The sequence below is a fragment of the Streptomyces sp. NPDC111802 genome, assembly GCF_055634335.1.
In genome coordinates, this window is record NZ_JBVKCZ010000016.1 from 7,220 (window position 1) to 63,819 (window position 56,600).

Sequence of the window (56,600 nt, forward strand, 5' to 3'; positions counted from 1 at the left end):
GTACGGGGGCGGCGGGGTGTGGGGCGGCCGCGGCGGGGCGTACGGGTTCTGCGGGCCCGGTGCGTACGGGTTCGGTGGGCCCGGCGCGTAGGGGTTTCCGGGCGGCGTGTGCGGAGTGCCCTGCGGCGGTACGAAGCGGTCGCCTGACCAACGCCGGGACCCAACCCCGACGGATTCCGCGAGGTCAGCCGCCGTGACGGCCGGGGCCGTAAGGCTGCTGCGGGTTGTACGGGGGCGGCGGGGTGTGGGGCGGCCGCGGCGGGGCGTACGGGTTCTGCGGGCCCGGTGCGTACGGGTTCGGTGGGCCCGGCGCGTAGGGGTTGCCCTGCGGGGGCGTGCTGTAGGGGTTCCCGGGCGGCATGTGCGGAGTGCCCTGCGGCGGTACGAAGCCGTTGGGTGCGTACGACGGTGGCGGCGGGGTCGGTGTCGGGCCGGGCGTCGGCGGGAGGGTGGCCGGGTGGTCCGCGAGCCGAATGCCGTACCGGCTCTTGAGGCGGCCCATCTCCAGCAGGGAGATGGCCGTGACGGTCACGGGGGCGCTCAGGATGAAGACGACGCCCATGGCGAGGCCGAGGCCGTGCAGATCACCTGTGATGAGGTCGGGGATGGCCATCAGCCATGTCGTCACCGTGGCGAGCAGCGGCGGCAGGCAGCGGTGCACGACGGCGGTGCCGAAGAAGTTCCCCGAGATCCGGTAGGCGCCGGCGATCACGAAGAACGCCATCCAGAGCCCCACGAAGCTGACCAGAAGGGTCCCGAAGGCCCCGAGGGCGCCGCCCAGCTGGAAGATCAGCACCGTACCGAGCGCCGAGCCGATGAACAGCAGCAGCAACTTCAGCGACCTGACGAGCGGGTCCCGCAGCTGGCTCACCGTACCTGCGCCGGAACGCCGCCAGAGGTAGAGCATCACGCCGACCGTGAGCGGTGTGATGAACAGCAGGACCAGACAGGCGGTGGCCGCGTTGTCCAGCATCTCGTCGAAGGCGAAGCCGCCCTCGACGAAGGTGTAGACACCGAACGCCGCGACCGCGCCGGCGATGACCCGCACCCGCTTGAGCGCGTCCACCGACGGATCCAGTGACTCCGGGATCCAGGCCGGGTGGAACACCGCCCGCGCCACATGATGAGGCTTCAGGAACGACCGGGCGGTCAGGGTACCGCCGGTCCAACTCCCTTGTGGATAAGTCAACTTGCACTCCCCCGAGTGATCGTTGTCATGATCGCCGAGGGATTCTACGGGAAACGGACGGCAACGCGCCGCCCGCTTTCCGTATCAGCGGTCACTGGCATCCGGGGTCACTGGCATCCTCGGTCACTGCCGCCCGCGCAGCTCCCGGTACTTGGCGACGAGCGCCTTCGTCGACCCGTCCAGCCCCGGCACCTCGGCGCCCTCGGTCAGCGCGGGCTCGACCCGCTTGGCGAGGACCTTGCCGAGCTCGACGCCCCACTGGTCGAAGGAGTCGATGTTCCACACCGCGCCCTGCACGAACACCTTGTGCTCGTACAGCGCGATCAGCTGACCGAGCACCGACGGAGTCAGCTCGCGCGCGAGGATCGTGGTCGTCGGGTGGTTGCCCTTGAACGTCTTGTGGGTCACCAGCTCCTCCGGCACCCCCTCCGCACGCACCTCCTCCGGCGTCTTGCCGAACGCCAGTGCCTGCGTCTGCGCGAAGAAGTTCGCCATCAACAGGTCGTGCTGCGCCTTGAGTTCGTCGCTCATCTCGGCGACCGGCTCGGCGAAGCCGATGAAGTCCGCCGGGATCAGCTTGGTGCCCTGGTGGATCAGCTGGTAGTACGCGTGCTGCCCGTTGGTGCCCGGCGTGCCCCACACGATCGGCCCGGTCTGCCAGTCGACCTCCCGCCCGTCCCGGCCGACGTACTTGCCGTTGGACTCCATGTCCAGCTGCTGGAGATACGCCGTGAACTTCGACAGATAGTGGCTGTACGGCAGCACCGCGTGCGACTGGGCATCGTGGAAGTTGCCGTACCAGATGCCCAACAGGCCGAGCAGCAAAGGCACGTTGGCCTCGGCGGGCGCGGTGCGGAAGTGCTCGTCGACGATCCGGAAACCGTCCAGCATCTCCCGGAAGCGGTCCGGCCCGATGGCGATCATCAGCGACAGACCGATCGCCGAGTCGAAGGAGTAGCGTCCGCCTACCCAGTCCCAGAACTCGAACATATTGGCCGTGTCGATCCCGAAGTCGGCCACCTTCTCGCCGTTCGTCGACAGCGCGACGAAGTGCTTGGCGACGGCCTCCGTCCCGGCCTTCAGCTCACCCAGCAGCCAGTTGCGCGCGGACGTGGCGTTGGTGATCGTCTCGATGGTGGTGAACGTCTTGGACGCGATGATGAACAGCGTCTCGGCCGCGTCCAGGTCACGGGTGGCTTCGTGCAGGTCGGCGCCGTCGACGTTCGACACGAAGCGGACGGTGAGGTCGCGGTCGGTGAAGCTGCGCAGCACCTCGTAGGCCATCGCGGGGCCGAGGTCGGAGCCGCCGATACCGATGTTGACGACGTTCTTGATCCGCTTGCCGGTGTGGCCGGTCCAGGCGCCGGAGCGGACCCGCTCGGCGAAGCCGGCCATCTTGTCGAGGACGGTATGCACACCCGGGACGACGTTCTCCCCGTCGACCTCGACCACGGCATCCCGCGGCGCGCGCAGCGCGGTGTGCAGCACGGCGCGGTTCTCGGTGGTGTTGATCTTCTCGCCGCGGAACATGGCGTCCCGCAGCCCGAAGACGTCCGTCGCGGCGGCCAGCTCGCGCAGCAGCCGCAGCGTCTCGTCGGTGACCAGGTGCTTGGAGTAGTCGATGTGCAGGTCGCCGACCTGCGTCGTGTACCCCGCGCCGCGGCCCTCGTCGGCGCCGAACAGCTCCCGCAGCTGCACGTCGCCGAGCTCCTCACGGTGCTTGGCCAGCGCGGTCCACTCGGGGGTCTGGTTGAGCCTGGTACGGCCGTCTGCGTTCATGTACGACTTCAGCCTTCTTTCGTGCCTGTCCCAGCTGTTCCAACCTAATTGATCAGCGCGGGACCTGAGCGGTCGTGACGTCGTCGTCCAGCGCAACAACAGGTACGTGGGGCTTGCGTGCCGGTATCAACGAGATGACGGCCAGGGCGAAGAGCGCTGCGGCCAGCAGAGCCGGTCCGTTCAGCCCCCACGCCCCCGCCACGGCACCGCCGAGCAGCGCACCGATCGGGGCACCGGACGTCGAGGCCGTGCGGAAGGCCGAGGCGATCCGGCCCACCATGGCCTCGGGGCTGCGCTGCTGCATCAGCGTGACCTGGTTGACGTTCCACACCATGCCCATGGCGCCGAGCAGCACCATGCCCGCCAGGAGGGCCGCCAGATGGCGGACGGTCCCCGTGAGCAGCAGCGCCGAAGTCTGCACGGTCCCGGCCAGCAGCAGTGCCCGCATCCGCCCGGTTCTGCTCGCGATCCGCTGGGCCACGAATCCGCCCGCCAGCCCGCCGACCGCGTACGCGGTCATCGCCGCCGCGTAGGCTGCGTGGCCGCCGTGCAGCCAGCTCGTCACATGGAGCACCAGCGTGGCGATCAGGGCACCCATCCCGATGTTGCACAGGAGGGTGGCCACACAGCACGCCCGCAGCGCCCGGTCCCGCCACAGTGCGCGCAGCCCTTCGCCGATCTCGGCCCGCAGTGTGCCGCCCGCCGGGCGTGGTCCGCGCTCGGGCGGCCGTATCCGCAGGGATGCCACCAGGACGGCGGCCAGCAGATAGGTGCTCGCGTCGGCCACGAAGGGCATCGCGATGCCGGCCGTCAGCAGCAGCGGCACGAACGGGCCCGCGATCAGGCCGCCGGCGAGTTGCTGGCCGGTCATCAGACGGGCGTTGGCGCTACCCAGGGCCGTGGGGTCGACCAGGGCCGGGAGCAGGGCGGTGGCGGCGTTGTCGAACAGGGTCTGGAGTGTCGTCAGTGAGAAGGCGAGCACCAGCAGCAGCGGGATCGAGGCGTGTCCCAGTCCCACAGCCAGCGCGAATCCGGCGACGAGCAGTCCTCGTACGAGATCGACCGCCCACATCGCGCGCCGCTGGTCCACCCGGTCCGCCACGGCCCCGCCGAGCAGCCCGAAGAGCAGCCAGGGGACATAGCCGCAGGCTGTGATCGAGGCGATGACCAGGGGGTCGTCCGTGAGCTGCACGGCGAGCAGCGGCAGCGCGGTGGTACGCAGCGCGTCCCCGAACCGCGAGATCACCGCGGCGGTCCACAGTCGTCCGAATCCACCGCGCCACGCGGGCGCACGCACGTCTTCCGTCCCAGCCGTTGCCACGGCTCCCCCTCCGGTCCGTCTGTGTCGATGCGAAAGATCGATACACAAACCGTAGAGGGCGCCACTGACAATCGGCCCCGGAGCGGAAGGCCGCGGTGGATCCGACTGGTCCGGCCAGGCACCCACAGGTACCCGGCCGGCCTCAACTCCTAGATCTCGCCTCGCAGTTTGGCGAGCGCCTCGGCGAGGATCGCCTCGCCGTCCGCGTCGCTGCGCCGTTCCCGTACATACGCGAGGTGCGTCTTGTAGGGCTCGGTGCGCGGCGGGTCCGGCGGGTTGTCCCGGTCCTGTCCGGCGGGAAAGCCGCAGCGCGGGCAGTCCCAGGTGTCGGGAACCTGCGCGTCGCTGGCGAAGCTGGGCTGCGTCTCGTGCCCGTTGGAGCACCAGAAGGAGATGCGCAGCCGGGGCGCGGACTCGCCCCGCTCGGCCTCGCCCATCGGCCCCGCCCCGACCCGGCTTCCTCGGATCGCGTTGCCACTTGCCACGGTCGTAACTCCCTGCGTGATGGTGCCGCAAAGCGAGTCGGCGTTTCGCTTCACTGCGAGCGCCTCAGTCTACGTAAGGCCCAACGCGCGTCCAGTGATTGGAGTTACAGAGCCCCTACACCAAGACGCAAGCCCCATGATAGGCCGCGCTCAGCTGCGCGTACCGAACATGGGGCCTTACGTGTGGATTGTGCGTGCCGGTCAGTTGCTGACCTTCATCGTGATGCCGAGTACGACAATGCACGCGAACCAGAGCAGACCGACCACCACGGTGATCCGGTCGAGGTTGCGCTCGGCGACCGAGGAGCCGCCGACGGACGACTGCATGCCGCCACCGAACATGTCGGAGAGGCCGCCGCCCTTGCCCTTGTGCATCAGCACCAGCAGCATCAGCAGCCCGCTGAAGACGATCAGGGCGATCGAGAACCCCATAACCACGGCTGGACCAACTTCCTCGGATCTGGATGGACGACAGGGGCACAGCCTCAGGGCTGTGCCCCCGCAAGGGTACGACGGATCGCCGCTACCGCATACTCACTGGTCGCGGAAGCGCACGATCTTGACGAACTCGTCGGCGTCCAGCGAGGCGCCCCCGACCAGGGCGCCGTCGATGTCGGCCTGCGCCATGATCTCGGCGACATTGCCCGACTTCACGGAGCCGCCGTACTGGATGCGGACCTTGTCGGCCAGGTCCTCGGAGTACAGCTCGGCGATCTTGCCACGGATGGCGGCGCAGACCTCCTGCGCGTCCTCGGCACCGCAGACCTTGCCGGTGCCGATGGCCCACACGGGCTCGTAGGCGATCACGACGGTCTCGGCCTGCTCGGCCGGGAGGTCCTTCAGACCGCCCTCGACCTGGGCGAGGGTGTGGGTGACGTGGTTGCCCGCCTCACGGACGTCCAGTTCCTCGCCGACGCACAGGATCGGGGTCAGGCCGTGCTTGTAGGCGGCCTTGACCTTGGCGTTGACGATCTCGTCGGTCTCGGCGTGGTACTGGCGGCGCTCGGAGTGGCCGACCGCCACGTACGTGCACTTCAGCTTGGCCAGCATCGGGCCGGAGATCTCGCCGGTGTAGGCACCGGAGTCGTGCGCCGAGATGTCCTGGGCGCCGTACTTGATCTTCAGCTTGTCGCCGTCGACCAGGGTCTGCACGGAGCGCAGGTCGGTGAAGGGCGGCAGGACGGCGACCTCGACTGCGTCGTAGTCCTTGTCGGCCAGGGCGAAGGCGAGCTTCTGGACGTGGGCGATGGCCTCGAGGTGGTTGAGGTTCATCTTCCAGTTGCCCGCCATCAGCGGCGTGCGCGTGCTCAAAGGTCAGTCCTCCAGTGCGGCGAGGCCGGGGAGCGTCTTGCCCTCGAGGTATTCGAGGGAGGCGCCGCCACCGGTCGAGATGTGGCCGAATGCCGACTCGTCGAAGCCCAGGGTGCGGACGGCCGCGGCGGAGTCGCCGCCGCCGACCACGGTGAAGCCCGGGGATTCGACGAGGGCCCGGGCGACCGCCTTGGTGCCCTCGGCGTAGTCGGGGTGCTCGAAGACGCCCATGGGGCCGTTCCAGAAGACGGTGCCGGCGTCGGCGAGCTTCGAGGCGTACAGCTTGCGGGTCTCCGGACCGATGTCCAGACCCTCCTGGTCGGCGGGGATGGCGTCCGCGGCGACGGTCGTGGGGTTGGCCGGGGCCTTGGTCTTCAGGTCCGGGAACTCGGTGGAGACCAGGACGTCGACCGGCAGGACGAGCTCGACGCCGCTCTTCTCGGCGCGCTCCATGTACTCGGTGACGACCGGGATCTGGTCCTCCTGCAGGAGGGAGATGCCGACCTCGTGGCCCTTGGCCTTGAGGAAGGTGTACGCCATGCCGCCGCCGATCAGCAGCCGGTCGGCCTTGGCGAGCAGCTGGTCGATGACGGCGAGCTTGTCGGACACCTTGGCGCCGCCGAGCGCGACGACGTACGGCCGCTTGACGTCCTCGGTGAGCTTCTTCAGGACGGCGACCTCGGTCGCGATGAGGTAGCCGGCGTAGTGCGGCAGCTTGGCCGGGAGGTCGTACACCGAGGCGTGCTTGCGGTGCACCGCGCCGAAGCCGTCGCCGACGTAGACGTCGGCGAGGGCGGCGAGCCGGTCGGCGAAGGCGGCGCGCTCGGCGTCGTCCTTGCTGGTCTCGCCGGCGTTGAAGCGGAGGTTCTCGACCACGGCGACCTGGCCGTCGGCGAGACCGGTGACGACGGCCTGGGCGGACTCGCCGACCGTGTCGGTCGCGAAGGCCACCTCGGCGCCGAGGAGTTCACCGAGGCGCGCGGCGGCGGGCGCGAGCGAGAACACCGGGTCCGGGACGCCCTTGGGGCGGCCCAGGTGCGAGGCGACGACCACGCGCGCGCCCGCCTCGGCCAGCGCCTTGACGGTGGGCAGCACGGCGCGGATACGGCCGTCGTCGGTGATGGTGGTGCCGTCCAGCGGCACATTCAGGTCGGCGCGGACGAAGACCCGCCGGCCCGCGACTCCTTCGGCGAGGAGTTCGTCGATCGTCTTCATGGAAGGGGACTCCCGAGGAGGGTTCGTGATGCTCGGATCGCCAGTGATCCTAAGAGGGCTGGTCTGCACGTGAGTCAGGGCCCGGGCGGCGCGTCCCTGCGCCGCCCGAGCCCTGGCCTCACATCAAGGTGTCTGCTCTGCCGATCAGAGCTGGTTGCCGACGAAGACCGTCAGGTCGACGAGGCGGTTGGAGTAGCCCCACTCGTTGTCGTACCAGCCGATGACCTTCACGTTCTTGCCCTCCTGGACCATGGTCAGGGAGGAGTCGAAGGTGCAGGAGGCCGGCTCGTTGACGATGTCGGAGGAGACGATCGCGTCCTCGGTGTACTCGAGGAGACCCTTCAGCTCGCCCTCGGCGGCCTTCTGGAAGGCGGCGTTGACCTCTTCCTTGGTGACCTCACGGCCGAGCTCGACGACGAGGTCGGTGACCGAGCCGGTCGGGACCGGGACGCGCATGGCGATGCCGTCCAGCTTGCCCTTGAGCTGCGGAAGGACCAGCGCGGTGGCCTTGGCGGCACCCGTGGTGGTCGGGATGATGTTCTCGGCGGCGGCGCGGGCGCGGCGCAGGTCCGAGTGCGGGAAGTCCAGGATGCGCTGGTCGTTGGTGTATGCGTGGACCGTCGTCATCAGGCCCTTGACGATGCCGAAGTTCTCGTCGAGAACCTTCGCCATCGGCGCCACACAGTTCGTGGTGCAGGAGGCGTTGGAGATGACGTGGTGGTTTGCCGCGTCGTACTTGTCCTGGTTGACGCCCATCACGATGGTGATGTCCTCGTCCTTGGCCGGAGCCGAGATGAGGACCTTCTTGGCGCCGCCCGCGATGTGCTTCTCGGCGTCGGCCTTCTTGGTGAAGATGCCGGTCGACTCGATGACGATGTCGACGCCCAGCTCACCCCACGGGATGTCGGCGGGGTTGCGCTCGGAAAGCACCTTGATGGTCTTGCCGTCGACCGTGATGGTGTCGGCGGTGTGCGAGACCTCCTGCTTGAGACGGCCAAGGATGGTGTCGTACTTCAGCAGGTGAGCGGTGGTCGCTGTGTCACCCAGGTCGTTGACAGCCACGATCTCGATGTCAGCGCCCTGCTCCAGCAGCGCGCGGAAGTAGTTGCGACCGATACGACCGAAGCCGTTGATGCCTACGCGGATCGTCACGAACCGATCTCCTCGTTGGTACGCCGGCCATGCGGTGCCGGCGAGCTCTGTTTGGGATGTCCCCGACCGCCTACGACCCTACCTCTCTGAGGCCGCCGTGGTGACATCCAGATGCCTCATACACGGCACGGCGGTCCGTACCCGCCAGTAGGGGTACGGACCGCCCCGCCCGAAAGTCCGGATCACTCGATTTGGTCACTGTGCGTTGCGCGCAGTTGACCTCGGCGTGTCACTCGTCAAGTGAGTCGAGGGCGTTTCCGATGAGCGCCGTACGGTCGGCCGCCGCGGTGATGTGTTCCAGGCCGAAGCCGAGAAGCACCGTGTCGTCCGTGGTGATCGCGCCGTACGTCTGGAACAGCGCTCCGGTGCGTGCCCAGTCCTTGAGCGCGGCCGGGCTGCCCGCGGGCGGTCCGCTCACACTCCAGGCGCCGAGCGACGTCTCGAAGCCCTCGGTCTCGGTGGCCGTTCCGCCGACGACGAGCGCGGCCTGGTCGGCGAGGACGCCACGGCCGCCGAAGCCCGGGTCGGAGACATAGCTGATCGAGATCTCGACGGACTTGCCGGCGTACGCGCTCAGGTCGAACTCGACCTGCTTCCAGCCCGCGGAGGCGCCGGTGAGGGCGTACCACTGGCCGCTGGTACCGGACGCGGTGCAGCCGGCGGCCGACTGCGTCAGGTAGTGCGCGAGCCAGGGGTGCTCGGCCATGTAGAACCCGGCCTCGCACTCCGCCGGCACGGTGTTGCTGGTGGCACCGCCCTTCTCGGGAAGCGTCGTCCAGTCCTCGCCCCCGGTAGTGTGGGCCTCGATCAGGACGTTGTCGTAGCCGGGTTCGACATCCCACAGCAGCTGGGTGCGCAGGACGGGTTGCTGCGCCGCCGTCACACCGGTGAGGTCGACGGTCCTGGTGAGCCGCTTGTAGGCGTCGTCGGTGTGCACGGCGGCCGCCATCCAGGAGCCCGCGTAGGGGCCGTACGGGCTGACGGTGCCGGCGAACCGGCCCGCGCCCGCGCTGGCGAACTGCGGGTAGGTGTCGACGGACAGCTGGTCCGAGGTGACGCTGTAACTCCCGGCCTTGTCGAGCGGGTTGCCGGTGGCGTCGCCGAGCGCTCCGGTGAAGCCGCCGAGCTTGCCGGAGCCGGTGAAGCCGGTGGCGCCGGGGAGCGACGTACGGGAGTAGGCGCCCAGGTAGTACTGGCTGAAGTCGTTCGACAGGGTGCCGCCGCCGAGGTCGACGTTGCCGCCGGCCTGCTCACCTGCCTCCATCAGCTTGCCGCCCTCGTTGAGGTAGGCGCGCAGCTGGAGCTGGGTGGCGTTGCCCGGGACGTTCGCGCCGGTGTAGTGGACGACGGTGTCGAAGTGACTCAGGACGCCGAGCGCGTCGGGCGCGCCCTGTGCGGCGACGTCCCAGACGATCGCCCGGTGGCCGTTGGCCTTGAGCGCGTCGACGTACTTCTGCGCGTGCGTGGCGCCGGCGCCTTCCTCGGCGACCACGAGGACGTCCGCGCGCGGCCGTTCGGCCACCGTGTACGTGAAGTGCTCGCTGGAGACCTTCTGTCCGCTCCTGGTCTCACCGGTGAACCACACCTCGACCTTGTCCCCCTGGTCGCCGTCGGCGACCTTGGCGCGGTACTGGTCGAAGTAGAGGTTGTCCTCACCGCCGTATGTCTCGCCGCCCTGCCAGGGCCTGAGCGCCATGTCGTGCGTACGGCCGCCGTTGACGCGGTACTTGAGCTCCTTGTCGCGCACGGACCTGCGTACGACGACGGAGACCTCCTGGTCCGCGCCACGGGAGTACGACGTGGTGAACGGCGCCGGGGTGAAGTCGGCGGCCTTCAGGCCGAGCGAGGAGACGGGCTGGTCGGGACGCCCGGCGCTCTCGGCGACCGAGAGCGCGAACGGCACGTTCTTCGCGAACTCGTCCTGGATCAGCCTCTCGTCGTCCGGGAAGTTGAACACCGACTGGCAGTCTGCCGCGTTCCACTGGTCGTTCGGGTCGATGTTCGACGCGGTCTGACAGGTCGACATCTCGGGCGTGTACATCGCCAGGCCGTTGACGTTCGAGGCGTGACCGTCTGCCTCGCCGTTGGTCGTGTACAGCTCCGAGGAGACCTGCGGACGGTAGCCGGGGATCGCGGAGTTGTCCGGGGTTCCGGCGAGGGCCTTGTACATCACGTCGTCGGGGGTGTCGGTGGCCACCTGCCAGCCGACTCCGTAGAGGATGAGTTCGGCGGCGGAGTGGTAGTTGATGCCGTAGGTGAAGCCGATGCGCTTCTCGAAGGAGTCCAGCGCCTTGGTCTCGGGCTCGGAGGCCGGGGACGCGCCGCGATAGGTCTCGCTGGTGGGGTTGGGGGACGAACCCTCGTCGTCGTAGCCCCACTTGTAGCTGAAGTTGCGGTTGAGGTCGACGCCGTCGCCGGTGGTGATGGTGCCGTCGTCGTTGATGTCCCGCAGGTTCTTGCGCCACAGGCGGCTGTTCGAGTCCTGGAACGTGTAGTCGTAGCCGTCGGGGTTGGCCGAGAGGACGAACCACAGCTCGGTCGAGTCGACGATCTTCTTGATCCGCTTGTCCGTCTTGTAGTTGTCCAGGTAGTGGTGCATCAGGCGCCGGGTCATCTCCGGCGTGATCCACTCGCGCGCGTGCTGGTTGGACATGTAGAGGACGGAGGGCTTGGAGCCGTCCTTCGTCGTCTTGGCGTTCTTGGTGAGCTTGAGCGCCAGGATGTCCTGGCCGTTGACCGTCTTGCCGATGGAGATGACCTTGGTGAGGCCGGGGTTCTCCTGGCCGGTCCGGACGATCTCCTCCTTGAGCCCCCCGCTGCCGCTGTACGGGCGGTACACGCCCTCGGCGGCCTGCTCGGTACGGGCCTCCGCCTTGGTGGAGAGGTCGTGCTCGGTGAGCTCGACGCCCTGCTTCTCGAGCTTCTTGGCCTGGTCGTCGGTGAGGTAGACCTCGACGGTGGCCGTGCCCTTCTCGGGCGCCTGCTCGCTGAGTTCGTGGCCGTCCTGACCGGCCGCCAGCAGCAGGGGTACCTGCTTCTTGGTGACCTCGGCCCGGAAGACCTTGACTTCGCTCGGGTCGGTTTCCTGTGAACTTCCCGGTCGTGCCTGTGCGATGGGTGCGATACTCGCCCCACCTATGAGGAGCGCGCCGACAGCGAGGATCGATCTCGCTCTGGGTCTCATGTACCCCCCTAGCAGTGTTTCGCCACAGTGGCGAATGACTGCCAGGCTCATGCCACTTCATGTTCCAGTCAAGAGCGCCGCAAAGACTGACAAATACCGGTGCCGACGTCCCAAGTGGACGTCGGCAGCGCGATATTGACGATCTGTTGGGTCACCCCACGAGGTTGTCCGCGAGTTCCTCGGAGAGGTTGGCCTCCGTGCCCGGGATCCCGAGGTCCTGGGCCCGCTTGTCGGCCATGGCCAGCAGTCGGCGGATACGGCCGGCGACGGCGTCCTTGGTCAGCGGCGGGTCGGCGAGCGCGCCCAGCTCCTCCAGGGAGGCCTGCTTGTGCTCCATGCGCAGACGTCCGGCGGCGGCGAGGTGCTCAGGGACCTCCTCGCCGAGGATCTCCAGGGCGCGCTGGACTCGGGCGCCGGCGGCGACGGCCGCGCGCGCGGAACGGCGAAGGTTGGCGTCGTCGAAGTTGGCGAGGCGGTTCGCCGTGGCGCGGACCTCGCGGCGCATCCGGCGCTCCTCCCAGGCCAGCACGGACTCGTGCGCGCCGAGGCGGGTGAGCAGGGCGCCGATGGCGTCGCCGTCCCGGACGACGACCCGGTCGACGCCGCGGACCTCGCGGGCCTTCGCCGCGATCGACAGCCGGCGGGCGGCGCCGACCAGAGCGAGCGCGGCCTCGGGCCCCGGGCAGGTCACCTCGAGGGAGGACGAGCGGCCGGGCTCGGTGAGCGAGCCGTGCGCGAGGAAGGCACCGCGCCAGGCGGCTTCCGCGTCACAGGTCGCGCCGGAGACCACCTGTGGGGGCAGACCGCGGATCGGGCGGCCCCGCCCGTCGACCAGGCCGGTCTGGCGGGCCAGCTGGTCACCGCCCGCGACCACACGAACGACGTAACGCGAACCGCGGCGCAGCCCGCCCGGCGCCATCACGATCAGCTCGGAGCTGTGGCCGAAGATCTCCAGGATGTCCCGCTTCAGCCGGCGCGCCGCCATCGCGGTGTCCAGCTCCGCCTCGATCACGATGCGCCCGCTGACCAGGTGGAGGCCGCCGGCGAACCGCAGAATGGCGGAGACCTCCGCCTTCCTGCAGCAGGTCCGGGTGACGGGGAGCCGGGAGATCTCATCCTTCACCGCTGCCGTCATCGCCATGGGCCGATCCTTCCATGCATCCGAAAAATACGGTCGTACGCGGCGGCGAGGAGCTCCGGGTCGTGCCGGGGCGTCCCGTCCGTCCGGGCCACCGGGGCCAGCTCGACCGCGGCGCCGAGCCGCTTGGCGGCCTCGGTGAGCACTTCGCGGTCGGGCACGGCGGCCTCGTCGGCCAGCACCACGTCCAGGGCGAGTTTAGGGGCGTGTCGTCCCAAAACCTCCAAATGACGCTGCGGGGAGAACCCCTCGGTTTCTCCCGGCTGCGGGGCGAGGTTCAGGGAGAGTACCCGGCGCGCCTTCGTCTGGGTGAGGGCGTCCAGGAGTTCGGGCACCAGCAGATGCGGGATGACCGAGGAGAACCAGGACCCGGGGCCGAGCACCACCCAGTCGGCGTCCCGGACGGCGGCGACGGCCTCCGGGACGGCGGGCGGGTCGAACGGCACGACGTGCACCGACTGCACCTCACCGGGGGTGAGGGCGACGTTGGCCTGACCGCGGACGGTCTCGACCTCCTCGGGTCGGTCCGGGTCGTGCCCCTTGACCAGGGCCTGGAGCTCCAGGGGTACGGCGGACATGGGCAGCACCCGCCCGTGCGCGCCGAGCAGCTTGCCGACCAGGTCGAGGGCCTGGACATGGTCGCCGAGCTGCTCCCACAGGGCGACGATCAGCAGATTGCCGACCGCGTGGTCGTGCAGATCGCCCTGGGAGTGGAAGCGGTGCTGGATGACGCGGGCCCAGGTCTGGCCCCAGTCGTCGTCGCCGCACAGCGCGGCCAGCGCCTTGCGCAGGTCGCCGGGCGGCAGCACGCCCAGCTCGTCGCGCAGGCGCCCGCTGGAGCCGCCGTCGTCGGCCACGGTGACGACGGCCGTGAGATCGCCGGTGATCCGGCGCAGCGCGGCGAGCGAGGCGGACAGGCCCATGCCGCCGCCGAGGGCGACGACCTTGGGCTGGGTGCCGCGGCGGCGGGGCCGCGCGCCGCGGGCCTCGGCGGGCCGGCCGGCGCGCGACTCGGGCACCGCGCGGCGCAGCCTGCTCAGCCGGGGAGTACGTCCCGTCATTCCCGTCCCATGTCCCGGTGCACGACCACCGTCTCCACGCCCTGGGAGGCAAGGCGCGCCGCGAGCTTCTCGGATGTGGCGACCGAGCGGTGCTTGCCGCCGGTGCAGCCGACCGCGATCGTCACGTACCGCTTGCCCTCGCGACGGTATCCGGCCGCGATCAGCTGGAGCAGCTCGGAGTAGCGGTCGATGAACTCCTTCGCGCCCGGCTGGTTGAAGACGTACGCCGACACCTCCTCGTTGAGGCCGGTGTAGGGGCGCAGCTCCGGAACCCAGTGCGGGTTGGGCAGGAAGCGCATGTCCACGACCAGGTCGGCGTCGACCGGGAGGCCGTACTTGAAGCCGAAGGACATCACCGTGGCCCGCAGCTCGGGCTCCTCCTCCCCGGCGAACTGGGCGTCCATCTTGGCCCGCAGCTCGTGCACGTTGAGGCTGGAGGTGTCGATCACCAGGTCGGCGTCGCCCCGCAGCTCGCGCAGCAGCTCGCGCTCGGCGGCGATGCCGTCGACGATCCGGCCGTCGCCCTGGAGCGGGTGCGGGCGGCGCACCGACTCGAACCGGCGCACCAGGGCGTCGTCGGAGGACTCCAGGAACACGATCCGGCGCGTGACACCCCGGGTGTCCAGGTCCGAGAGCGAATCGCGGAGGTTGTCGAAGAAGCGTCGGCCTCGGACGTCGACGACCACCGCGATCCGCGCCACATTGCCCTGGGACCGGGCGCCGAGCTCCACCATGGTGGGGATCAGCGCGGGCGGCAGGTTGTCGACGACGAACCAGCCGAGGTCCTCCAGACACTTCGCCGCTGTGGAGCGGCCGGCCCCGGACATGCCGGAGATGATCACCAGCTCGGGGATGGCCGCCTCGGGGACCCCGGCTGTCTCGCTACCCGTACTCACCTGTGCTCCGTCTTTCTGGAGTGCGTCCTGCTGGGTGAGATCCTCGCCGGTCTTCTTGTGGGTTTCCTGGGCTTGTTGATCTCGCTCGGTTGTGGGCTGCTTGTCGTGCTCGCTCATCTCTCCTGCCCCCGTCGTTCGTCCGGGGCGCCCGCGGACACGGGCTCCCCCGAGGTCTCCGCCGTCGTTTCGGATTCCTCGTCTTCCATGATCTCTCCAGTCGCCGTGTTCACGGCGGGCGCGGCCGGGGCCGCCCGGGCGAAGGCCGCGGCGATGGTCTCCGCGGTTTTGCGACCTATGCCCGGAACCTCGCAGATCTGGTCGATCGTCGCGGCCCGCAGCTTCTTCACCGAACCGAAGTGCTTGATCAAGGCCTGCTTGCGGGTCTCGCCGAGGCCCGGCACGTCGTCCAGCGGGCTCGACCGGAAGCGCTTGGCGCGCTTGGTGCGCTGGTAGGTGATCGCGAAGCGGTGGGCCTCGTCTCGGACGCGCTGGAGCAGGTACAGGCCCTCGCTGGTGCGGGGCAGTACGACCGGGTCGTCGTCACCGGGCAGCCAGACCTCCTCCAGGCGCTTGGCCAAGCCGCAGACGGCGATGTCGTCGATGCCGAGCTCGTCCAGGGCCCGCTGGGCGGCCGCGACCTGCGGCTGACCGCCGTCGACGACGACGAGCTGGGGCGGGTAGGCGAAGCGCTTGGGACGGCCGTCGTCGTCGTTGAGGCCGTTCGCGAGGGGGGCGGAGGAGGTGTCGGTGAGACCGGTGGAGGAGGCCCCGGGTAGGCCGGTGGACGAGGGCTCGGTGAGGCCGCTGGAGGAGGGCTCGGTGAGGCCGGTGGACGAGGTGTCGTCGAGCGGGTCGGACGAGGAGTCCGTGAGGGAGCCGGACGAGGAGTCGGGCAGGGAGCCGGCGACGGAGTCGGAGGAGGTGTCGGCGACGGAGCCGGAGGAGGTGTCGGCGAGGGTGTCCTCGCCGTCGGTCCACTCGCCGGTCCGCTCCTTCTCGGCGAGGTAGCGCTTGAAGCGGCGGGTGATCACCTCGTGCATGGAGCGGACGTCGTCCTGGCCCTCGAAGCCCTTGATCTGGAAGCGGCGGTACTCGCTCTTGCGGGCCAGGCCGTCCTCGAAGACGACCATGGAGGCCACCACGTCGTCGCCCTGGAGATGCGAGATGTCGTAGCACTCGATCCTGAGCGGGGCGCTGTCCAGGTCGAGGGCGTCGGCGATCTCCTCCAGCGCCCGCGAGCGAGTGGTCAGGTCGGAGGCGCGCTTGGTCTTGTGCAGGACGAGCGCCTGCTGGGCGTTGCGCTCGACGGTCTCCATGAGGGCGCGCTTGTCACCCCGCTGGGGGATGCGCAACGAGACGTTCGAGCCGCGTCGGCCCGACAGCCACTCCTGCACGGGCTCCAGCGGGTCGGGGAGAGCCGGGACGAGGACCTCCTTGGGCACCGCGTCCCCGGTCTCCTCGCCGTAGAGCTGCTGGAGGGCGTGCTCCACGAGGGCGCCGGTGGTGATCTCCTCGACCTTGTCGGTGACCCAGCCGCGCTGGCCGCGCACCCGTCCGCCGCGGACGTGGAAGATCTGCACGGCCGCTTCCAGCTCGTCCTCGGCGACGGCGATGAGGTCGGCGTCGGTCGCGTCGGCGAGCACGACCGCGTTCTTCTCCATGGCCTTCTTCAGGGCCTCGATGTCGTCCCGCAGGCGGGCCGCCCGCTCGTACTCCATCTCGTCGGCCGCCTCCATCATCTGCGTCTCCAGGCGGCGCAGATACGCGCCCGTGCGGCCGGTCATGAAGTCGCAGAACTCCTCGGCCAGTTCACGGTGGTCCTCGGCGGAGACGCGTCCGACGCAGGGGGCGGAGCACTTGCCGATGTAGCCGAGCAGGCAGGGGCGGCCGGTGCGGGAGGCGTTCTTGAACACGCCGGCCGAGCAGGTGCGGACCGGGAAGACGCGCAGGAGGAGGTCGACGGTGTCGCGGATCGCCCACGCGTGCGCGTACGGCCCGAAGTACCGGACGCCCTTCTTCTTGTGACCTCGCATCACCTGGACGCGCGGAAACTCCTCGTTCATCGTCACCGCGAGATACGGGTAGCTCTTGTCGTCGCGGTACTTGACGTTGAACCTGGGGTCGTACTCCTTGATCCAGGAGTACTCCAGCTGAAGGGCCTCGACCTCCGTCGACACCACCGTCCACTCCACGGATGCGGCGGTGGTCACCATGGTGCGGGTGCGGGGGTGGAGGCCCGCCAGGTCCTGGAAGTAGTTCGCCAGGCGCTGGCGCAGGCTCTTCGCCTTTCCGACGTAGATCACCCGGCGGTGCTCGTCACGGAACCTGTACACCCCGGGGGAGTCCGGGATCTGTCCCGGCTTGGGGCGGTAGCTGGAGGGATCGGCCATGTCTCACACCCTACTGGCGCCCGGTGACAGTCCGGCGAGGCTGTGGATAACCCCCGCCACGGTCAGCGGGACCGCAGAAAACGTCAGAACCGCCGGCACACGACGGTGATCGTCGCCGTCCCCCGCAGGCGGAGCTTGCCCCTGATGCGGCGGACGTGTCTCAACCGTGCCCTCGGTGACGCGCAGGCGCCGGCCTGTGCCCGCGCCGGAGCGGCCCTCGGCCATCAGGGCGAGGGCATCGCGCTCGCGGGCGCCGAGGTGGGCGGGCGGAGCGTCCCGGCGCTGGGCCGAGAAAGGGCGGCCGGGGCGTGCCCGGCGGTACATCCCACATCCACGACTGCGGTCGCCGAGGGCCTCGACCTCAGGGACGACCGCCCGGACCGTACGCCACGTCACCGAACGCACGTCTCTCCCAGCTGGGCGGCTGCCTCCCCGGCGTGCGCCTCGGGCGGTCATACATGCCTCGGGCCGGTCGGCGGCAGCGGCAGCGGCAGCGGCAGCGGCACGATCGCGGGCGGATGATGTTGGTGCGCGCCGGGCACTCGTCGCGGATCACGGCTTCGCCGTGCTCCACGCGCGGCTTTCGCCGTGCGCATCGCGACTCGGCCAGGAGTGCGTGGCGGTTGGGCATCAGGTGTTGTCGGGACTTGGTCAACACGCTTCAATGCGGGGGAACTCGGGGATCTGAACGGCGGCGTACGGATGTGAAGAGTCCCCCACCGCGCCGACGGGGTGGCCCCGACCACTCGCGTGAACGGTCTGACCAGCCGTTGTGAACACAGAAAGGCCCCTGCATGCCGCACGCCACACAGCACGCGGACATCGCCGCCGTCGCCTCCGCGGAGCTGGACACGGCTCTGCGAGGCGGCCCCTTCCATGTCGCCCTGCGCGCCGCGATAGCCGCCCGGGGACTGCCGCTTCAGCGTGTGCAGCATCATCTGTCCCGTCGCGGTGTGAAGGTCGGCGTCACCAGCCTGAGCTACTGGCAGCAGGGAGCCCGCCGTCCGCAGCGTCCCGAGTCGCTGCGCGCGGTACGGGCGTTGGAGGAGATACTCCAGCTCCCGGAGGAGTCGCTGATCCGGCTGCTCTCCGAGGTCGACGACCATTCCGCCCTCCAGCAGCCCGCCGCCCGTTCCTACCGCGCCTTGATGGAGGCCTCGGGCGTGCTGGAGCGGCTGCTGAGCGAACTGAACTGCCCGGTCGACGGCGGCCTGCACACCCTCGGGCACCACGAGCAGGTACGGATCGGTGCGCGCCGCGAACTCGCGGGCCGCGAGTCGCACCACATCGTGCGCGCCCACAAGGACGGCGTGGGCCGCTTCGTGGCCGTCCACCACGGCGACCCGGGGTGCGCGCCGGAACGCATGAAGGTGCACGCCCTGGAGAACTGCCGCACGGGACGAGTCCGTTGGCACCACGACACCGGCATCCTCGTCACCGAGTTGCTCTTCGGCACGCGCCTGCGGGCCGGCGACACCTATCTCTTCCGCTACGGCGTCGAGGACGGCACGGCCGACGTGTCCCGCGAGTACGCTCGTGGCTTCCATTTCGCGGGCGGCCAGTACGCCCTCCAGGTCCGCTTCGCCGAGAACGCCCTCCCGGCCCGCTGCCACCGCTTTGCCCAGCACTCGGCGGCGGCACCCCGCAGCGGTCGCCAGGGCTTGGCCCTCAGCGGACCGCATCACTCCGTTCACCTTGTCGAACCACGGGTGCGGACGGGGATCGTGGGCATCGGTTGGGAATGGGAGTGAGCCGAGCCGCCACTCCGAGCCGACCCTGGCGGGACGGACCGACCCCGACGGGACTGACCGACCCTCGGCGGGACTGACCGCCGCCTTCTGATCTCGGTATGCCTTGGCCTTCCCCCTTGGGGGTTCGCTTCGGTCCGGGACGTAAACGATTGCGCAAGCGTTTACGTCTGGCTCCGAATGGGATACCTTCCCGGCCAGAAGCAGCCCGGTGGCCCGGGAAGGGCGCCGCACAGGGAGGGGATCGCGATGGCGACCATGGCCGACGTCGCGCGCAGCGCCGGCGTATCCGTGGCGACCGTCTCGCATGTGCTGAACGGGACCCGGCCCGTGCTCCCCCACACCCGTCAGGCGGTGCTGGACGCCATGGAGCAGCTCGGCTACACGCCCAACACTCTCGCCCGTTCGCTGGTGACCTCCCGCACCCGCTCCATCGGGCTCGCGGTGTCGGCGATCAGCAACCCTTACTTCACGGAGATACTTCAGGGTGTCGAGGCCGCCGCCCTGGAGCACGGCTACAGCCTGCTCATCGCCGACCCACACGACGACCCGGCACATGAACACAAGGTCGCTCAGCTCCTGCACGAGCGCCGCGTGGACGGTGTGATCGTCGCGCCCTCCGCCGATCCACGCGAGCTCCTCGCCTACCTCGGCCGCCACAAGGTGCCGACCGTCCTCCTCGACCGCGTGGTCGACGACCCGGCGGACGGCTCGACGCGATTCGACCAGGTCTGCGCCGACGGTGCCGCACCCATGGCCCAGTTGGTCACCCACCTCGCCGGCCTCGGTCACCGGCGGATCGGTCTGGTCGCCGGACTGCCCGGACTCAGCACCACCAGCGAGCGCCTCACCGGATACCGGGACGGCCTGGCGGCCGCCGGGCTCACATACGACGGACGCCTCGTCGTGCACGGAGACTCCGAGTCGGCCGGCGCCGAACGGGCCACCGCCGCGCTACTGTCCCTCGACTCGCCACCCACGGCGCTCGTCACCGCCAACAACGCGATGACCATGGGTGCCCTGCGCGGCCTGCGCGACCTCGGCCTGTCCGTGCCGGGTGACATCGCGCTGTGCTGCTTCGACGACTTCGCCTGGGCCGACCTGTTCTCGCCCCGGCTCACCGCGGTGGCCCAGCCCAGCAGGGACATCGGCGCCCAGGCCGTCCGTGTGCTATTGGACCGCCTCGCCTCGCCGGACCGGCCCGCCCGGACCCTGCGGCTCGCGTGCGCGTTCGTGCATCGCACCTCGTGCGGCTGTGCCGAACAACCGGGGCGGCCGGAGAGCTCCGCGAGGTCCGAGATCTCCGGGAAGCCACAGGTCCCGGTGAGCTCCGAGGGACCCGAGGGCCCTACCGAGCCCCCGACATCCGACAGCCCCGAACAGTCCCGGACCTCCGTGAAAGGAACCGTCTCGTGATCGTCGTCGCCGGTGAGGCCCTGATCGACCTGGTACCGCAGGGCATGGGTGCCCTCGCCGGCCTGAAGCCGGCGCTCGGCGGCGGCCCCTTCAACACCGCCGTGGCCCTCGGCCGCCTCGGCTCCCCCACCGCCTTCTGCTCCCGGACCTCCTCCGACGCGTTCGGTGAGGCGCTGCTCGACGGGCTGCGGCAGGCGGGGGTGGATGTGTCGGCAGTGCAGCGCGGCATGGAGCCGACCACGCTCGCGGTCGCCACCATCGACGAGAAGGGCTCGGCCGCCTACTCCTTCTATGTCGAGGGCACCGCCGACCGGCTCTTCACCGCGCCTCCGGAGCTGCCCGCGGCGGCCCGCGCGGTCTCCTTCGGCACCTGTTCGCTCGTCCTGGAACCGGGGGCGAGCGCCTATGAGGAGCTGATGCGGAGCGCGGCCGCGCAAGGGGTGTTCACCGCGCTCGACCCGAACATCCGAGCGGGCCTGATCCCCGACCCGGACGGCTACCGGGCCCGGTTCAAGAGCTGGCTGCCATCGGTGTCGCTGCTCAAGCTCTCCGAAGAGGACGCGCTGTGGCTGGGCGGCACGCCTCGTGAATGGCTGGCCGCGGGACCTGCGGCCGTCGTGATCACTCAGGGCGGTGACGGTCTGACCGCCTTCACACGCGACGGCGCGGTGCACACCGTACCGGGCGAAGAGGTCGACATCGTGGACACGATCGGTGCGGGCGACACCGTGAACGCGGCCCTGTTGCACGGCTTGGCCGCCCAGGACGCCCTGTCCGCCGAGGCGCTCGTGGGACTCGGCGCCGCCGACTGGACACGGCTGCTGCGGTTCGCGGCGCGGGCTGCCGCGATCACCTGCTCCCGGGCGGGAGCCGAACCGCCGTACGCCTCCGAACTGGGGGACTTCTAGGAGGCGTTCCCTTTCCAAGCCACTGTTGAGGAGTCAAGGTCCGTCATGGCCGCCTGGATCGGGCGGCTGATCATGCAACGGACGGCGCCCCGCGGGGAGTTCCCGCGGGGCGCCGCACCTTTCAGAACTTGTCGGGACTCGTGGCCCGCCAGTCTCAGGCCTTGCGGGCCCGCGTCGTCTTCTTCGCGGGCGTGGCCTTCTTCGCGGCAGCCGCCTTCTTGGTGGCTCCGGCCGCCTTGTCGGTGGCCTTGTTGTTGACCGTCCTCGTGGTCCTGGCCGTCGCGGTCTTCTTCGCCGTCGTCCCTGCCGCGACTGTCTTCTTGGCCGCCGCCTTGCGCGGGGCCTTCACCGGGGCCGCGTCGCTGATCCGGTCGGCGCCGAGGATCTCACGCAGGAACTTGCCGGTGTGGCTGGCCGGGACCGCGGCGACCTCCTCGGGCGTGCCCTCGGCGATCACGAGACCACCGCCGGCGCCGCCCTCGGGACCCATGTCCACGACCCAGTCGGCGGTCTTGATCACATCGAGGTTGTGCTCGATGACGATGACCGTGTTGCCCTTGTCGACCAGACCCGAGAGGACCTTCAGCAGCTTACTGATGTCCTCGAAGTGCAGACCGGTGGTCGGCTCGTCGAGGACGTAGACCGTGCGGCCGGTGGAGCGCTTCTGCAGCTCGCTGGCGAGCTTCACGCGCTGTGCCTCACCGCCGGACAGGGTGGTCGCGGACTGTCCGAGCCGGACGTAGCCGAGACCGACGTCGTTCAGCGTCTTGAGGTGACGGTTGATCGCCGGGACGGCCTCGAAGAAGTCCATGGCCTCTTCGATCGGCATGTTCAGGACCTCGGAGATGGACTTGCCCTTGTAGTGGACCTCCAGGGTCTCCCGGTTGTACCGGGCGCCGTGGCAGACCTCGCACGGGACGTACACGTCCGGGAGGAAGTTCATCTCGATCTTGATGGTGCCGTCGCCCGCGCAGTTCTCGCAGCGGCCGCCCTTGACGTTGAAGGAGAAGCGACCCGGCATGTAGCCGCGGACCTTCGCCTCTGTGGTCTCGGCGAACAGCTTGCGGATGTGGTCGAAGACGCCGGTGTACGTCGCCGGGTTCGAACGCGGGGTGCGGCCGATGGGCGACTGGTCGACGTGTACCACCTTGTCGACGAGGTCGTCGCCGTCCACTCGCGTGTGCCGCCCCGGGACGTTGCGGGCGCCGTTGAGCTCACGGGCCAGGTGCGTGTACAGGATGTCGTTGACGAGCGTCGACTTGCCGGAGCCGGAGACGCCCGTGACCGCGGTGAACACGCCCAGCGGGAACGAGACGTCGATGTCCTGGAGGTTGTTCTCACGGGCGCCGTGCACCGTGAGCTGCCGGGACGGGTCGCGCGGACGCCGGATGTCGGGCAGCGGGATCGCCTTCTTCCCGGCGAGGTACTGCCCGGTCTGCGACTCGGCGTTGGCGAGCAGCTCCTTCAGGGAGCCGCTGTGCACGACCTTGCCGCCGTGCTCACCGGCGCCGGGGCCGATGTCGACGATCCAGTCGGCGACCTTGATGGTGTCCTCGTCGTGCTCCACGACGATGAGCGTGTTGCCCATGTCACGCAGCCGGACGAGGGTCTCGATCAGCCGGTGGTTGTCGCGCTGGTGCAGGCCGATGGACGGCTCGTCGAGGACGTACAGCACGCCGACGAGTCCGGAACCGATCTGGGTGGCCAGACGGATGCGCTGGGCCTCACCGCCGGAGAGCGTGCCGGCTGCGCGGTTGAGCGAGAGGTAGTCCAGGCCGACGTCGACCAGGAACCGCAGCCGCTCGTTGACCTCCTTCAGCACGCGCTCGGCGATCTTCTTGTCCCGGGCGTTGAGCTTCAGCTTGCCCAGGAAGTCCGCGCAGTCGCTGATGGACATCGCCGAGACCTCGGCGATCGACTTCTCCATGATGGTGACCGCGAGGACGATCGGCTTCAGGCGCGTGCCCTCACAGGTGGGGCAGGGCACCTCGCGCATGTAGCCCTCGAAGCGCTCGCGGCTGGCGTCGCTCTCGGCCTCGCTGTGCCGGCGCTTCACGAAGGGGACGGCGCCCTCGAAGGGCGTCGTGTACACGCGCTCACGGCCGTACCTGTTGCGGTACCGGACCTCGATCTGCGTCTTGTGGCCGTAGAGCAGGGCCTTCTTGGCGCGCTGCGGCAGGCCCGCGAAGGGGATGTCCGTCCGGAAGCCCAGCGCGTCCGCGAGGGCGCCGATCAGACGGCCGAAGTAGTCCTTGGTGTGGCCGTGCGACCAGGGGTGGATGGCACCCTCGTCGAGTGACTTGTCCTCGTCCGGGACGATCAGCTCGGGGTCGACCTCCATGCGTGTACCGATACCGGTGCACTCGGGGCAGGCGCCGAAGGGTGAGTTGAAGGAGAAGGAGCGCGGCTCCAGCTCCTCGAAGGAGAGGTCGTCGTACGGGCAGTACAGGTGCTCGGAGTACATGCGCTCGCGCTCGGGGTCGCCCTCGGGGAGGTCGACGAAGTCGAGCACGACCATGCCGCCGGAGAGGCCGAGGGCGGTCTCCACGGAGTCGGTGAGGCGGCGCTTGGCGGAGTCCTTCACAGTGAGGCGGTCGACGACCACCTCGATGGTGTGCTTCTCCTGCTTCTTCAGCGTGGGCGGGCTGGACAGCTGGATCGTCTCGCCGTCCACGCGCGCGCGGGAGTAGCCCTTGGTCTGGAGGTCGGCGAAGAGGTCGACGAACTCGCCCTTGCGCTCGCGCACCAGCGGCGACAGGACCTGGAAGCGGCTCCCCTCCGACAGCTCCAGGACCTTGTCGACGATGGCCTGCGGCGACTGGCGCGAGATCGGGCGGCCGCACTCGGGGCAGTGCGGCTTGCCGATGCGGGCGAAGAGCAGACGCAGGTAGTCGTAGACCTCGGTGATGGTGCCGACCGTCGAGCGCGGGTTGCGCGAGGTCGACTTCTGGTCGATGGAGACCGCCGGGGACAGACCCTCGATGAAGTCGACGTCGGGCTTGTCCATCTGGCCGAGGAACTGCCGGGCGTACGACGACAGCGACTCCACGTAGCGCCGCTGCCCCTCGGCGAAGATGGTGTCGAAGGCCAGCGAGGACTTGCCCGACCCCGACAGGCCCGTGAAGACGATGAGCGAGTCGCGCGGCAGGTCGAGCGAGACATTCTTCAGGTTGTGCTCGCGCGCGCCACGGACGATGAGACGGTCGGCCACGCCGGTCCGCACCTTTCTTGAGAGAAGTGACAAAGGGGCGAGGCCCCCGTGTTTTCTCGGACTAGGCCCCCGTGTTTCTCAGACTAGGGGGAGCCACTGACAACGCCGGTCGGATTCCCCGGATGCGACAACAATCCCCGCCCATCCAGCATGCCCGACGTCACGACCGACCCTATAGCACGCGCATTCGATTTACGGCACCCGTTCACCACCTTCACCCAAAGGTGTGGCGGGGTTAATGTCAGCACCATGATTGATCACGCTCGTGACCTGGTGTCTGTACGTGAAGCGACCGACCGACTGCTCATCGCAGCCGCCAAACTGGACAACGCCTCGGTGGCCGAGCCGTCACGGCTGCCCGGCTGGAGCCGCGGCCATGTCCTCGCGCACCTCGCCCGCAACGCGGACGCTCTCGTGAACGTCCTCGAAGGGCGCCCCATGTATGTCTCCGCCACCGCCCGGGACGCCGACATCGAGCGGGACGCCCCCCGCCCCCTCGACGTCCAGCTCACGGACCTGCGCGAGAGCGGCGGCCGCTTCCAGGAAGCGGGAGCCGCGCCCGCCGACTGGTCACGCACGGTGGAGCTGCGCAACGGCGTCACCGACACGGCGGCCCGGGTGCCGTTCCGGCGATGGGTCGAGGTGGAGCTGCACCACGTGGATCTCGGCATCGGATACGAGTTGGAGGACCTGCCGGCGGAGTTCGTGGAGCGGGAGATCCACTTCCTCGCGGATCGTTTCACCGGGCACCCCGACGTGCCGCCGACCCGTCTGACAGACGGCACGCGCGCGTGGAGCACGGGCCGGGAGGCGGGCACTCCCGAGATCACTGTCCCCGGCAGCGCGCCGGACCTGCTCGGCTGGCTCGCCGGACGCCGCGACGGGGCCGGGCTGACCACGGAGGGCGGCACGCTGCCGTCGCTCCCCCCGCTGTAGGGCCTGGACGGTCCCTGGGCCGCTCAGTGGCCCGTAGCGCCCGCACGGCCCAGGTACCGCCGCGCCGCTATAGGCTGCCGACATGACGTACAGCGGACAGGTGACGGTCGGTGGCCCCGCCGACGTGCACGAGCTCAAGGACCTGATGATCACCAAGATCGCGGTCGGCCCGATGGACAACAACGCCTATCTGCTGCGCTGCCGGGCCACGGACGAGCAGCTGCTGATCGACGCCGCCAACGACGCGGACACCCTGCTCGGCATGATCGGTGACGACGGCATCGCGTCCGTCGTCACCACGCACCAGCACGGCGACCACTGGCAGGCGCTCGCCGCGGTCGTCGAAGGCACCGGCGCGCGCACCTACGCCGGCCGGGACGACGCCGACGGCATCCCGGTGCCGACCGACGTCCTGGTCGACGACGGCGACACCATCCGGGTGGGGCACGTGGAACTCACCGCGCGCCACCTGGTCGGGCACACGCCGGGTTCGATCGCCCTGGTCTACGACGACCCGCACGGACATCCCCATGTGTTCACGGGGGACTGCCTGTTCCCGGGCGGGGTGGGCAACACCCGCAAGGACCCGAAGGCGTTCGCCAGTCTGATCCACGATGTCGAGACCAAGATCTTCGCCGCACTGCCGGACGAGACATGGGTCTACCCCGGGCACGGCAACGACACGACGCTGGGCGCCGAGCGTCCGCACCTGCCGGAGTGGCACGCGCGGGGCTGGTGAACGCGACCGGTCGAACGTGCGAGGCCGGTGAACGAGACGAGATAGGGGCGCGTGGTCGTTGACCACGCGCCCCGCGCACGCGCCCCGTGTGAATCATTCACATGCGCTGGTGCCATGCGCGCGCTCCCGGCGCGCGTTGTTGCGCAGTCAACTGGAAGCAGCCCCGCACAGGATGACGGCTCCTGAGCGGAAAGGGCCGCCGGTCCCAATCCCCGCCCTCGACCGGCGGCCCCGGCAATCTGCCGAGGGACGTGTTCACAGGGCCGCAACACCCGTTCCCAATATGCGGACATTCAACGTCGTGACCTCGACAAAGACGACGATGTACTGTCAATCTCGCGCCATGCACCCTGCCCCGCGCGCGCTGCGCCGCGCCGTCGCCGTCGCCGTCGCAACGACAGCCCTGCTCGCCACCGCTCTCGGCTGCGCACCACAGCCGGACGAGAAGGCCGCCGACGCGCCATCGGGCTCGGCCGGGAACAGCTGCGCCAAGGGCGAGTTGGCCACAGAGACCTCCGGCAAGCTGACCATCGCCACCGACGAGCCGGCCTACGAACCCTGGTTCAAGGACGACAAGCCCGCCAGCGGCGAGGGCTTCGAGTCGGCGATCGCCTACGCCGTGGCCGAGCAACTCGGGTACGACAAGAGTGCCGTCGTCTGGCAGAGCGTCCCGTTCAACAAGGCTTTCGCGCCCGGCGAGAAGACCTTCGACTTCGACATCAACCAGGTGTCGATCAGCGACGAACGCAAGAAGGCCGTGGACTTCTCGTCCGGCTACTACGACGTCCGCCAGGCCGTCATCGCGCTTAAGGACAACAAGGCCGCCAAGGCGAAGAGCATCGACGACCTGAAGGGCCTCAAGCTGGGCGCACAGGTCGGCACCACCAGCCTCGACTACATCGACGACGTGGTGAAGCCGACCCAGCAGCCCGCCGCGTACGCCAAGAACGACCAGGCCAAGTCGGCGCTGAAGAACGGGCAGGTGGACGCCATCGTGGTCGACCTGCCGACCGCCTTCTACATCACCGCGGCCGAGGTGACGGACGCGACGATCGTCGGCCAGTTCGAGAACCAGGGCGGTACGCCGGAGCAGTTCGGACTCGTGCTCGACAAGGGCAGCGCGCTCACCTCGTGTGTGACCGACGCCGTGGACGCCCTGCGCGAGGACGGCACCCTGGACAAGCTCGAGCAGCGGTGGCTGTCGGACGCCGTCGACGCCCCGGTGCTCAAGTGACCGTCACCAAGGAGGAGTCCGGCCAGGAAGGCACAGACGACGACGGCATGTCCGGCACGGGCGGCGACGGTTACGTACCCTCGCAGCGACGTCTGGACCGCGAGCGCTACAAGCGTGCTCGCGCCCGCCGCGCCACGGCCATCGCCGCGCTCTCCACCCTGGTCACCGGGCTCGTTCTCTACCTGGTCGTGGTCAACGCGCCGGGCTGGCCGCGTACCAAGGAGACGTTCTTCAACGGGGAGTACGCGCGCGAGGCGCTCCCCAAGGTCCTCGAAGGCCTGTGGCTCAACGTCCGGCTGCTGCTGATCTGCGGGGCGGCCGTGCTGGTCCTCGGGATGCTCATCGCCGTCGCGCGCACCCTGCGCGGCCCGGTGTTTTTCCCACTCCGGGCGCTGGCGGCCGCGTACACGGACTTCTTCCGGGGCCTTCCGCTCATCATTAACCTCATGATCGTCGTCCTCGGCGTGCCCGCGCTGCGGCTCCAGGGCGTGACCGTCGATCCGGTGCTGCTGGGCGGTACAGCACTGACGCTGACGTATTCGGCCTATGTGGCCGAGGTATTCCGCGCGGGCATCGAGTCCGTCCACCCTTCGCAGCGCGCCGCGGCCCGCTCGCTCGGCCTCACGAACCGGCAGGCGCTGCGGCACGTCGTCCTGCCCCAGGCCGTACGCCGTCAGGTGCCGCCCCTGTTGAACGACCTGGTGTCGCTCCAGAAGGACACCGGCCTTGTCTCCATCGGCGGCGCGGTGGACGCCGTACGAGCCGCGGACATCATCGTGGGCCGCAGCCTGAACTACACGCCGTACATCGTCGCGGGCCTGGTCTTCGTGGCGCTGACCATTCCGATGACCCGCTTCACGGACTGGGTGACCGCCCGGATGGACCGCCGGCGCGCCCAAGGAGGAGCCCTGTGAGCGACGCGGTTGTGAGCGACGCACCCGTGCTGCGTATGGAATCCGTCCGCAAGACCTTCGGCGACTCGGTCGTGCTGCGGGACGTCGACCTGGAGGTCGCCCCGCACACGGTGACCGCGCTGATCGGCGCTTCCGGCTCCGGCAAGTCCACGCTGCTGCGATGCGCGAACCTGCTGGAGGAGATCGACGACGGAGCGATCTGGCTGGACGGCGAGGAGATCACCGATCCACGCGTCGACCAGGACGCCGTACGCCGCCGTATCGGCGTGGTGTTCCAGGCGTACAACCTGTTCCCGCACATGACGGTCCTGGAGAACATCACGCTCGCCCCCCGCCGGGTGCACGGGCTGTCCCGCGCGGAGGCCGAGGCACGCGCGCGTGAGCTGCTGGAGCGGCTCGGGCTGTCCGGCAAGGCGGGCGAGTACCCGGACCGGCTGAGCGGTGGCCAGCAGCAGCGTGCCGCGATCGTCCGCGCCCTTGCCGTACGTCCCCGGCTGCTGCTGTTGGACGAGATCACCGCCGCCCTCGACCCGGAACTCGTCGGCGAAGTCCTGGCCGTCGTGCGTGACTTGAAGGCGGACGGGATGACGATGGTGCTGGCCACGCACGAGATGGGGTTCGCCCGCGACGTCGCCGACCAGGTTTGTTTTCTGGACGGAGGTGTGGTGCTGGAGCGCGGCACGGCCGAGCAGATCTTCGGCGAACCGCAGCAGGAGCGTACGCAGCGTTTCCTGCGGCGCATCGTGGAGGCCGGGCGACTGTAAGGACCACTTCGCAAGGGCGGGCGGTCCTTACCGCTGGGCCTCCCTACATCTGCGCCAGCGCCGCGACCCGCTCCACCCCGAACACGTACCCCTGCACTCCGCACCCCGCGATGACCCCGTCGGCGCGCAGGGAGACGTACGAGTGGTGCCGGAAAGACTCGCGCTTGTGGATGTTGGAGATGTGGACCTCCAACACCGGAAGGCCGTCACAGGTGTTGAGCGCATCCAGGATCGCCACGGAGGTGTGCGAGTAGGCACCGGGGTTGATCACGATCCCGCAGTGGTTCTGCCGAGCCTCGTGAATCCAGTCCACCAGCTCACCCTCGTGATTGGACTGCCGGAAGTCGATCATGCCGCCGTGCGCGGCCGCCGCCTTGGCGCACAGGGCCTCGACGTCGGCCAGGGTCTCGGAACCGTAGATCTCGGGCTGACGCTGGCCGAGCAGGTTCAGGTTGGGGCCGTTGAGGATCATGATCGGGGCGTTGGCCAGGGTGCGGGGCACGGTTCCTCCGGTCCGTTCGGGGGTGCGGCGGTCCGTCGATGACCGCTGCTCAGACCCCGGTTTATCACGGTGCACGGGCTCTGCCATGCCCCATACCCTCTGGTCATGACCACGATCTCCTACCCTCCCAAGCCCACCCCCGGCGACCGCGTCGCTATCGTTTCGGCCGGCGCGGGCCTGCCCGGCCTCTTGCCGCGCCCCTACGAACTGGGCCTGGAGCGCCTGCGCAAGGAGTTCGGGCTCGAACCGGTCGAGTATCCGGCGACCCGCAAGATGGGTTCGACGCCCCAGGAGCGGGTCGACGACATCCACGCCGCGTTCGCCGACCCCGGCATCAAGGCGGTCATCGCGTCCATCGGCGGTGACGACCAGATCACCGTGCTGCCGCTGCTGGACCGGGAGTTGATCCGGGCGAACCCCAAGCCGTTCGTCGGCATGAGCGACAACACGAACCTGCTGATGTTCCTGCGCAACACCGGAATCGTCGGCTATCACGGCGCGAGCGTGATGTGCGAGCTGGGCCGCCCCGGAGCCATGAACCCGCAGACCGCCGACTCGCTGCGGGCCGCGCTGTTCACCTCGGGCGAGTACGAACTCAGGCCCGCCGAGCGCTGGAACGACATCAACCGCGACTGGGCCGACCCGGCGACCTTCGACGCGGAGCCGGAGATGCGACCGGCCGACGGATGGACGTGGCTCAATGCCGACCGGGTGGTGGAGGGGCGTACTTGGGGCGGTTGCCTGGAGATCGTCGGCTGGCTGCTCATGGCCGACCGGGAGATCGCGCGCGACCTGTCCGAGTACGACGGTGGAGTGCTGTTGCTGGAGACGTCGGAGGAGATGCCGCGCGCCAACGAGGTCTTCTGGACCCTTCGCAACATGGGCGAGCGCGGGCTGCTCCAGCGCTTCTCCGCGCTCCTGATGGGCCGGGCGAAGACCTGGTCCTTCGAGCACCCCAACGGCCCGGAGGAGGCCGCTCGTTACGCCAAGGACCAGCGCGAAGCCGTGCAGCGCGCCATGCGCACGTACGCCCCGAACACCCCCATCGTCTTCGACGTGGACTTCGGCCACACCGATCCACAACTCGTGATCCCCTACGGCGGCCTCGTCCGCGTCGACGGCCCCGCCCGGCGCATCACCGTCACGTACTGACGAAGCCCCAGCGCGCCCGCACGCCCCCGTAACCCGCGATCACCGTGGGTAGTTGACGCAGCATGCACGATGCACGCACAGTAAAGGCACCTCCGTCCATGCTGCGGCTCGCGGCCGCCTCGCTCGCCGGCACGGCCATCGAGTTCTACGACTTCTTCGTCTACGGAACCGCGGCGGCACTGGTCCTGGGGCCGCTGTTCTTCCCGACGTTCTCGCCGGTGGCGGGAACTCTGGCCGCCTTCGCCACGTTCGGGGTGGGCTTCGTGGCACGGCCCCTGGGGTCGGTGCTGTTCGGGCACATCGGGGACCGGCACGGACGCCGGCCGGTCCTCGTCGCCTCACTGCTGCTGACCGGGGCCTCCACGGTCGCGGTCGGCTGCGTACCGACGTACGAGACGATCGGTGTGGCCGCTCCCCTGCTGCTGCTCGTGCTGCGCTTCCTCCAGGGGCTCGGACTCGGCGGCGAGTGGGGCGGAGCCGTGCTGCTGACGGTGGAGCACGCGCCGGTCGGCCGGCGCGGTCTGTGGTCGAGCTTTCCGCAAGTCGGGCCCGCGCTGGGGTTCCTGCTCGCCAATGGCGTCGTACTGGGGCTGTCGACGACGCTGTCCGACGCGCAGTTCGCCGCTTGGGGCTGGCGTGTGCCGTTCTGGGCGGCGGGTGCGCTGGCGCTGGTGGGGCTGTGGCTGCGGTCGTCGCTCGTCGAAAGTCCCCGGTTCCTCGAACTCGACGACCACGCGCGCGTGCCGCTCGCCGAGGTCGTACGCGACCACTGGCGGCTCGTACTGCTGACCGCCGGGGCACTGTCGATCGGATACGCGATCTTCTACACCGTGACGACCTGGTCCCTCGCCTACGCCACGGAACGGCTCGGGGTGAACCGTGGCGTCATGCTGACCTGCATCATGGGCGCGGTGGTCGTCAAGGGCTCGCTCACGCCGCTGGTGGCGATCCTCGGCGACCGCTACGGGCGACGTCCCTTGTGTTTGATCGGGTGCACTGCGACAGCTCTGTGGATGTTCCCGTTGGTCGCACTGCTCGCCACGGGCGAGCCCCTGCTCATGTTCCTGGGCTTCCTCGGCGCGATGCTCGCCTTCATCACCATGTTCGCCGTGATCGCCGCGTATCTGCCGGAGCTGTACGAGCCCCGGGTGCGCTGCACGGGCGCCGCGGTGGGCTACAACCTCGGTGGTGTCCTCGGGGGCGCGCTCACACCGATCGTGGCGACCGCGCTCGCCGAGCGGGGCGGCCGGGTGCCCTGGGGCGTGGGGGCGTATCTGACGGGCGTCGCGCTGCTCAGTCTGGCGTGCTTCGTGCTGCTGCCCGAGACCCGTCCGGTAGCCGCCGTGGCGGAGCCCGCCACCGGGTGACGGGCTCCGGAACACAAGCGGCCGCCAGGAGGGGCTACGGATTGATCGCGAGCTCCAGGTACGCCGCGAACAGCACCAGGTGGACGCCGCCCTGCAACGGCGTCGCCCGCCCCGGCACGACCGTCAGCGAGCTCACCACCACCGTCAGGGCGAGCAGCACCATGTGGGTGGGGCCGAGGCCCAGGACGAGCGGGCCCGAGAGCCAGAGGGAGGCCAGGGCGACCGCCGGGATGGTCAGGCCGATACTGGCCATCGCCGAACCGAGCGCGAGATTCAGACTGGTCTGCACACGGTCACGTCGGGCGGAACGCAGCGCGGCGATCGTCTCGGGGAGCAGCACCAGCAGGGCGATGATCACGCCTACGACGGCATGGGGCAGGTCGGCGGCCGCCACCCCGGACTCGATGGTGGGCGACACTCCCTTGGCCAGGCCGACCACGCCGATCAGCGCCAGGCCCAGCAGCCCCAGGCTCAGCGACGCCGTCCGGGCGGTGGGCGCGTCGGCGTGGTCGTCGCCGGTGATCACGTCGCCCTGCCGGGTGACGGGAAGGAAGTAGTCGCGGTGTCGCACGGTCTGCGTCGTCACGAAGAGTCCGTAAAGGATCAGCGAGGAGACCGCGGCGAACGTCAGCTGCACGGTGGAGAACTCCGGGCCGGGCTTGCTCGTGGTGAACGTCGGCAGCACCAGGCTGAGCGTGGCCAGAGTGGCGACTGTCGCGAGGGCGGCGCCGGTGCCCTCGGGGTTGAAGACCGCCGTACGGTGCCGCAGTGAGGCGACGAGCAGACACAGACCGACGATGCCGTTACAGGTGATCATCACGGCCGCGAAGACCGTGTCCCGGGCGAGGGTGGAGCTCTTGTCACCGCCGTCGGCCATCAGGGTCACGATCAGGGCGACCTCGATGATTGTGACGGCGACGGCGAGGACGAGGGAGCCGAAGGGTTCGCCGACGCGGTGCGCGATCACTTCGGCGTGGTGTACGGCGGCCAGGACGGCACCCGCGAGAACCAGCGTCACCAGCGCGACGACCGCGCCCGGCAGGTCCCGTCCCCAGGTGAAGGCCAGCAGGACGACCGCGAGCACCGGCACGAGGTACGTCCACCCTGTCGTGAGCGACCTGAGCCGATCGATCATGGGGCGATCGTCGCAGAGGGGGTGAGGGTTCGCATTCCCGTCTGGCCGGTTGTCAGATTGGTGGTCAGGCGGCCCCGCGCCCTGGGGGTGCGGGGCCCCTGCGTGTCGTATGTCGCTACGCGAAATCGGTCATCTCCTGTACGTCACAGTCCGTGAAGGACGGCGGCCGGGTGCACAGCGCGGCCATCTGCTCCGCGAACTTGGTCGTCTCGGGGTCGTCGCTGTTGCGCATCGCGTCCTCGTAGGAGTCGAACTCGATCACTACGAGGTAGCGGTTCGGCTGTCCCCGGTCCTTGAGGACGAATCGGCGCGTGGGGCCGCCATTGCCGCCCGCCAGGCGCTGTTCCGTCTCGTGGGCCAGCTCCCGCATCTCTTCGATGCGCTCGGTCTCGAAGTCGATGATCTGCATGAACTTCATGGGTGCGTCCACAGGTGCCTCCACCCGGCCGTGGTGTCCCCGACCGGGGACACCCCAGCACCCAACGAAGCACCGGGAGCGGTGCTCGGCAATTCGCTAAGCACCACTCCCGGTGTTGGTTCTTCCTACGCCCGACGTCGTCAGACGTCGATGCTGTCCTTCGGAGCGCTTTCGCTCCCCTTCCGCGCCGCCTCGGCCGCCGCCTGCTTCTTCGAGGCCCTCAGACTGGTGATCGTGGTGACGATCAGGACCGAGCAGATCACGCCGAGCGAGACCGGAATGCTGATCTCGGGGACGTGGACGCCGGACTCGTGCAGCGCGTGCAGCACCAGCTTGACGCCGATGAAGCCCAGGATGATCGACAGGCCATAGCTCAGGTGAACCAGCTTCTTCAGCAGGCCACCGATGAGGAAGTACAGCTGCCGCAGACCCATCAGCGCGAAGGCGTTGGCCGTGAACACGATGTACGGGTCCTGCGTCAGGCCGAAGATCGCCGGGATGGAGTCGAGCGCGAAGAGCACGTCGGTGGTACCGATCGCCAGCATCACGACCAGCATCGGGGTCATGACCCGCTTGCCGTTCTCCTGGATCCACAGCTTGGTGCCGTGGTAGCGGTCGGCGACACCGAACCTGCGCTCGGCCGCCTTCAGCAGCTTGTTCTCCTCGAACTCCTCGTCCTCGTCGTCGGTCCGTGCCTCCTGGATGAGCTTCCAGGCGGTCCAGATCAGGAAGGCGCCGAAGATGTAGAACACCCACGCGAAGCTGGCGAGGATCGCGGCACCCGCGGCGATGAAGATGGCCCGCAGCACCAGGGCGATGAGGACACCGACCAGCAGCACTCGCTGCTGGTACTGGGACGGCACCGCGAACTTCGCCATGATCAGGACGAAGACGAAGAGGTTGTCGACGCTCAGCGACTTCTCGGTGATGAAGCCCGCGAAGAACTCGCCGCCGGCCTGTCCGCCGCCGAAGATCAGCAGACCGAGCCCGAAGAGGCCCGCCAGGGCGATCCAGACGACCGTCCAGATTCCGGCTTCCTTGATCGAGACGTCATGCGGCTTGCGGCCGATGAAGAAATCGACAGCGATCAGGGCGGCAAGGCCCACGATGGTCAGGACCCATAGGGTCGTGGAAACTTCCACTGCGCCTCCGGCAGTCGTAACGGCAAATGTCAGCGTCGTCGCGCGCCGGAGGTCTCTTCCACCCACGATGGGCCGACGCCCCGGGATCTGGCCGGATCCGTATTGACGGGTACGCCGCAGCAGACAGGGAGTACTCCCCTCCGTGCAATAAAGACTACCCAATCACCAAGGAAAGGTAAAGTGTTTGGCAAAAGAAGTGCCAAGTCAGCAGGTCAAAGGCTCTTTACCGGTGCTTGGCCCGAGCTGCCGCGACCTGGGAGAGCACCTGGTGGAGGACCTGGCTGCCGGACGGCACCAGCGGGGGCTCATAGGTCCACGCGTGGCCCACCCAGGGGTCGGCGAGGTGGTCGTCCGGCACCGGCGTCAGGCGCATCAACGCACGCCACAGCGGGTCGAGCAACGGGCCGTACGCGGCGGCCTCCTCGCGGTCCGCGACCATCATCAGGTGGACGCCCACCGCGGGACCCTCGTCCGCCAGGTAACGCAGCTGGTTCACGGCCCTGTCGTCGAAGCCGTGCGGGAAGTCGTTGACGATCAGCAGTTGCTGGGAGGTGTCGAAGTCGGGCGGCAGGGAGTCGGGCACGCCGGCACGCAACGCCATCTGCACCAGGTCCACACGCTGAGTGAGCCGCGCGAGGACGTCCGCGACTCCGGCCGCGCCCATCGCGGGCGGGGCCGCGAGCACGCCGGTCTGCACCAGCGGGGCGAGCGCCTGAGCGCCCGAACCGGCCGGATCGATCACATGCACGGTGAATTCGCCCGCCGGATAGACGGCGAGCAGCCGGGCCGCGTGCGCCACCGCCGTCTCCATCGCGAGGCGGCGCAGGTCATGGGAGTCCATGAAGGAGCCGTCGAGAGATGCACCGCCCCCGCTGTCGATCCACAGGCCGCGCTCCAGCGGCAGCCGGATCAGCATCGGGATGCGCAAAGGGTCACTCTCGGGCAGATGGAGGTCGCCCAGGCGCAGGGCCATGGGGATCTCCATCGGCACGCGGTAGCTCTGCCAGACCGGGTTGTCCCAGCCCGCGTAGGCAGGCGGCAGCGCGGGCTCGACGACCTCGGACTCAGCGGTGAGCTGGGCGACGTCACGGTCGAGCGTCGCCCTGGCCTGGTTGACGAGCTGCGTGTGCTTGGCCTGGGCCGCCTCGCGCGCGGCGTCACCCTGTCCGCCGATCCGGCTGCGCGGGTCCGACAGGACCTGGTCGAGCTCCTTCTCCATGCGCGAGTCGGCGAAGTCGACGGCGCTGCGGTACGCGGCCATCGTGCGGGCCAGGTCCTCGAACATGCCCCACACCTGGTTGTAGAGCCGCTCGTCCATGGACCAGCCGGTGGCGTCGCCCGCGACGGGCTGCGCGGGCTGCCCGGGCGGGGCCGGGGGCGCGGTCGGCGGGGGCGGCGGCGGAGCCGCGTTCTGCCGGCGCGGGTGGCTGTAGTTGATCGCGCCACCGGGCGTGGGAGTCGACGGCTGGGTGGGGTCGGTCGCGCCCGTACCGCCCTGGTACGGCGGCTGCGCGGGACCGCTCGGCATGCCGGGTGCCTGCGTGCCGTACGGGGAGTTCGGCGGCGTCGGCTGGCCGGGTCCGCCGGGCGTCTGGGTGCCGTAGGGCGACGTCGGCTGCGGCGGTACGGCGCCCTGCTGTGCGGGGCCACTCTGGTCCGGGCCGTGCGCGGGTGCGGGGGCCTGCCGGGAGCGGTCGCCGTCCGTCCGTTGCGGGGGCGCCGGGATCGAGCGGGCCACGCCCTGGGCCACCGCTTCATTGATGCCGTCGGCGAGTTGATGCGCCTGGGGCAGACCCTGATCGGTGAAGAGATCGGCGAGGCCGCCGGCATAGCCCTGGCCGATCGCGCGCACCTTCCAGGCACCCTGGCGGCGATAGAGCTCCAGGGCGACGACGGCCGACTCGGCCTCCAGACCGGTGATGGTGTAGCTGGCGACCTCGCTGCCGTCGAGGCCGGTGACCGCGACGAAGGGGGTGGGGACGGCGCCGAAGCTGGTCGGCCCGCCGACCCCGGTCGGCAGGGCGAGCAGCACACTGAGGCGGTGGACGGCCTCCGGCATGGCGTCCAGGTCCACCGCGAGGCGGTGGTCGGCGGCCGCCTGCCGGGAGACCTCGAGGCCGGGCAGGGTCGGCGCGCCGGGGTGGGCCACCCATTCGACGCCGTGGATCTTTCCCTGCTCGTCGCCGAGCGTGGCCGCAGCCACGATCGGCGCGCCGGCCGAGACCCGGATCTCCAGACGGACCTGGGAGAGCGGGTGGTTCTGCCCCCGCACCAGCTCGGCCGTCATGCCTTCGTCCCCCTGTGTCAGTTGTCGTCTCTCGTAGGCCGCTCGCCGAGCCGCCTCGCAGGTCCTACAGGTGCGGCAGGATCGCCGGCATCAGGTCCTGGAAGGTACGGCCGTTGGCCGGCGTACCGAGGGCCGTCATCGACCAGGACGCGCCCGAGCGGTGCACCTTGGCCATGATCTGGGCCGTGTAGGCGCCCCCACCCGCGAGCGTGTAGCGGGCGAGCTCCTGGCCGTTGGTCTCGTCGACCAGACGGCAGAACGCGTTCTGCACCTCCTGGAAGGTCTGGCCCGTGAAGGAGTTCACGGTGAAGACGATCTGGTCGATGTGGACCGGGATGCGCGCGAGGTCGACGAGGATGGCCTCGTCGTCGCCGCCCTGGCCGACACCGCCGACGAGGTTGTCACCGGTGTGGCGCACGGAGCCGTCGTCGCTCACCAGGTGGCGGAAGAAGACGACGTCCACCGGCTGCTTGTCCGCGAACAGGACGGCCGAGGCGTCGAGGTCGACCTCCCGCGTGCGCGAGCCGAACAGGCCGCGCCGGGGAGCCGCCTGCCAGCCGAGACCCATGCGCACCGCGGTCAGGCTGCCCCCGTCGTTCTTCTGCAGACTGATTGCCTGACCCTTGGTCATGTTGACGGTCACGTGCTGATTCCCCTCTCGAGCTTCCCCTGTTGGCCGCGGAGTCCGCGGATGACGAGAACCCTACGCAGAGGCACTGACAGTGCCGTACCCCGGTCCCCACTTTGTGTCGGTCTTGCAACACAGCGAGTGCCGGGAGTTCGGGCGACGACCGTTCGCGGGAGCCGGTCCGTTGTGAACCGGCACCCGCGCGGGCCTGTCAGGCCAGCCCCGCCTCCTTCATCTGCCGCAGTTCCTTCTTCATCTCGGACACCTCGTCGCGCAGCCGGGCCGCGATCTCGAACTGAAGATCCGCAGCCGCGGCGCGCATCCGCTCCGTCAACTCCTCGATCTGCTCGGCGAGATCGGCCGCCGGGCGGTCGGTCGGCACCGTCTCCCTCGCCTTGCCCTTGGCGGACTTGGCCGTCTTCGCGCCCTTGGCCGCCTTGTCGCCGAGGGAGGGCACGGGGGCCTTGGTGCCCCGGCCGTCCTTCTTCGCGCGGTAGCCGCTGCCGAGCAACTGCTCGGTGTCGACGTCCTCGCGGGCGATCTGCGCGACGATGTCGTTGATCTTCTTGCGCAGCGGCTGGGGGTCGACGCCGTTCGCCTTGTTGTACGCGACCTGCTTCTCCCGGCGGCGGTTGGTCTCGTCGATGGCCTTCGCCATCGCCGGGGTGATCTTGTCGGCGTACATGTGGACCTGGCCGGAGACATTGCGTGCCGCACGGCCGATGGTCTGGATGAGGGACGTACCGGAGCGCAGGAAGCCCTCCTTGTCGGCGTCGAGGATCGCCACCAGGGACACCTCGGGGAGGTCGAGGCCCTCGCGCAGGAGGTTGATGCCGACGAGGACGTCGAACTCGCCGGAGCGCAGCTCTCTCAGCAGCTCGACCCGGCGCAGGGTGTCGACGTCACTGTGCAGATAGCGCACCTGGATGCCGAGCTCCAGGAAGTACTCCGTGAGGTCCTCGGCCATCTTCTTGGTGAGGGTGGTGACCAGGATGCGCTCGTCCTTCTCGACCCGCACCCGGATCTCGTGCACCAGGTCGTCGATCTGGCCCTCGGTGGGCTTGACGACGACCTCCGGGTCGACGAGGCCGGTGGGGCGGATGATCTGCTCGACCTGGCCGTCCCCGCGAGAGAGCTCGTAGTTGCCGGGCGTCGCCGACAGATAGACGGTCTGACCGATGCGCCCCTGGAACTCCTCCCATTTCAACGGGCGGTTGTCGAGGGCGGAGGGCAGACGGAAGCCGTGGTCGACCAGCGTGCGCTTGCGGGAGGCGTCGCCCTCGTACATGGCCCCGATCTGTGGCACCGTCACGTGCGACTCGTCGATGACGAGCAGGAAGTCCTCAGGGAAGTAGTCCAGCAGGGTGTTCGGCGCGGAGCCGGGCGAGCGGCCGTCGAAGTGCATCGAATAGTTCTCGACACCGGAGCAGCTGCCGATCTGGCGGAGCATCTCGAGGTCGTACGTCGTGCGCATCCGCAGGCGCTGGGCCTCCAGGAGCTTGCCCTGCTTCTCCAGCTCGGACAGGCGCTCGCCCAGCTCCTTCTCGATGTCGTTGACAGCCCGCTCCATGCGCTCTGGGCCCGCGACGTAGTGGGAGGCCGGGAAGACGTACAGCTGCTGGTCGTCGCTGATGATCTCGCCGGTGAGCGGGTGCAGCGTGGACAGGGCCTCGATCTCGTCGCCGAACATCTCGATGCGGACGGCGAGCTCTTCGTAGACCGGGAAGATCTCGATGGTGTCGCCGCGCACCCGGAAGGTGCCGCGGGAGAAGGCCAGGTCGTTGCGCGTGTACTGGATGTCCACGAAGCGGCGTAGCAGTTGGTCCCGGTCGATCTCGTCGCCGACCTTGAGGGGGACCATGCGGTCCACGTACTCCTGCGGCGTACCGAGGCCGTAGATGCAGGAGACCGAGGCGACCACGACGACGTCGCGGCGGGTGAGCAGCGAGTTCGTCGCGGAGTGGCGCAGGCGCTCGACCTCCTCGTTGATCGAGGAGTCCTTCTCGATATAGGTGTCCGACTGTGGGACGTAGGCCTCGGGCTGGTAGTAGTCGTAGTACGAGACGAAGTACTCGACGGCGTTGTTCGGCAACAGCTCGCGGAACTCGTTCGCCAGCTGGGCGGCCAGCGTCTTGTTCGGCGCCATCACCAGGGTGGGGCGCTGGAGCTTCTCGATCATCCACGCGGTGGTGGCGGACTTGCCTGTGCCGGTCGCGCCGAGCAGGACGACGTCCTTCTCGCCGGCCTCGATGCGCCGGGCGAGCTCGGCGATGGCCTGCGGCTGGTCGCCGCTGGGCTGGTAGGGGCTGACGACCTCGAAAGGCGCCACCGTGCGTTCGATGCTGGAAACGGGCCGCATGGATCCACCGTACGACCCCCCACTGACAACGCGGTCCGGTCAGTGGTTCTGCGGGGTCCGGGAGTCTCGGGTTCCGGTGGTGCGACGGGGCCGCTGCGGGGGGCGGCGGGCCGGATGCGGGACGGTGGCGTGGGCGGGGACGCCCGGTTTGGGCTCGGCGGGGGTCACCGTGGGGCGTCCCATGACCATCTTCGGGTCGAAGAGCACGACGGCGCCCGCGAGGAGCAGGAAGGCGAGCGGGCCGACGAGCATCGGCGCGAGCAGGGCCGCGGGCGAGTCACCCGAGGCGGGGGCCTCCGTGCCGTGCAGATGGACGCTGAGGGCGGCCATGCCGGTGTAGTGCATACCGCTGACGGCGAGCCCCATGACGAGACTCGCGCCCACGCTCCACAGGAGGCCCCTGACCTGTCCGGCGGCCCACAGGGCGGCGGTGGCCGCGCACATCGCTATGACGACGGAGGCGCCCACGGTGAACGTGTTGTACTCCAGCTTGCCGTTGAGCTGCATGCCGGCCATGCCCAGATAGTGCATCGAGGCTATGCCCAGACCGGTGATGGTGCCGCCGGTGAACAGGGCCGCTCCGCGTGCGCCTCTGTAACCGACTATGAAGATCCCGACACCCACCATGACGATGGCGACGGCCAGGCTCGCGAAGGTCATCGCCTTGTCGTAGTGAATCGGCGTTTCCTTGACCGTGAACCCCATCATCGCGACGAAGTGCATCGTCCATATGCCGGAGCCGATGGCCGCCGAGCCCAGGGCGAGCCAGCCCGGGCGCCAGGACTGCGAGACGAGCATCGATCTGGTGGTGCAGCGAAGGCCGAGCGCACCGCCCAGGCAGGCCATGACGTATGCCACCAGCGGTGTGACGAGTCCATAGCTGAATCCGTCGATCGTGCCCTGCATCCGCGGCTGCCCTTCCCGCCCTCTTACGTCCCGGAACCCGTGAAATGCGCCCCCTCCCAGTACCGCCCGAGCGGTCAGGGTTGAGGCTGAGGGTAACGCCCACCGCAATGGTCGAACGATTTTCCGGCAAAGAAACACGGCCTTGCCCCAGTTGTGCCGCAAGGGTGAGCGACCCCGGGCAACTCCATTCAATCTGTGGTCATTCTGTACTCCTCCGCCGTTGACCCTCTGCTGTCACAGTTGAGCTGTTCGTGATCGTCCGACGCGAGGAGTACGCATGCACGCGCGCGCTGTAGCCGCCACGGCGACCGCACTCCTGGGTACCGCCGCTCTGCTCCTTCCCGCCCCCGACGCCCGGGCCGGCGCCGAGCGGCCCACGGTCATCGCCCATCGAGGAGCGTCCGCGTATGCCCCCGAGAACACGCTTGCCGCCGTCGACAAGGCGGCCGAGCTGGGCATCGACTGGGTCGAGAACGACGTGCAGCGCACCAAGGACGGCGAGCTGGTCGTCCTTCACGACGACAACCTCAAGCGGACGACCGACGTGGAGGAGGTCTTCCCCGATCGCGCGCCCTGGAAGGTGAAGGACTTCACGGCGGCCGAGATCGCCCGCCTCGACGCGGGCAGCTGGTTCGGCCCCGCGTACGCGGACGCGCGCGTGCCGACGTTGAAGCAGTACATGGACCGCGTGGAGCTGCACCACCAGAAGCTGCTCCTGGAGATCAAGAACCCCGAGCTGTACCCGGGCATCGAGCAGCAGACCCTCAAGGCCCTGGGCAACGAGGGGTGGCTCGACGAGGCCCATCTGGCGAACCGGCTGATCGTGCAGAGCTTCAGCGCCGACAGCGTGCGGACCGTCCACGAGCTGAAGCCGGCCGTGAAGACAGGCTTCCTGGGGACGCCGTCCGTGGCGGACCTGGACCGGTACGCGGTCTTCGCCGACCAGATCAATCCGTCGTACGGCTCCGTCTCCGTGGGCTATGTCGCCGCCGTCCACGCGGTCGAGGGGCCGCACGGCAGGCCGCTGGAGGTCTGCGTCTGGACCGTGAACGACGCGAACACCGCCCGGCTGGTCGCCGGGTACGGCGTCGACGGGATCATCACGAACACTCCCGACGTGGTACGGGACGCCCTGCCCACGAAGTGAGGCCGGACCGGCGCCCGCCGGCCCGCACGGCGCCCGCTCCCGGGGGCGTTGTCAGTGGCGGGTCGTACGGTTGGCGCATGGACAGCCATGGGCAGTACGAGGAGCAGGTCGTGTGGGCCGTCGTCGGTACCGACATCGGTCCGCTGATGCTGGCCGCGACCCGCGACGGCCTGGTCAGCGTCGTGTTCCACGCCACGCAGAAGGTGCGCGAGAAGATGCTCGACCACCTCGCGTCCCGGCTCGGTGTCGAGCCGGTCGAGGCGCCCGACTCTCCGCTGCTGGCCGAGGCGATACGGCAGGTGGAGCAGTACTTCGCGGGTGCGCGGCGTGACTTCGAGCTGCCCCTGGACTGGTCACTGATCTCCGGGTTCAACCGGCAGGTGCTGCGCGAACTGGCGTCCGGTGTCCCGTACGGCACGGTCGTCGGTTACGGCGATCTGGCCGGGCGGGTCGGGCAGCCGGGCGCGGCCCAGGCGGTCGGCATGGCGATGGGGGCCAATCCGCTGCCGGTCGTCGTGCCCTGTCACCGCGTCGTGGAGAGCGACGGCGGAATCGGCGGATTCGGGGGCGGCCTGGAGACCAAGCGGAAGCTGCTGGCGCTGGAGGGGGTACTGCCGGAACCGCTGTTCTGAGGGGTTCCCGGTCTTTCACGGGGATGGGCAGGCGAGAGAAGAGGGGGGAGACTGCGCCTGTGACGACACCTTTCACCCACATGTACGCGGCCGGTCCGGTGTGTTGTCGTCCTCCGGTCGGCCGGAGGCGTCGTACAGCCGGGTGTGCGTCATGACCGCCGTCGAACGGCAGCTCGTCGTGGCGGTTCCGCCCGACCGGCTGCCGGCCCTGCGGCGCCGTATCTCGGCGGTGCTGATCACGACGCAGATCCTGGGCGGGCTGGGCGTCGCCACCGGGATCGCGCTCGCGACCGTGCTGGCCAAGGAGGTCAGCGGCACCGAGTCGCTGTCCGGGCTCGCGCCCACCGCCACCGTCGCCGGTACGGCGGTGCTGTCGATGCCGCTGGCCGCGCTGATGACCGCGCGGGGACGTCGTCCAGGGCTTGTCCTGGCCTATCTGATCGGAGCCGTGGGCGCCGGTGTCACCGTGGTCGCGGCCTGCCTCGGGAGCTTTCCGCTGCTGCTGTGCGGGATGGCGGCCTTCGGGGCGGCCTCGTCGGCGAATCTCCAGGCGCGGTTCGCTGCCGCGGATCTGGCCGAGCCGGAGCGGCGGGCCCAGGCCATCTCCCTCGTCGTGTGGGCGACGACGATAGGCGCGGTCCTCGGCCCGAACATTGCCGCGCCCGCCGGTCGCAGTGTCACGGGCCTCGGGATACCGGCGACGGCGGGCCCGTTTCTGTGGGCGGCCGGGATCTTCCTGATATCCGCGATCGTGGTGGCCGTACTGCTGCGGCCGGACCCGCTGCTGACGGCGCGGGCGCTGGCGCCGGCCGAGGAGAGTTCGCCCGCGGCCCGTTCCCTGCGTGCCGGGATGGCCGCCGTGGCCGCCTCGCCGCGGGCGCGGCTCGCGGTGGTGACGGTCGCCGTGGCCCACACGGCGATGGTCTCGGTGATGTCGATGACCCCGGTCGACCTCGCGCATCATGGCGCGGGCATCGAACTGATCGGGCTGGTCATCAGCGGGCACATCGCAGGCATGTATGCGTTCGCCCCGCTCATGGGACGGTTGTCGGACCGGCTGGGGCGGCTGTCCGGGATCGGTCTCGCCGTGGGGCTGCTGGCGTGCGCGGTGTTTCTCGCCGGTACGGCGGGCGCCGACCACAGGCAGACGGCCGCCGGGCTCTTCGTGCTGGGGCTGGGCTGGTCGGCGGCGCTCGTGTCAGGTTCCGCGCTGCTCACGGACTCCGTGCCACAGCCGGCGCGGGCCGCCGCGCAAGGTCTGTCAGACCTCGTCATGAACGCGTCCGCCGGCATCGGCGGTGCGGCCGCGGGGCTCGTGGTCGCTCAGGCGAGCTACGCGTGGCTGAACCTCATGGCGGCGTGCCTGCTGCTCCCGCTGACGGCGCTGGCGCTGTTCACCCGGGGTGAGCGGGCGAAGGACGCTCCGGCGGGCGACTGACGTTACGCCCTGCTCTGCCGGGGAGGCCGGGGGCGGCCCAGGGGCGGGGTGTGTCCTCCGGTAGCCACGCGAAGGCCGACCGGAACGGGGCACCGGGCCGGGGCGGGCCTGGTCAGGCTCGGCGACGGCCGCCTCCGCGCACCTGCTGGGGGCCGCGGTCGTCATCGTCGGCGATCTGAACGCCGAATGCCTCGCCCAGGCGCGGAGCTGCGGTTACGAGACAGGCGCTGGAGAACGTACGGCTGGTCTGACATCTCCGCGCCGGGCCGGTCTGGCATCTCCACAGCGGACTGGTCCGGAGTCTCCGGAGGAGGGGCCACGCGCGCGTGGCCCCCTCCGCGGCACGCTAGTCGTAGTGCCGGGCCTCGAAGACGTTGCCGTCGGGGTCGCGGAAGTAGAAGCTGCGCTTGGCCTTGCCGCGGGCGCCGAAGGAGTCGTGCGAGATGTCCGACACCGGTGCGGCGCGTTCGTCCAGGCGGGCGCGCAGGGCGTCGAAGTCGTCGCCCGGCAACGCCAGGCAGACGTGGTTGACCGGGTGCCCGGCGCTCTCGGCGGCGCCGGGCAGCATCTTCATGCGCTCCGCCATGGTGAGCGGCATGAGGTCGAGGATCGTCTCCTCGTTGAGGCGCACGGACGGGAAGGGAACCGCCCCCGCGGAGAACTCCGAGAGCCTGACCGGCTCCATGCCGACCGCCTTCTCGAAGAAGTCGGCCGACGCCACCGGGTCACGCACCCAGAGGACGACATGGTCGAGACGTGCAGTGTTGTCCGTCATGCATCCAAGGCTGGTGTCGTGTCCCACATGCCGCAAGGGGTTTGATCGGGCATGGCGCCCGCCAGAGATGAGGGAAGACCGACGGACAGGAGGCAGGCGCGTGGTGCTGGTGGTGTCGGAAGAGGTGCGGCAGGCGATCGACGCGCGTCGACCCGTGGTGGCCCTGGAGTCCACGATCATCGCGCACGGGCTGCCGCGCCCGCGCAATCTTCAGGTGGCGCGGGAGCTGGAGGACGTCGTACGGCGGGAGGGTGCCGTTCCGGCGACGATCGCCGTGCTGGACGGGCGGCCCCACGTCGGCCTGGACAAGGAGCAGCTGGAGCGGATCGCGAACGAGGACGGGATCCGCAAGCTGGGGCACCGGGATCTGCCGCTCGCGGTGGCCTGCGGGGCGAGCGGGGCGACCACGGTGTCGGCGACGGCTCTGCTGGCGGCTCTCGCGGGCGTTCGGGTGTTCGCGACGGGTGGGCTCGGCGGTGTGCACCGGGAGTGGACGGTGACGCAGGACGAGTCGGCCGACCTGGGGCTGCTCGCGCGTACGCGGATCACGGTGGTGTGTGCCGGGGTGAAGTCGATCCTGGATGTCCCGGCGACCCTGCAACGGCTGGAGACGCTGGGTGTCGCGGTGGCCGGCTACCGCACCGAGCGCTTCCCCGGCTTCTACCTATCCGACTCGGGGCACCCCGTGGACTGGACGCTCGGCTCGCCGGAGGAGGTGGCCGAGGTGATGCGCGCTCAGGAGGCGCTCGACGGGCCCGAGTCGGCGTTGATCGTCGCCAATCCGGTGCCGGAGGCGGAGCAGTTGGATCCCGAGCTGCACGCGCGTGTGCTCGCCGACGCGCTGCACGCGTGCGAGGAGGAGGGCATCACCGGTCAGGCCGTCACGCCCTTCCTGCTGGACTACCTCGTACGGCACACGGAGGGCGCCTCGCTGAGCGCCAATCTCGCGGCGGTACGCGGCAACGTACGGCTTGCGGGGCGGATCGCGGCGGCCTGGGCCGGGGCGTGAGCGGGACGTTGTCCGGCGGTTCGGCAAGCGGACCGGGCGCGTCGGGCACCCGCGACGGCGCCCTGCTGGTCGTCGGGGATGTGGTGACGGACGTCATCGCCCGGCATCAGGGGCCGCCCGCCTCGGGGACGGACACGGCGGCGGTCATCCGGACCATGCCGGGTGGCGCGGGCGCCAATGTGGCCTGCTGGGCCGCGTATCGGGGCTCTGTGGAAGTGCGTCTGCTGGGGCGGGTGGGCGCGGACGCAGTCGAATGGCACGAGCGGGAGCTGACCGCGAGCGGAGTGCAGCCCTGTCTGGTGGTCGATCCGCAGGCATCGACCGGGACGGTGATCTGCCTGGTCGACACGGGTGCCGCCGCCGAGCGGACGTTCCTCACGGACAGCGGTGCGTCGCTCCGGCTCGAACCGGGCGACTGGTCGGACGCGCTCCTCGACGGTGTCGTATGGCTGCATCTGTCGGGCTACCTGCTGTTCTCCGAGTCGGGCCGCGCGCTGGTGACGGTGGCTCTCGCATCCGCACGCGCGCGTGGGGTGCCGGTGAGCCTGGATCCAGCGTCGGCCGGATTCCTCGTCGAGCTGGGCGTCGATCGTTTCCTGGCGCTGGTGGCGGGCGTGGACGTCCTGCTGCCGAGCCGTGACGAGGCGTGCCTGCTCACGGGGTTGCCGGATGCGGCGGACGCGGCGGCCAAGTTGAGCCGCCAGGTGCCGCTCGTGGTCGCGAAGCAGGGCGCGGACGGCGCGCTGGTGGCCCGGTCCGGCGCAGTGAGCGCCCACGTCCCCGCCGTACCGGCGACACCGACGGACACGACCGGAGCGGGGGACGCTTTCACCGGCGCCTTCCTCGCCGCCCTGCTCACCGGTATGGGGCCGGAGGAGGCGGCTCGGGCGGGGTGCCGGGCGGGGGCACTGGCGGTGGAGCGGGTCGGGGGGAGGCCGCCGCAGCCGGAATGACAAACCTGGGAGGCAGTCGGTGCCACGGTCGCGGTGACGGGTCACTTACGCGGCGCTCGGCGCCACCGTCCCGCAACCGGGCGGCACCGCCCAACCGCCAACCGCCCGCACCTCGCAACACCACGGGTGGGCGGCCGAACCCCCGCCCTCCGCCCGGGCCAAGCGCCGCGCCACGCCGACTACGCCTTGCGCCCCCACGCCGAGATCAGCGGGGCCGTGGCCAGGTCCATCGTGCCGGTGGCTACGTTCGCGAGGTGGCGGTCGATGTCCGGGTCCGTGGCGAGGCCCTCGGTGACGAGTTGGTCGCGGATCTGGCGGATCGTGGCGGACTCCAGAGCTGCACAGGCGGTCGAGGTGATCGGGAAGTACGCGTCGGCCGTCACCTGGCGCAGACCGGCCTCGCGGAGCAGACGCGGGAGCCTGCGGCCGTAGGAGAGGTCGGCGCCGCGGTCGGCGAGGAGCTTGCGGAAGCCGTGGCGCAGCCGGTTGGCGAGTTGCTGCTCGGGGCCGTACTCGTCGGGGCAGATGAGGGGCTGGAGGGTGGGGTCGGCGTCCTCGACCAGGAGTCGTCCGCCGGGGCGCAGGGACTCGATCATCGAGCGCAACGCCCGTTCCCGGTCGGGCACATGGACGAGGACGAGCCGGGCGTGCACCAGGTCGAACCCCTCCCCCGGCGGTGCCTCGGCGCTCACGTCGTGGACGCGGACCTCCACCGGCGGCCGGGCGGCGGAGGCGAATTGAGAGGTGTCGATGTCGGTCGCGACCACCCGCCCGGTCGGGCCGACCTTCTTGGCCATCCAGGACACGACGGACGTGCCGCCGGCGCCGACCTCCCAGCAGCGCCAGCCGGGTCCGATACCGAATCCTTCGAGGTGACGGAAGGTCGTGGGGTCGAAGAGGGTGGCGAAGGCGTCGAAACGCTCGCCCGCCTCGGTCTGCCGGTTGTCGAGGAGATATCCGTCGTTTCGCGTCATGGCGCGATCATCCCAGTTGCCCCGGTCGTGATGAGCGGGCGACGCGGCGCCTACGACGAGATGGCGGACGTCCGTCAGGGAGATTGCATCCGGCCAGACAGGGGATGCGTCCTACCTGGGTGGACAGCCGGTTGTCCACAGGGGGGAACAAAGCGGAATTGCCTGTTCCCACAGGCTTACCCATCACTCACCACCGGCTGGCAAACTGGCAGGCCAAGGCGCAGGGATGCGGCGCGAGGGATCCACGCAAGGAGATCCAGATGTCCATGGCAGGGAATCTGCGAAAGGTCACGGGCCTCAGCAAGGTCGGCGGCCTGCGCAAGGTGGCACGGCTGGCTCGACGCCGTCCCCGCGTCGACCTCAGCCACCCCGCCAGGTCCCCGCTGGGCTCCTCGGTGGTGAACTGCGTGACATACCGGGACGGTGTGCGGTTCCCGGAGAGCGGTGAACTGGTCGACGTCGTACAGAGAGTACGCAAGCGCGGTGGAGGTTTCGTCTGGCTCGGCCTCCACGAGCCGACGGACCAGGAGTTCGCGGGCATCGCCGAGCTGTTCGACCTGCACCCGCTGGCGGTCGAGGACGCCGTCGAGGCCCATCAGCGACCGAAGCTGGAGCGGTACGACGAGACGCTGTTCGCGGTGTTCAAGACCGTCTGCTACGTCGAGCACGAGAAGCTCACGGCGACCAGCGAGGTCGTGAACACGGGCGAGATCATGGTGTTCGTCGGCAAGGATTTCGTCATCACGGTGCGCCACGGGCGGCACGGCTCGCTGGGCCCGTTGCGCGAGGAGTTGGAGTCGAACGCCGAGCAGCTCGCCAAGGGACCCGCGGCGGTGCTGCACGCCATCGCGGACCACGTGGTCGACGACTATCTCAACGTCACCGACGCGGTGCAGGAGGACATCGACGTGGTCGAGACGGAAGTGTTCGCGGAGAACGGGGCGCGGGCCGACCCCGGGCGGATCTACCAGCTCAAGCGGGAACTGCTGGAGCTGAAGCGGGCCGTGGTTCCGCTGAGCCGGCCGCTGGAGGAGTTGGCCACGACGCCCATCAGGGTCGTCGAGCCTGAGATACAGGCCTACTTCCGCGACGTCTCCGACCATCTGCTGCGGGCCAAGGACCAGATAGCCGCCTTCGACGAGTTGCTCAACTCGATCCTCCAGGCACACCTGGCACAGGTCACCGTCGCGCAGAACGAGGACATGCGGAAGATCACGGCCTGGGCCGCGATCATCGCGATACCGACGATGGTGTGCGGGGTCTACGGCATGAACTTCGACTACATGCCGGAGCTGCGCTGGACGTTCGGCTATCCGCTGGTCATAGGCGTGATGGCCGTCGCGTGTGTGCTGCTGCACCGCGGCTTCCGGCGCAACGGATGGCTCTGACGACTCCGGCCGGATTCTGACGGCTCCGACCCGACTGTGGCGCGTTCCCGTCCGGCACGGCCGGCCGGACGGGAACGGCACACAGGTGGCAGGGCCTTCGCCCGGTCAGTGCGTCGTCGGCGACGCGCCCATGGCATAGACGCTCTCGACCCACAGGCCGATCTCGTCCTCCGACAGGCTCCGGGCCAGATCGGCTTCGCTGATCATGCCGACGAGGCGCTTGTTGTCGATGACGGGGAGCCGGCGGATCTGGTGCTCCTTCATCTCCCGGAGCACGTCGCTGATGTCGGCACTCGCATCGATCCAGCGCGGGGTGCCCTGAGCCATCTCGCCGGCGGTGACCTTGCTCGGGTCGTGGCCCATGGCCACACAGCCGATGACGATGTCACGGTCGGTGAGGATGCCGCAGAGCCTTTCGTTCTGGTCGCTGATGGGCAGGGCCCCGACGCCCAGATCACGCATCAACTGGGCGGCGCGGTCCAGGGTCTCGTGAGCGGGGATCCACTGGGCGCCTCGGTGCATGATGTCTCCGGCGGTGGTCATGGACTACCTCCCGATGCCGGACGGCCGGCGCGGCGCAGGACGCACCGCTAGTCCCGGCGCCCTTCATTCTCGCCGTGGCGTCCGGCCCATGCACCTGGAACCGAGCGGTAATGGATGCGGGCCGCAGTCGGCGGTCAGGCCGAGAAGCGCACGATCTTCCGCGGTACGACGCGGATGATCACGCGGGCCTCGTCGTCGTCCTCGGCGGGCGGGTCGATACCGAGGTACTTGTGCGAGAGCTCGAACGGGAGCCGCTTGGCCTCGTCCGGGAGGATCTCGGCGGTGCCGCGGATCTCGACGGAGGAGTAGGGATTGGTGAGGTCGTAGACCGAGACGCTGATGCGGGGGTCGCGGCGGAGGTTGCGCACCTTCTGGCGGGCGTCCACGGACGAGAAGAGCACGGTGTCGCCCTCGCGCTTGATCCAGACCACCGAGTTCTGAGGGCCGCCGTCGGGGCCGAGCGTGGCCACGCTGGCGAAGTTCCTGCCGTCCAGCAGGGAGCGGACGGAGTCGCCGAAGGGGATCGGATCACTCGTGGGGGGCGTCATGAACGCCAGCATATTTAAATGCACGTGCATATAGAAGGGGTTTTGGTGGATCACTCTCCTCCGCCGCTCCAGGCCGGGCGCCGTGCATCGTCGGCACGCACCAGGACGTCGGCCGTGCCGGGGTCGGTCTCCTGGTCGTAGCGCTCGAAGGCGGGGAGGGTCCAGTGCTCGTCCTCGGGGGTGCGGCGGCGCAGGGCGCCGGGTGAGAGGAGGACATGGACGGTCAGATCGAAGGGGAACCAGTGACGCAGGAGGAGGGGGCCGTGCAGCAACAGGAAGCCGCCGGGCGGGAGTTGGACGTAGGGGCTGCGGGTGGCCCGGTCGGCGACCGGGTCCCACAGATCGGGCAGGACGCGCCCGTCGCCGCCGGGTTCGAGAGGGCCGAAGACCTCGCGCCACAGGGCAGGCGTGTCGAACCAGCCGTCGTAGTAGGCCTCCACGTCCCGGTGGCCGTACTCCAGGCGGACCGAGGCAGGGCGCAGGAAGCCCTCCATACCGACGGCGAGCGAAGGGCGGCCGCGTATGCGCAGCGCTTCCCCCACCCGCTCGGCGAGGTCGCCCGGACGAGCCGCCGGGGCGCCGTCGAAGGCGACGCGCGGCCAAGGGCTGCCGTCGGCCGGCTTCAGGTCGAGCAGCCTCTCGGCCAGCAGATCGCCGAGCCGGTCCCAGGTGATCGCTTCCAGTCGCACACGGCCCATGATGCGACAGGCGGAGGGTGGGGTGCGTTGCGGTCTGCGGGAAGAAGGGCGCCGGCGCCTCTCGGTTCCCCTCCGGGAGCAACCAGCCGGTGCTGCTGCGCGACGCCCCAGCAGCGAGTTCCCGAGCCTCACGTCGAGGGGAATGAACCCCATATGGCACCCCGCACAACTCCCCGGTCCCGAACCGGTCTTCTCGTCATCCAACCCCTCAAGCGGCGGCTCTGCGCGGAGTGTCATGCGGGGCCGTTGCAGATGCTCTTGCTGGAGGACGGGGCGCCCCGGTGTCTGGACTGCGCCGACCTCGGGCATCTGGTGTTCCTGCCGCGCGGCGACACGGCGTTGACGCGTCGGTCCCGGGAGGAGAGTGCGCTGTCTGCGGTGGTCGTGCGGTTCAACCGGCGCAAGGGCCGTTACGAGCGGCAGGGCGTTCTCGTGGAGGAGGCGGGGCTCGCCCGGGCCGAGGCGCGGTGCCTCGTGGACGCCGAGGCACGGCGGCGGCGCAGGGTGCGGGACGCGCGACGCCGGGCGCTGGAGGACGTGCGGTTCACGGAGGCGTTCGCGGCGGAGATACGGCGGCTCTTCCCGGGGTGCCCGGCGGACCGGGCGCGGGACATCGCCGCGCATGCGTCGGTGCGGGGCAGTGGCCGGGTGGGGCGGAGCGCGGCGGGGCGGGCGTTGTCCGAGGTGGCGGTGACGTCGGCGGTCGTGGCGTCGGTGCGGCACATGGATACGCCGTACGACCAGTTGCTGATGAGCGGGGTGCCGCGGCACGAGGCTCGGCGGCGGATCAGGGCGGCGGTGGAGACGACGTTGCGGGCGTGGCGGGGGGAGGTGTCCGAGGTCGGCTGACGGTGAGGGCGATGACCCGGGGAGGTGCGGGATCAGAGGAACGCACGCGGGACGTGTGTCCCCCGCCCTCATGTCCTGCACGCGGGGCGTGCGTCCCCCGGCCCCATGTCCCGCACGCAGGAAGTGCGCCCCCGCCCCCGTGTCCACCCCCGCCCCCGTGTCCGCGTCCGTGTCCGCCTCCGCGTCCGCGTCCACCGGCCTGGAAGCGCGCCCACCGGCCGGGAAGCGCGCCGCCCCGGCGTGCCCTTCCGCAAGGCATGGGGCCTGGCCTTCGTCCGACTGGACGCTCGCGTATGGGCTCGCGTCGCTCGGCCATGGTCACTGTTGTCGTACAGGATTTCACTTGAGGTGACGGACCGGACCGGGCAGGATCCCGGCGGGATGCGGGAGTTGACGTTGACATGATCGATGGGCCGTACTTCGTACTGATCGTGATCGGTGTGGTCGGGACCGGACTCGTGGCGGGGGTGTTCTGCGCCTTCTCGACCTTCGTGATGCGAGGGCTCGCCTCGTTGCCGCCCGCGCAGGGCATCGCCGCGATGCGGGCGATCAATGTGACCGCTCTGATGCCTGCGTTCATGCTGGTGTTCGTCGGGTCGGCGGTGCTGTGCGCGGTGATCGCCGTGGTGACGTTCGTGCTCTGGCCGGACGAGGGGACGGTGGAGCTGCTGCTGGGCAGTGCGCTGTATCTGTTCGGCTCGTTCGGGGTGACCTTGGTGGCGAACGTGCCCCGCAACGACGCGCTGCTGAAGCTGGAGCCGGGCACCCAGGAGGCGGCCGACTACTGGCCGACGTATGTGCGGGAGTGGACGGCGTGGAATCACGTCCGGACGGTCGCCTCGGCCGCCGCGACGGTGTCGTACGTGCTGGCCATCAGCTGACCGGGGAGGCGGGAGTCCCGGGTGGACCGGCCCGACCGACCCGACCGGCCCGACCGAGAAAGCGCTGTCCGCCCGCTCTGCGCACGTGGCCGACGGGACGTATCGTTGCGGGAAGAGTGCCGCCCGACGACGCACGGCTCCAGCACGTCACACGCGCACGAGGTAGACGGCCATGGCCGATCCCAAGGGCTTCATGACCACCCCCCGCCAGGACTGGCCCCGCCGGCCCGTGGAGGAGCGGGTCAGGGACTGGGACGAGGTGTACGTCCCGGGGGCGCTGCTGCCCATCATCAGCAAGCAGGCCGACCGGTGCATGGACTGCGGGATCCCCTTCTGCCACGAAGCCTGCCCGCTGGGCAATCTGATCCCCGAGTGGAACGACCTGGTGTCCAGGGAGGACTGGCGGGCGGCGTCGGACCGGCTGCACGCGACCAACAACTTCCCCGAGTTCACCGGGCGGTTGTGCCCGGCGCCGTGCGAGGCGGGGTGTGTGCTGGCGATCAATCAGCCGGCCGTCACCATCAAGAACGTCGAGTGCGCCATCGCCGACCGGGCGTGGGAGGAGGGCTTCACGCCGCCTCGGCCGCCGGACCGGCTGTCGGGACGGACGGTCGCGGTCATCGGCTCGGGGCCCACGGGGCTGGCGGCGGCGCAGCAGCTGACCCGGGCTGGACACACGGTCGCCGTGTACGAGAAGGACGACCGGATCGGCGGGCTGATGCGGTACGGCATCCCCGAGTTCAAGATGGAGAAGCACCATCTTGAACGGCGGATCGAGCAGATGCGGGCCGAGGGGACCAAGTTCCGTACGTCGACGGCGGTCGGGAGGGACATCGGGGCGGCCGAGCTGCGGTCGCGTTACGACGCCGTGGTGATCGCCACCGGGGCGACGGCCTGGCGCGAACTCACCGTTCCTGGGCGGGAGTTGAGCGGCGTCGAGCAGGCGATGGCGTATCTGCCGCTGTCCAACCGGGTGCGCGAGGGGGATCTGGAGACGTCCCCCATGTCCGCCGCCGGCAAGCACGTCGTCATCGTCGGCGGCGGGGACACGGGCGCCGACTGTCTGGGCACCGCCGTGCGGGAGGGCGCCGCGTCCGTGACTCAGCTGGACATCTACGCCCAGCCGGGCGCCGAGCGGGACGAGGACGCCGAACCCTGGCCGACGTATCCGAAGATCTACCGTCTCTCGGCAGCGCACGAGGAGGCGCGCGAGCTGGAGACGGCGCTGGCGGCGGACGCGGACGCGCGGCTGTTCGCGGCGTCCACGCTCCACTTCACGGGCGACGACGACGGACACGTACGGTCACTGCACCTGGTCGAGGTGGACGCCGGGCGCCGCCCCCTGCCGGACAGCGGGCGGACGCTGCCCGCCGACCTTGTGCTGCTCGCCCTCGGCTTCTCCGGACCCGACCGCACGGACGGGCTGATCGAGCAGCTGGGGCTGGAGATGGAGCCGCGCGGCACGATCACGCGGGATGCCGGGTTCGCGACGAACGTGCCCGGGGTGTTCGCCGCGGGGGATGCCGCCCGGGGGCAGTCGCTCATCGTGTGGGCGATCGCCGAGGGGCGGTCGGTGGCGGCGGCCGTCGACCACTATCTGACGGGGAGTTCGCGGTTGCCGGCGCCCATATCTCCGTACGACCGGCCGATGACGGTGTAGGCCCCCGGGCGACCCCGGGCCCCCAGGACGCCCCCGGACGACTCTCGCCCGGCCTAGCGCCGCTCGTCCGTCCCCGCCACCTTCCCCGTGGCGAGCGCCACCCTGTTCCAGGTGTTGATCGTCATGATCAGGGCGAGGACATGGGCCAGTTCCCCCTCGTCGAAGTGGGCCGCCGCCTGTGCGTAGACCTCGTCCGGGACCCCTCCGTCGGCCACCAGGGTCACCGCCTCCGTCAGGGCCAGGGCCGCCTGCTCCTTCTCGGTGAAGAAGTGACGGGCCTCGCGCCACACGGCGACCAGGTGCAGGCGGTCCTCGCTCTCGCCGGCCCTGCGGGCGTCGTTGGTGTGCATGTGGAGGCAGTAGGCGCAGTGGTTGAGGTGTGAGGCACGGATCTGGATCAGTTCGACGAGCGCCGGGTCCAGGCCCTCGCGGGCGGCCGCGTCGAAGCCGACGATGGCACGGAAGACCTTCGGGGCGGACTTGGCGAGGTCCAGGCGAGTGCGGGTGGCCTGGGCCTCGTTGATGGACTGGGCCAGCTTGGCGTCGATCGTGTTCGTCGTCATGTGAATCAACCTACGAGCCGGAAAGACCGACTGTAGGGTGCATTTCCATGGCGAAATCGTGGGTCAATTCGGCGGAGCGGATCGGCGCCGACCTGCACCTGGACCTGGACCCGGCGGATCCCTCGGGGTCGTCCGGGCCCGGCGGGCGGCGGGCCGCGCTGATCCGCGCGCTGCGCGAGGCCGTGCGCAGTGGGCGGCTCGCGCCCGGCACCCGGCTGCCGCCGTACCGTTCGCTCGCCGCCGACCTCGGGGTGGCCCGCAACACGGTGGCCGACGCGTACGCGGAGCTGGTCGCCGAGGGCTGGCTCACCGCCCGGCAGGGCTCGGGGACGCGGGTGGCCATGGGGGTACGTCCCACGCCCTCCAGGCAGTGGGGGAGCGCCGAGCCCTCCCGGCAGGCCGAGCGGTTGCCCCGTAAAACCCCTCCACGCGCGCGTGGGCCTCGGCACGACCTGCGGCAGGGCACACCGGACGCGTCGGCGTTCCCGCGTGCGGCCTGGCTGGCCTCCTATCGGCGGGCCCTTCAGCAGGCACCGAACGAGGTCTTCGGACCCGGCGATCCCGCCGGGCGCCTCGAACTGCGGGAGGCGCTCACCGACTACCTGGCACGCGCGCGCGGCGTACGCACCGAGCCGGGCCGGATCGTGATCTGCTCCGGCTTCGCCCACGCCCTGCGACTGCTGTTCGGCCAGGACAGAGGTGGTGGCGGCGGTGTGCTGCGCGGCCCGCTGGCCGTGGAGGCGTACGGGCTGGGCTTCCACCGCGAACTGCTCGCCGCCGCCGGCGTACGGACCGTACCGCTCCCCCTCGACGACGACGGCGCCCGCATAGACCGGCTGGCACGCGAGCGGGCGGTGCTGCTCACGCCCGCGCACCAGTTCCCGACCGGTGGCCCGCTGCACCCCGAGCGCCGGGCCGCCGTGATCGACTGGGCACGCGCGCGTGGCGGCGTGGTACTGGAGGACGACTACGACGGGGAGTTCCGCTACGACCGCAAGCCCGTCGGCGCGGTCCAGGGCCTGGACCCCGAGCGGGTGATCTTCATCGGCTCGGTCAGCAAGAGTCTGTCGCCGGCGGTGCGGCTCGGGTGGATGGTGCTGCCGGAGCGGTACGTCGGTGACGTACTCGCGGCCAAGGGCGAGCGCGAGGCGTGGGCGAGCGTCCTCGACCAGCTGAGCCTCGCCGACTTCATCGTCTCCGGGGCGTACGACCGTCATGTACGGCGGATGCGGCAGCGGTACCGGAGCCGCCGCGACCGCCTCGTGGCCGCCCTGGCCTCGCACGCGCCGCATATCGAGGTCAGGGGTGTGGCCGCCGGACTCCACGCGGTGCTGCGGCTGCCGCCCGGCACCGAGCGGTCCACGGTCAAGGCCGCCACCTGGCAGGGCATCGCCCTGGACGGCCTCGCCGAGTTCCGGCACCCGGCGGCGACGGAGCCGGACATGCCGGCCCGCGACGGCATCGTCGTCGGCTACGCCACACCCTCGGAGCACGCGTACGGGGCCGCGCTGGAGGCGCTGTGCGGGGTGCTGCCGCCAGACGACGAGCCTGGGCAGGACGAGGGCTGATGCCCTGCCTCGGGCACAGGGCACAGGGCACGGGCGCAGTGCAGCGCAGGGTCACGCCCCCGGACCGCAAGCCCGCCGAGGCCCTCG

General features: G+C 69.9%; 49 protein-coding genes. 21 read left to right on the plus strand and 28 right to left on the minus strand.

Features of this window, described 5'->3' with window-relative positions:
- Positions 1–184 precede the first annotated feature (184 nt).
- The 13 genes from ACZ7NC_RS19175 to uvrC all read right to left on the minus strand — a co-directional run bounded on the left by ACZ7NC_RS19175 (position 185) and on the right by uvrC (position 17,121).
- Positions 185–1,189, minus strand: a complete 1,005-nt coding sequence (locus tag ACZ7NC_RS19175; RefSeq protein ID WP_471489737.1) for a proline-rich domain-containing protein — start codon at positions 1,187–1,189, stop codon at positions 185–187.
- 123 nt (positions 1,190–1,312) lie between these two features.
- Complete coding sequence (pgi, locus tag ACZ7NC_RS19180; protein ID WP_471489738.1) at positions 1,313–2,968, minus strand: glucose-6-phosphate isomerase; 1,656 nt, start codon at positions 2,966–2,968, stop codon at positions 1,313–1,315.
- A gap of 52 nt (positions 2,969–3,020) precedes the next feature.
- Entirely contained in the window at positions 3,021–4,265 is a 1,245-nt protein-coding gene (locus ACZ7NC_RS19185; RefSeq protein ID WP_471489740.1) for an MFS transporter, read from the minus strand.
- A gap of 173 nt (positions 4,266–4,438) precedes the next feature.
- Complete coding sequence (locus ACZ7NC_RS19190) at positions 4,439–4,774, minus strand: RNA polymerase-binding protein RbpA (protein WP_003957010.1); 336 nt, start codon at positions 4,772–4,774, stop codon at positions 4,439–4,441.
- Between the two features lie 201 nt (positions 4,775–4,975).
- Positions 4,976–5,206 (minus strand): preprotein translocase subunit SecG, encoded by a 231-nt coding sequence (gene secG, locus ACZ7NC_RS19195; RefSeq protein WP_471489972.1) that lies wholly within the window; start codon positions 5,204–5,206, stop codon positions 4,976–4,978.
- 102 nt (positions 5,207–5,308) lie between these two features.
- Positions 5,309–6,085: a triose-phosphate isomerase gene (gene tpiA, locus ACZ7NC_RS19200; protein WP_471489742.1), complete on the minus strand. Its 777-nt coding sequence runs from the start codon at positions 6,083–6,085 to the stop codon at positions 5,309–5,311.
- 3 nt (positions 6,086–6,088) lie between these two features.
- A complete protein-coding gene (locus tag ACZ7NC_RS19205; RefSeq protein ID WP_471489744.1) occupies positions 6,089–7,300 on the minus strand; it encodes a phosphoglycerate kinase in 1,212 nt (403 codons plus the stop codon).
- A gap of 144 nt (positions 7,301–7,444) precedes the next feature.
- Positions 7,445–8,452 (minus strand): type I glyceraldehyde-3-phosphate dehydrogenase, encoded by a 1,008-nt coding sequence (gene gap, locus ACZ7NC_RS19210; RefSeq protein WP_471489745.1) that lies wholly within the window; start codon positions 8,450–8,452, stop codon positions 7,445–7,447.
- A gap of 229 nt (positions 8,453–8,681) precedes the next feature.
- The gene (locus ACZ7NC_RS19215; RefSeq protein ID WP_471489746.1) at positions 8,682–11,636 is read right to left on the minus strand and encodes a M14 family metallopeptidase; all 2,955 of its coding nucleotides are present in this window, start codon (positions 11,634–11,636) and stop codon (positions 8,682–8,684) included.
- Between the two features lie 151 nt (positions 11,637–11,787).
- The gene (gene whiA, locus ACZ7NC_RS19220; RefSeq protein WP_062719176.1) at positions 11,788–12,777 is read right to left on the minus strand and encodes a DNA-binding protein WhiA; all 990 of its coding nucleotides are present in this window, start codon (positions 12,775–12,777) and stop codon (positions 11,788–11,790) included.
- Entirely contained in the window at positions 12,768–13,835 is a 1,068-nt protein-coding gene (locus ACZ7NC_RS19225) for a gluconeogenesis factor YvcK family protein (protein WP_471489748.1), read from the minus strand. The genes whiA and ACZ7NC_RS19225 overlap by 10 nt, the downstream gene beginning before the upstream one ends.
- Positions 13,832–14,848 (minus strand): RNase adapter RapZ, encoded by a 1,017-nt coding sequence (rapZ, locus tag ACZ7NC_RS19230; RefSeq protein WP_471489750.1) that lies wholly within the window; start codon positions 14,846–14,848, stop codon positions 13,832–13,834. The genes ACZ7NC_RS19225 and rapZ overlap by 4 nt, the downstream gene beginning before the upstream one ends.
- Positions 14,845–17,121, minus strand: coding sequence for an excinuclease ABC subunit UvrC (gene uvrC, locus ACZ7NC_RS19235; RefSeq protein ID WP_471489752.1), 2,277 nt, complete (start codon positions 17,119–17,121; stop codon positions 14,845–14,847). The genes rapZ and uvrC overlap by 4 nt, the downstream gene beginning before the upstream one ends.
- Before the next feature lie 144 nt (positions 17,122–17,265).
- On the opposite strand from uvrC, the gene ACZ7NC_RS19240 reads away from it, so the two are divergent.
- The 4 genes from ACZ7NC_RS19240 to ACZ7NC_RS19255 all read left to right on the plus strand — a co-directional run bounded on the left by ACZ7NC_RS19240 (position 17,266) and on the right by ACZ7NC_RS19255 (position 21,193).
- The gene (locus ACZ7NC_RS19240; RefSeq protein WP_471489754.1) at positions 17,266–17,643 is read left to right on the plus strand and encodes a hypothetical protein; all 378 of its coding nucleotides are present in this window, start codon (positions 17,266–17,268) and stop codon (positions 17,641–17,643) included.
- A 272-nt stretch (positions 17,644–17,915) separates the two neighbouring features.
- Positions 17,916–18,872 carry a hypothetical protein gene (locus ACZ7NC_RS19245; protein WP_471489756.1) on the plus strand — a complete coding sequence of 319 codons (957 nt, stop codon included), beginning with the start codon at positions 17,916–17,918 and terminating at the stop codon, positions 18,870–18,872.
- 246 nt (positions 18,873–19,118) lie between these two features.
- A complete protein-coding gene (locus tag ACZ7NC_RS19250) occupies positions 19,119–20,285 on the plus strand; it encodes a LacI family DNA-binding transcriptional regulator (RefSeq protein WP_471489758.1) in 1,167 nt (388 codons plus the stop codon).
- Entirely contained in the window at positions 20,282–21,193 is a 912-nt protein-coding gene (locus ACZ7NC_RS19255) for a carbohydrate kinase family protein (RefSeq protein ID WP_471489760.1), read from the plus strand. The genes ACZ7NC_RS19250 and ACZ7NC_RS19255 overlap by 4 nt, the downstream gene beginning before the upstream one ends.
- A gap of 154 nt (positions 21,194–21,347) precedes the next feature.
- Here ACZ7NC_RS19255 and uvrA read toward each other — a convergent pair whose 3' ends face one another.
- Complete coding sequence (gene uvrA / locus ACZ7NC_RS19260) at positions 21,348–24,404, minus strand: excinuclease ABC subunit UvrA (protein WP_471489762.1); 3,057 nt, start codon at positions 24,402–24,404, stop codon at positions 21,348–21,350.
- A gap of 249 nt (positions 24,405–24,653) precedes the next feature.
- Between uvrA and ACZ7NC_RS19265 the strand changes: the two genes are divergently transcribed.
- From ACZ7NC_RS19265 to ACZ7NC_RS19285, 5 genes are all read left to right on the plus strand, one after another.
- The gene (locus ACZ7NC_RS19265) at positions 24,654–25,340 is read left to right on the plus strand and encodes a maleylpyruvate isomerase family mycothiol-dependent enzyme (protein WP_471489764.1); all 687 of its coding nucleotides are present in this window, start codon (positions 24,654–24,656) and stop codon (positions 25,338–25,340) included.
- 82 nt (positions 25,341–25,422) lie between these two features.
- Complete coding sequence (locus ACZ7NC_RS19270; protein WP_471489766.1) at positions 25,423–26,079, plus strand: MBL fold metallo-hydrolase; 657 nt, start codon at positions 25,423–25,425, stop codon at positions 26,077–26,079.
- A 343-nt stretch (positions 26,080–26,422) separates the two neighbouring features.
- A complete protein-coding gene (locus tag ACZ7NC_RS19275) occupies positions 26,423–27,313 on the plus strand; it encodes an ABC transporter substrate-binding protein (RefSeq protein ID WP_471489768.1) in 891 nt (296 codons plus the stop codon).
- Positions 27,310–28,227 carry an amino acid ABC transporter permease gene (locus ACZ7NC_RS19280; protein WP_471489770.1) on the plus strand — a complete coding sequence of 306 codons (918 nt, stop codon included), beginning with the start codon at positions 27,310–27,312 and terminating at the stop codon, positions 28,225–28,227. The genes ACZ7NC_RS19275 and ACZ7NC_RS19280 overlap by 4 nt, the downstream gene beginning before the upstream one ends.
- Positions 28,228–28,262: 35 nt before the next feature.
- Positions 28,263–28,991 (plus strand): amino acid ABC transporter ATP-binding protein, encoded by a 729-nt coding sequence (locus ACZ7NC_RS19285; protein WP_471489973.1) that lies wholly within the window; start codon positions 28,263–28,265, stop codon positions 28,989–28,991.
- Positions 28,992–29,034: 43 nt separating this feature from the next.
- On the opposite strand, the gene aroQ is transcribed toward ACZ7NC_RS19285, so the two are convergent.
- Positions 29,035–29,493 (minus strand): type II 3-dehydroquinate dehydratase, encoded by a 459-nt coding sequence (aroQ, locus tag ACZ7NC_RS19290; protein ID WP_471489772.1) that lies wholly within the window; start codon positions 29,491–29,493, stop codon positions 29,035–29,037.
- A 105-nt stretch (positions 29,494–29,598) separates the two neighbouring features.
- Here aroQ and ACZ7NC_RS19295 point away from each other — a divergent pair, with 105 nt between their 5' ends.
- Positions 29,599–30,645, plus strand: coding sequence for a S66 family peptidase (locus tag ACZ7NC_RS19295; RefSeq protein ID WP_471489774.1), 1,047 nt, complete (start codon positions 29,599–29,601; stop codon positions 30,643–30,645).
- 98 nt (positions 30,646–30,743) lie between these two features.
- Positions 30,744–32,012: an MFS transporter gene (locus ACZ7NC_RS19300; protein WP_471489776.1), complete on the plus strand. Its 1,269-nt coding sequence runs from the start codon at positions 30,744–30,746 to the stop codon at positions 32,010–32,012.
- Positions 32,013–32,046: 34 nt separating this feature from the next.
- Here ACZ7NC_RS19300 and ACZ7NC_RS19305 read toward each other — a convergent pair whose 3' ends face one another.
- From ACZ7NC_RS19305 to ACZ7NC_RS19335, 7 genes are all read right to left on the minus strand, one after another.
- On the minus strand, positions 32,047–33,147 hold the full coding sequence (locus ACZ7NC_RS19305) for a calcium:cation antiporter (RefSeq protein WP_471489778.1): 1,101 nt from the start codon (positions 33,145–33,147) through the stop codon (positions 32,047–32,049).
- 115 nt (positions 33,148–33,262) lie between these two features.
- Complete coding sequence (locus ACZ7NC_RS19310) at positions 33,263–33,565, minus strand: hypothetical protein (RefSeq protein ID WP_471489975.1); 303 nt, start codon at positions 33,563–33,565, stop codon at positions 33,263–33,265.
- Positions 33,566–33,705: 140 nt separating this feature from the next.
- A complete protein-coding gene (locus tag ACZ7NC_RS19315) occupies positions 33,706–34,707 on the minus strand; it encodes a TerC/Alx family metal homeostasis membrane protein (RefSeq protein ID WP_471489780.1) in 1,002 nt (333 codons plus the stop codon).
- A 223-nt stretch (positions 34,708–34,930) separates the two neighbouring features.
- The gene (locus ACZ7NC_RS19320; protein WP_471489782.1) at positions 34,931–36,994 is read right to left on the minus strand and encodes a TerD family protein; all 2,064 of its coding nucleotides are present in this window, start codon (positions 36,992–36,994) and stop codon (positions 34,931–34,933) included.
- Between the two features lie 64 nt (positions 36,995–37,058).
- Positions 37,059–37,637, minus strand: coding sequence for a TerD family protein (locus ACZ7NC_RS19325; protein ID WP_471489784.1), 579 nt, complete (start codon positions 37,635–37,637; stop codon positions 37,059–37,061).
- Between the two features lie 196 nt (positions 37,638–37,833).
- Positions 37,834–39,981, minus strand: a complete 2,148-nt coding sequence (uvrB, locus tag ACZ7NC_RS19330) for an excinuclease ABC subunit UvrB (RefSeq protein WP_471489786.1) — start codon at positions 39,979–39,981, stop codon at positions 37,834–37,836.
- 39 nt (positions 39,982–40,020) lie between these two features.
- Positions 40,021–40,887 (minus strand): MHYT domain-containing protein, encoded by an 867-nt coding sequence (locus tag ACZ7NC_RS19335; protein ID WP_471489788.1) that lies wholly within the window; start codon positions 40,885–40,887, stop codon positions 40,021–40,023.
- A gap of 277 nt (positions 40,888–41,164) precedes the next feature.
- On the opposite strand from ACZ7NC_RS19335, the gene ACZ7NC_RS19340 reads away from it, so the two are divergent.
- From ACZ7NC_RS19340 to ACZ7NC_RS19350, 3 genes are all read left to right on the plus strand, one after another.
- Positions 41,165–42,034, plus strand: coding sequence for a glycerophosphodiester phosphodiesterase (locus tag ACZ7NC_RS19340; RefSeq protein ID WP_471489789.1), 870 nt, complete (start codon positions 41,165–41,167; stop codon positions 42,032–42,034).
- Between the two features lie 77 nt (positions 42,035–42,111).
- Positions 42,112–42,666 (plus strand): methylated-DNA--[protein]-cysteine S-methyltransferase, encoded by a 555-nt coding sequence (locus tag ACZ7NC_RS19345; protein ID WP_471489791.1) that lies wholly within the window; start codon positions 42,112–42,114, stop codon positions 42,664–42,666.
- Positions 42,667–42,817: 151 nt separating this feature from the next.
- The gene (locus ACZ7NC_RS19350; protein WP_471489793.1) at positions 42,818–44,104 is read left to right on the plus strand and encodes an MFS transporter; all 1,287 of its coding nucleotides are present in this window, start codon (positions 42,818–42,820) and stop codon (positions 44,102–44,104) included.
- A 346-nt stretch (positions 44,105–44,450) separates the two neighbouring features.
- On the opposite strand, the gene ACZ7NC_RS19355 is transcribed toward ACZ7NC_RS19350, so the two are convergent.
- Positions 44,451–44,879, minus strand: coding sequence for a VOC family protein (locus tag ACZ7NC_RS19355; protein ID WP_471489795.1), 429 nt, complete (start codon positions 44,877–44,879; stop codon positions 44,451–44,453).
- A 100-nt stretch (positions 44,880–44,979) separates the two neighbouring features.
- On the opposite strand from ACZ7NC_RS19355, the gene ACZ7NC_RS19360 reads away from it, so the two are divergent.
- Positions 44,980–45,888 (plus strand): pseudouridine-5'-phosphate glycosidase, encoded by a 909-nt coding sequence (locus ACZ7NC_RS19360; protein WP_471489797.1) that lies wholly within the window; start codon positions 44,980–44,982, stop codon positions 45,886–45,888.
- Positions 45,885–46,841 carry a carbohydrate kinase family protein gene (locus ACZ7NC_RS19365; protein ID WP_471489799.1) on the plus strand — a complete coding sequence of 319 codons (957 nt, stop codon included), beginning with the start codon at positions 45,885–45,887 and terminating at the stop codon, positions 46,839–46,841. Before ACZ7NC_RS19360 ends, ACZ7NC_RS19365 begins: the two co-directional genes overlap by 4 nt.
- A 179-nt stretch (positions 46,842–47,020) precedes the next feature.
- On the opposite strand, the gene ACZ7NC_RS19370 is transcribed toward ACZ7NC_RS19365, so the two are convergent.
- Complete coding sequence (locus ACZ7NC_RS19370) at positions 47,021–47,815, minus strand: methyltransferase domain-containing protein (RefSeq protein ID WP_471489801.1); 795 nt, start codon at positions 47,813–47,815, stop codon at positions 47,021–47,023.
- A 260-nt stretch (positions 47,816–48,075) separates the two neighbouring features.
- Here ACZ7NC_RS19370 and corA point away from each other — a divergent pair, with 260 nt between their 5' ends.
- Positions 48,076–49,203, plus strand: a complete 1,128-nt coding sequence (gene corA, locus ACZ7NC_RS19375; protein WP_471489803.1) for a magnesium/cobalt transporter CorA — start codon at positions 48,076–48,078, stop codon at positions 49,201–49,203.
- Positions 49,204–49,308: 105 nt separating this feature from the next.
- Here corA and ACZ7NC_RS19380 read toward each other — a convergent pair whose 3' ends face one another.
- The 3 genes from ACZ7NC_RS19380 to ACZ7NC_RS19390 form a co-directional block, all read right to left on the minus strand.
- Entirely contained in the window at positions 49,309–49,746 is a 438-nt protein-coding gene (locus ACZ7NC_RS19380; protein WP_471489805.1) for a CBS domain-containing protein, read from the minus strand.
- A gap of 134 nt (positions 49,747–49,880) precedes the next feature.
- Positions 49,881–50,294 (minus strand): PPOX class F420-dependent oxidoreductase, encoded by a 414-nt coding sequence (locus tag ACZ7NC_RS19385; protein ID WP_471489807.1) that lies wholly within the window; start codon positions 50,292–50,294, stop codon positions 49,881–49,883.
- Between the two features lie 50 nt (positions 50,295–50,344).
- A complete protein-coding gene (locus ACZ7NC_RS19390) occupies positions 50,345–50,983 on the minus strand; it encodes a nucleoside/nucleotide kinase family protein (protein ID WP_471489809.1) in 639 nt (212 codons plus the stop codon).
- Positions 50,984–51,145: 162 nt separating this feature from the next.
- Here ACZ7NC_RS19390 and ACZ7NC_RS19395 point away from each other — a divergent pair, with 162 nt between their 5' ends.
- The 3 genes from ACZ7NC_RS19395 to ACZ7NC_RS19405 all read left to right on the plus strand — a co-directional run bounded on the left by ACZ7NC_RS19395 (position 51,146) and on the right by ACZ7NC_RS19405 (position 54,382).
- Positions 51,146–51,841 (plus strand): DUF2293 domain-containing protein, encoded by a 696-nt coding sequence (locus tag ACZ7NC_RS19395; RefSeq protein WP_471489811.1) that lies wholly within the window; start codon positions 51,146–51,148, stop codon positions 51,839–51,841.
- Between the two features lie 401 nt (positions 51,842–52,242).
- Entirely contained in the window at positions 52,243–52,722 is a 480-nt protein-coding gene (locus ACZ7NC_RS19400; protein ID WP_471489812.1) for an anthrone oxygenase family protein, read from the plus strand.
- A 172-nt stretch (positions 52,723–52,894) separates the two neighbouring features.
- Positions 52,895–54,382 carry a glutamate synthase subunit beta gene (locus ACZ7NC_RS19405; protein WP_471489813.1) on the plus strand — a complete coding sequence of 496 codons (1,488 nt, stop codon included), beginning with the start codon at positions 52,895–52,897 and terminating at the stop codon, positions 54,380–54,382.
- A 53-nt stretch (positions 54,383–54,435) separates the two neighbouring features.
- Here the strand turns inward: ACZ7NC_RS19405 and ACZ7NC_RS19410 are convergent, their stop codons facing one another.
- Positions 54,436–54,945: a carboxymuconolactone decarboxylase family protein gene (locus tag ACZ7NC_RS19410; protein ID WP_471489815.1), complete on the minus strand. Its 510-nt coding sequence runs from the start codon at positions 54,943–54,945 to the stop codon at positions 54,436–54,438.
- A gap of 47 nt (positions 54,946–54,992) precedes the next feature.
- Here ACZ7NC_RS19410 and pdxR point away from each other — a divergent pair, with 47 nt between their 5' ends.
- Complete coding sequence (pdxR, locus tag ACZ7NC_RS19415) at positions 54,993–56,513, plus strand: MocR-like pyridoxine biosynthesis transcription factor PdxR (protein ID WP_471489816.1); 1,521 nt, start codon at positions 54,993–54,995, stop codon at positions 56,511–56,513.
- Positions 56,514–56,600 lie beyond the last annotated feature (87 nt).

What these genes read in the sequence shown, in the direction of transcription:
- pgi (WP_471489738.1), bottom strand. Translation starts at nt 2,968, where the DNA reads ATGAACGCAGACGGCCGTACCAGGCTCAACCAGACCCCCGAGTGGACC.
- secG (WP_471489972.1), bottom strand. Translation starts at nt 5,206, where the DNA reads ATGGGGTTCTCGATCGCCCTGATCGTCTTCAGCGGGCTGCTGATGCTG.
- ACZ7NC_RS19205 (WP_471489744.1), bottom strand. Translation starts at nt 7,300, where the DNA reads ATGAAGACGATCGACGAACTCCTCGCCGAAGGAGTCGCGGGCCGGCGG.
- ACZ7NC_RS19215 (WP_471489746.1), bottom strand. Translation starts at nt 11,636, where the DNA reads ATGAGACCCAGAGCGAGATCGATCCTCGCTGTCGGCGCGCTCCTCATA.
- whiA (WP_062719176.1), bottom strand. Translation starts at nt 12,777, where the DNA reads ATGGCGATGACGGCAGCGGTGAAGGATGAGATCTCCCGGCTCCCCGTC.
- ACZ7NC_RS19225 (WP_471489748.1), bottom strand. Translation starts at nt 13,835, where the DNA reads ATGACGGGACGTACTCCCCGGCTGAGCAGGCTGCGCCGCGCGGTGCCC.
- rapZ (WP_471489750.1), bottom strand. Translation starts at nt 14,848, where the DNA reads ATGAGCGAGCACGACAAGCAGCCCACAACCGAGCGAGATCAACAAGCC.
- uvrC (WP_471489752.1), bottom strand. Translation starts at nt 17,121, where the DNA reads ATGGCCGATCCCTCCAGCTACCGCCCCAAGCCGGGACAGATCCCGGAC.
- ACZ7NC_RS19240 (WP_471489754.1), top strand. Translation starts at nt 17,266, where the DNA reads ATGCGGCGGACGTGTCTCAACCGTGCCCTCGGTGACGCGCAGGCGCCG.
- ACZ7NC_RS19245 (WP_471489756.1), top strand. Translation starts at nt 17,916, where the DNA reads ATGCCGCACGCCACACAGCACGCGGACATCGCCGCCGTCGCCTCCGCG.
- ACZ7NC_RS19250 (WP_471489758.1), top strand. Translation starts at nt 19,119, where the DNA reads ATGGCGACCATGGCCGACGTCGCGCGCAGCGCCGGCGTATCCGTGGCG.
- ACZ7NC_RS19265 (WP_471489764.1), top strand. Translation starts at nt 24,654, where the DNA reads ATGATTGATCACGCTCGTGACCTGGTGTCTGTACGTGAAGCGACCGAC.
- ACZ7NC_RS19270 (WP_471489766.1), top strand. Translation starts at nt 25,423, where the DNA reads ATGACGTACAGCGGACAGGTGACGGTCGGTGGCCCCGCCGACGTGCAC.
- ACZ7NC_RS19275 (WP_471489768.1), top strand. Translation starts at nt 26,423, where the DNA reads ATGCACCCTGCCCCGCGCGCGCTGCGCCGCGCCGTCGCCGTCGCCGTC.
- ACZ7NC_RS19285 (WP_471489973.1), top strand. Translation starts at nt 28,263, where the DNA reads ATGGAATCCGTCCGCAAGACCTTCGGCGACTCGGTCGTGCTGCGGGAC.
- ACZ7NC_RS19295 (WP_471489774.1), top strand. Translation starts at nt 29,599, where the DNA reads ATGACCACGATCTCCTACCCTCCCAAGCCCACCCCCGGCGACCGCGTC.
- ACZ7NC_RS19300 (WP_471489776.1), top strand. Translation starts at nt 30,744, where the DNA reads ATGCTGCGGCTCGCGGCCGCCTCGCTCGCCGGCACGGCCATCGAGTTC.
- ACZ7NC_RS19305 (WP_471489778.1), bottom strand. Translation starts at nt 33,147, where the DNA reads ATGATCGATCGGCTCAGGTCGCTCACGACAGGGTGGACGTACCTCGTG.
- ACZ7NC_RS19310 (WP_471489975.1), bottom strand. Translation starts at nt 33,565, where the DNA reads ATGAAGTTCATGCAGATCATCGACTTCGAGACCGAGCGCATCGAAGAG.
- ACZ7NC_RS19320 (WP_471489782.1), bottom strand. Translation starts at nt 36,994, where the DNA reads ATGACGGCCGAGCTGGTGCGGGGGCAGAACCACCCGCTCTCCCAGGTC.
- uvrB (WP_471489786.1), bottom strand. Translation starts at nt 39,981, where the DNA reads ATGCGGCCCGTTTCCAGCATCGAACGCACGGTGGCGCCTTTCGAGGTC.
- ACZ7NC_RS19335 (WP_471489788.1), bottom strand. Translation starts at nt 40,887, where the DNA reads ATGCAGGGCACGATCGACGGATTCAGCTATGGACTCGTCACACCGCTG.
- ACZ7NC_RS19340 (WP_471489789.1), top strand. Translation starts at nt 41,165, where the DNA reads ATGCACGCGCGCGCTGTAGCCGCCACGGCGACCGCACTCCTGGGTACC.
- ACZ7NC_RS19345 (WP_471489791.1), top strand. Translation starts at nt 42,112, where the DNA reads ATGGACAGCCATGGGCAGTACGAGGAGCAGGTCGTGTGGGCCGTCGTC.
- ACZ7NC_RS19350 (WP_471489793.1), top strand. Translation starts at nt 42,818, where the DNA reads ATGACCGCCGTCGAACGGCAGCTCGTCGTGGCGGTTCCGCCCGACCGG.
- ACZ7NC_RS19355 (WP_471489795.1), bottom strand. Translation starts at nt 44,879, where the DNA reads ATGACGGACAACACTGCACGTCTCGACCATGTCGTCCTCTGGGTGCGT.
- ACZ7NC_RS19370 (WP_471489801.1), bottom strand. Translation starts at nt 47,815, where the DNA reads ATGACGCGAAACGACGGATATCTCCTCGACAACCGGCAGACCGAGGCG.
- corA (WP_471489803.1), top strand. Translation starts at nt 48,076, where the DNA reads ATGTCCATGGCAGGGAATCTGCGAAAGGTCACGGGCCTCAGCAAGGTC.
- ACZ7NC_RS19380 (WP_471489805.1), bottom strand. Translation starts at nt 49,746, where the DNA reads ATGACCACCGCCGGAGACATCATGCACCGAGGCGCCCAGTGGATCCCC.
- ACZ7NC_RS19385 (WP_471489807.1), bottom strand. Translation starts at nt 50,294, where the DNA reads ATGACGCCCCCCACGAGTGATCCGATCCCCTTCGGCGACTCCGTCCGC.
- ACZ7NC_RS19395 (WP_471489811.1), top strand. Translation starts at nt 51,146, where the DNA reads ATGGCACCCCGCACAACTCCCCGGTCCCGAACCGGTCTTCTCGTCATC.
- ACZ7NC_RS19400 (WP_471489812.1), top strand. Translation starts at nt 52,243, where the DNA reads ATGATCGATGGGCCGTACTTCGTACTGATCGTGATCGGTGTGGTCGGG.
- ACZ7NC_RS19405 (WP_471489813.1), top strand. Translation starts at nt 52,895, where the DNA reads ATGGCCGATCCCAAGGGCTTCATGACCACCCCCCGCCAGGACTGGCCC.
- ACZ7NC_RS19410 (WP_471489815.1), bottom strand. Translation starts at nt 54,945, where the DNA reads ATGACGACGAACACGATCGACGCCAAGCTGGCCCAGTCCATCAACGAG.
- pdxR (WP_471489816.1), top strand. Translation starts at nt 54,993, where the DNA reads ATGGCGAAATCGTGGGTCAATTCGGCGGAGCGGATCGGCGCCGACCTG.